Raw genomic sequence first — 45,456 nt, forward strand, 5'->3', positions numbered from 1 at the left:
AAGGCGGACGAACGGTGATTGCTAAACGTAATTATGGTAAGGATATAGATAAAAGCAGTATGGATAGGTGCCTTTATCGCTATCGTCATTTAGTCGAGAATGCCTTTGCTAGAATCAAGCAATATCGTTCAATATCAACTAGATACGATAAGTTAGAAAGGAATTATGCCAGTATGGTATCACTGGCATTTATGTTAATGTGGCTGCCAATGTATTGTTGAGTAATTTATGTACAGCAAAGATCAACAGCCCCTAGTTAGTTTTCTCTTTTTACTGACAATAAGGCAAGATCTTGTAACGCTTGTTTATAAGGCGAATCAGGTAAAATTGCGATAACGTCAAACGCTTTTTGCGCTTCTTTTTGAGCAGTTTGTAACGTAAAATCTAGCGAACCACATTCGTCCATGATGTTTAAAATACGATCTAATAATTGTCGACCATTACCTTGCTCTATTGCTTGGCGTATTAATGCCGCATCTTGAGCATTTTTTGTGTGGTGCATAGCATGTAAAAGCGGTAGAGTGGGCTTGCCTTCGTTAAGATCGTCCCCTAAATTTTTACCTAATTTTTGATTGCTATCAGCGCTATAATCGAGTAGATCATCAATAATTTGAAAGGCTGTGCCTAAATATTTTCCATATTCTTGTAAGGCGAGTTCTTGCTCCTCATTAGCTCCAGCTAGGACAGCAGCAGAATGCGCTGTTGCTTCAAATAGACGTGCCGTTTTTCGATAAATTACATCTAAATATTGTTCTTTTGTGATATCTGGATCGTTACAATTAATCAACTGTTGTACTTCACCTTCAGCTATTACATTGGTTGCAGCCGACATGATCGTCAATACTTTAAACGATTCTGTACGTACCATCATTTGAAAAGAGCGTGTGTAAATATAATCGCCAACTAATACGCTCGCGGCATTGCCAAAAAGTGCATTGGCGGTTGATTTGCCTCGGCGTAAATCGGATTCGTCAACAACATCATCATGCAATAAGGTGGCAGTATGAATAAATTCAATAAAAGCAGCAGTGATAATATGTTTATCGCCTTGGTAGTTGAGTGCTTTGGCTATTAATAATGCGATAACAGGACGTATACGTTTGCCACCACTACTAATGATGTAATTGCCTAATTGATTAATTAAAGCCACATCAGAAGTTAGTTCTGCCTGTATTGCCTCATTTACTTTGACTAAATCATTTTTAACAAGATCGAGTATTTGATTCATTGATGGAGTATTCATCAGCCTAACCACTACAAATGATAGATATTTATTTTCTATTATCTGATAAATATCTTTATGCAACAAGGTATCATCCATCTTATTTTAAAATAATACTACAAATGATAAGCATTTTCATTTAGAATAACTGTCATTAAGTTAAATATGATTATTATTATGAAGATTAACTTTGATATAGATCTCGATGATACTAAGGCCCCTTTGAGTCCAATTAAAAAAAAACCTAAAAATACCTATGTATGTACATCAGTTTCTGTATTGTCGCATCTTATCTTATTTGCTTTGCTCTTTAGTTCTGCCTTGTTTGCTAAAAATGTTGCTGTTGATGAAGGCGATAATGCGATTAAAGCTATTATGGTCGATCTATCGCAATTTGCCGCCCCTGAACAATCATTAGTTGAAAATACCCCTGAAATTCAAGGTGCGGAAAATAGTGAACTGATCGATAACAAACAAATTGAAGAAAAACCAGTTGATCCTGTTGTTGAACCTGAAGTAGTTAAGGAAGAAAATCCTGAATCTATTCTCGAAAAAATATCCGATAAATCAACGGTTGAACCCCAAAAGGAAGTTGTAGTAAAAAAAGAGAAAAAGCCGAAAAAAAAGCGCAGGCCAGTCCAAAAAGCTTCTCATAAACAAGTTAGGCAAGAAGTGGTTAGTGATAATTTGGCAAATACCTCTGTTGCACCCAAACTTTCAGATAATCGCCAATATTCAGGTAATCCTTCTCCAATTAGACGGAATCAACCTGAGTATCCACGCCGAGCGCTTGATATGCGCTTAGAAGGCTATGTGGTAGCAATGTTTGATATTAACAGCGATGGGCGAGTTGAAAATATTCGCATTGTTGAAGCAAATCCTAATAATATATTTAATCGTTCGGTAATAAATGCCATGAAAACTTGGAAGTACAAACCAATTCCAGCAAAAGACCTAAAAATTAGAATTATTTTTAACCGTGATAAATCAATTAAGTTGGATTAATAATTAGATAGATGAAAACAAAAAACCGTAATTTTTATTTTAAAAATTACGGTAACGACACAATTAATGAGTAAATTTATTTTCCATTAATTTTTCAATTTCGGCTGGCTCTTTTGGAACATCACCTGTCAGAACTTCATTCCCTGTGTCAGTAATTAAAATGTTATCTTCGATCCGAATACCGATACCTTTATATTGTGCTGGTACATCTGATTCTTGATTAATATAAAGCCCTGGTTCAACAGTCAATACCATTCCTGACTCTAGAATTCGATCTCGTCCACTACCAACATCATGCACATCAATACCTAACCAATGGCCTAAACCGTGCATGTAATATTGTGTATAAGCTTTATTAGCAATTAAGCTATCAACATCACCTTGCATAATCCCGAGTTTTACTAAACCTTCTACCATCGTTCTTACAACTTGATTATTGACTTCCATAATTGAAGTGCCCGGTTTAAACAATTTAATGGCTTGATATTGTGATGCTAAAACGATGTTATAAATTTCAAGTTGAGCTTGGCTAAATTTGCCATTGATAGGAAAAGTGCGAGTTATATCGCCTGCATAGTACTGATATTCACAACCCGCATCAATTAAAACTAAATCGCCATCTTTTAACTGCTGACTATTATTTTCATAATGTAGTATACATCCATTATTACCACTACCAACAATGGTGTTATAAGATGGTGCTCGTGCGCCATGCCACGCAAATTCATGCAAGATTTCAGCTTCTAGTTGATACTCATACATATTCGGTTTACATCTTTGCATTGCTCGAACGTGAGACTGAGCGCTGATTTTGCAAGCCTTGCGCAATATTTTTATTTCAAAATCTGATTTAAACATGCGCATTTGATGAACTATCGGTCGCCAATCGATCGTGCTGTTTGGTGCATAAAGATTTAATCTACTTCCTTGTCGCAGCGTATTCATTGCGCGATTTACGATTCTATCGGCATATTGATACTGTTGGTCGGCATGGTAAACCGCCGTTTTGCCATTTAATAAATCAGGTAATACTTTTTCAATCTCATCAAATGTATAAGCTTCATCAACAAAAACCGTCTGTAATGCGGCATCTTGACCTAAACGGTAACCAGTCCAAGTCTCTGCTAGCGTATCTTTGGGGCGATTAAATAATATGTATTTAGTTGTATTATCTTTTTGTTTAACTACTGCAAATACCGCTTCTGGTTCAGAAAAAAGTGTAAAATACCAAAAGTCGCTATTTTGTCGATATGGGTAGTGGGTGTCATTACTCCTCGTCATTTCTGGAGCAGCAAAAAAAAGTGCGACACTATTTGGTATCATTTGAGCTAGTAATTTTTCTCGACGTGCAAAAAGTTCTGTTTCGATATCAGTATTTATCATTGTGATGCCCCTGAAGATGTAATGTTATTAATATTAATGGATTGTTGGGGGTGTGTCAGCCTCATTAAATTCGTTAAATTCATCAAAACATAGCATAGAAGTTATGCGAACATACTCTTTTATCTCTTCAAAAGCAAAACCAAGCTCTTGTTGATCTTCATTTTCATCATAGCCTAGTTTAACAATTTGACGTAGGTCATAAATAGCTTCACCAACATCACCTTTGATGTGGTTAATTTTAGGTTGCACAAGCCCAATACCAAGTAAGAAATGATTTACCCAACCAACTAGATCATCCAGTTGTGTATATAAATCTTTGTCGCTAAGTAATAACTGAAAGCTGAAATCTTCTTCAAAAAATTGCTGTTTGATAAGCGCATAAAGTTGGCTAATTTTTTCATCTAATGATGTTGGCATTTTTTGACCATTATTTAACATATCCTCAACTAATGGACGCCAGCTTTCGTCATAGTTACCTCCAGCTAATATGCCTGAAAGAAAACCATGTAACTCAGCAGCAGTAATGCCTATTTTATTTTGGATTAATTGGCGATTAAATTCGTCGTAATTAATAGTATCTGACATAAACTTCCCCTAATATTATTACATCAAGAAAAATGCACTCTGCACTTTCTTCGATTATTAGTATATAATTTGCATCTAATTATAAATCATAAACAGGTTGCTGTGCTTTATAAAGGAATTATTTTGAACATTATAGGATTTATCATGAAATTTTCTCTGCAACTATTATTTTTTGCAGGATTAATATTATCATTAACCTCCTGTAGTTCGTTTTTATCTAATAAAGGCGTAATTGTCCTTGATGTGCAAGATAAAATACATACCTATGTAACCAGCCAAGATTTACCTTCATCTTATAAATTGGGTAATAGTGAACAGGAATTACAACGATTTGAAGCTTTCTGTAGAGATGAGATCCGTGCATCACAACTTGATGGTAGTGAAGAAATCGTTTTTGAGAATATTAAACATGGAATCCATGGACAGGTAGAATTTAAAAAATGTAGTGATAAAGTCACTCGTATCTACCGATACTGATAAATTACGGCTATCTTAATGTGATAGCTAATACGGCTGACTTAATATAAAAGATCAATTAAATCTTACTAGCCTTTCAGGCGTTTTTTATTTATATTGGTCGGTGAAACAAAATATTTTGGGAGTAAAATAATATGTATAAACAAGATGTAACTATTACTGCATCTAACGGTCTTCATACCCGCCCTGCTGCACAATTTGTTAAAGAAGCAAAGAACTTTAATGCAGAAATTACTGTCACATCTAATGGTAAAAGTGCGAGTGCTAAAAGTCTGTTTAAGTTACAAACATTAGGTTTATCACAAGGCACAACTATTACCATTTCTGCCGAAGGTGAAGACGAAAAAGAAGCTGTTGCTCATTTAGTAAAATTAATTCCTGAGTTGGAATAATAACTCCCGATTAGCTATGAACGGTTTTAAAATAGAATAAGGATTAAATGTTATGGTATCAGGTACACTTGTTTCCCCCGGTATCGCTTTTGCTAAAGCGCTATTATTAAAAGAAGAGCCTATTGTTATTAGTAATAGGCAAATTCTTGATAACAAGATTGAGGCTGAAATTGAGCGCTTCAAGGAAGCTCGCCAAAAATCAAGTAAACAGCTACATACGATTATGGAACGAGCAAAATCCACATTAGGCGAAGATAAAGCGGTCATTTTTGAAGGGCATATTATGCTTCTTGAAGATGAGGATCTTGAACAAGAAGTTATTTCTCGCATTCAAAGTAAACATTCAACCGCTGATGCCGCTGTCCAATCTGTATTTGAAACTCAAGCTAAAGAATTAGAGAATCTAGATGATGAATACCTAAAAGAACGTGCCGCTGATATTCGTGATATTGGTAAACGTTTACTCAAAAATATTTTAGGTATTGAAATTGTTGACTTGAGTGCTATTAGCCAACCATGTATTTTAGTTGCAACCGATTTAACACCTTCTGAAACAGCTCAGCTAAACTTGGATATGGTGCTAGGTTTTATTACTGATGCTGGTGGCCGTACTTCGCATACTTCAATTATGGCTCGTTCTTTAGAAATCCCAGCTATCGTTGGAACATCTAATGCAACTCAAGCAATCAAACAAGGTGATTTTGTTATTTTAGATGCAATAAATAATGCTATTTATATCAATCCAGATCACACAACTCAAGAAAAATTAAAACAAGTTCAAGCTAAATATATTAGTGATAAAGAAGAGCTAGCTAAATTGAAAGATCTACCTGCTGTAACCCTTGATGGCCATCAAGTAGAAATTTGCGGTAACATTGGTACAGTGCGTGATATTGCAGGTGCTGAACGTAACGGTTATGAGGGTGTTGGTCTATACCGTACTGAATTCTTATTTATGGATCGTGAAGCTTATCCTGACGAAGAAGAACAATTTAAAGCATATAAAGAAGTAGCTGAATCAACCAATGGTTTATCGGTAATTGTCCGTACCATGGATATTGGTGGCGATAAGGATGTACCTTATATGCATTTACCAAAAGAAGAAAATCCATTCTTAGGTTGGCGAGCAATTCGAATCTGTTTAGATCGTAAAGAAGTACTTCATGCACAATTACGTGCAATTTTGCGTGCATCTGCATTTGGTAAATTGCGCATTATGTTCCCAATGATTATTTCTGTTGAAGAAATTCGTACATTAAAGTCCGAAATCAATATTCTTAAAGAACAATTGAATGCTGAAGGTAAAGCATTTGATAAAAATATTGAAATCGGCGTAATGATTGAAACTCCAGCTGCAGCTGTGATTGCACATCACTTAGCCAAGGAAGTAGACTTTTTTAGTATCGGTACCAATGACTTAACACAATATACGCTTGCCGTTGACCGTGGTAATGAATTAATTTCTCATCTTTATAATCCGTTTTCGCCTTCAGTGTTAACTCTGATTAAAAATGTCATCGATGCTTCTCATAAAGAAGGTAAATGGACAGGTATGTGTGGAGAGCTTGCCGGTGATGAAAGAGCCACAATCTTATTGCTCGGTATGGGACTTGATGAATTTAGTATGAGTGCAGTATCAATTCCTAAAATCAAAAAATTAATTCGCAACACTAACTATGAAGAAGCGAAGAAATTTGCTGATACTGTATTAGAAAAAGCAACTTCTAAAGAAATAATTGATTTAATTGAAAATTACACTGCTGAAAAGCAAATTTGTTAGGAGGCAATAATGGGTCTATTCGATAAAATTAAGCAATTCGTATCCGATGATAATAAAAACAGCATCGAGATTATTGCTCCCTTAAGTGGCGAAATCGTTAAAATCGAAGATGTGCCAGATGTGGTTTTTGCTGAAAAAATCGTTGGTGATGGAGTAGCAATTAAACCTTCTGGTAATAAAATTGTCGCTCCATTAAGTGGGAAAATAGGCAAAATCTTCGAAACTAACCACGCTTTTGCTATAGAATCAGATGAAGGTATTGAGCTTTTTGTTCACTTCGGTATTGATACAGTAGAACTAAAAGGTGAAGGTTTCAAGCGAGTTGCAGAAGAAGGTCAGCAGGTTAAAGTGGGTGATACCATTATTGAAATTGATTTACCTCTACTTGAAAGCAAAGCCAAATCGGTATTAACTCCGGTAGTTATTTCTAATATGGAAACCATAATAGAATTAAATAAATTATCGGGCTCTGTCGAAGCAGGTAAAACACCAATAATGCGTGTGAAAAAATAATTTTTTCACTATTATAAAAAACCTTCAGTTTTAGCTGAAGGTTTTTTTTATGTTATAACTTATCTTTTTTAATAATACTTAACGCCATTTTTTGTATTGGTTGATTAAGCTATTTGTTGAATCATCGTGAGAGCTAACTGGTTTATCATCTGCTAATTCAGGTAAAATACGTCCAGCAAGTTGTTTACCAAGTTCAACACCCCATTGATCAAAACTAAATATATTAAGAATAACGCCTTGAGTAAAGATTTTATGCTCATACATCGCAACTAAGGCACCAAGAGCATAAGGTGTAATTTTTTTCACTAATATTGAATTAGTTGGTTTATTACCTTCAAATACTTTAAATGGTACAACAGACTTCACTTCATCAAGATTTTTTCCTGCAGCTATGAACTCTTGCTCGACCTGTTCTTTTGTTTTACCAAAAGCTAAAGCTTCAGTTTGAGCAAAAAAGTTAGATAATAATTTTGGGTGATGATCTCCAACTGGATTATGGCTTATTGCTGGCGCAATAAAATCACAAGGAATGAGTTTAGTACCTTGGTGAATTAATTGATAAAATGCATGTTGACCATTGGTTCCTGGCTCACCCCAAATAATTGGACCTGTTGTGTAAGGTGTTTTATTACCGTTGCGATCGACACTTTTACCATTTGACTCCATATTTCCTTGTTGGAAATAAGCCGCAAAACGGTGCATGTACTGATCATATGGTAAAATAGCTTCAGTTTCGGCACCACAAAAATTGTTGTACCAAATACCAATTAATGCCAGTAACGTTGGGATATTTTTATCAATTGGTGCGCTCTGGAAGTGCTTATCCATCGCATGGCCACCAGCTAAAAATTGTTTGAAGTTATCAAAACCAATTGATAAAACAATCGATAAGCCAATTGCCGACCAAGATGAATAACGTCCACCAACCCAATCCCAAAATTCAAACATATTAGCTGTATCAATACCAAATTTTTCAACTTCTTTAGCATTAGTTGAAAGAGCAACAAAGTGCAAAGCAACTGCTTTATCATCTTTAGCAGCATCAAGTAACCATGCTCGTGCTGTTTGTGCATTTGTCATAGTTTCTTGAGTGGTAAAAGTTTTGGATGCAACCAAAAATAAAGTAGTTTCAGGATTTAAGCCTCTTAACGCTTCAACAATATGTGTGCCATCTACATTTGATACGAAATGCATGTTTAAGTGATTTTTGTAAGGTCGTAATGCTTCGGTAATCATTACTGGCCCTAGATCTGAACCACCAATACCAATATTGACCACATCAGTAATGGCTTTACCAGTGTATCCTTTCCATTCACCATTAATGATTTTTTTACTGAATGATTCCATCTTAGCTAAGACAGTATTAACATCATCCATCACATTCTTACCATCAACATAAATTGGTGTATTTGATACATTACGTAATGCAACATGTAATACAGCTCGATTTTCTGTACGATTAATCTTTTCACCGCTACACATGGCTTTAGTTGCACCAATTAGATCGCATTCATCTGCTAGCTTATAAAGCAATTCTAGCGTTTCTTGCGTTACTCTATTTTTAGACAAATCAACTAAAAACTCATCTTCAAAAGGAATAGTAAGTTTTTCAACGCGTTTCGGTTCTTCTTTCAAAATTTGTGCAATGGTTTTATTGTGGTGTTTTTCGTAACTAGCTTGAAGGGATTTCCAAGATTGGGTTGTTGTTGGATCAATTGATTTTAACATAATTTATTCCTTAAATAATATAGCATTGTAGTCATAATATAACTATGCCTGACATGATGCAAGATAAGGATCTCATCGATTAAAATAATTCGCTAGAAAGCCATAAAGCGTTTTTTCTGAAATCATTTATACCGTTTAATCGTATTATATTAGAGGGATAATTACATAACATAACCTAATGTACATAAATATTATCAGATTTAATACCAACTAAGATGTTTATCATATCTATGAGTGTTTTTGATTAAAGATTCTCACTAAAATTTCGGGTATAATTCAGATAAATTTTTGATTATGGACATAACGCTTATGCCACATGCAACTAAACCTTTAAATATTATTTTTGCTGGTACACCCGATTTTGCTGCAACTCATTTAAAAGCTCTGATTAACTCACGCCATAATGTAATTGCTGTTTTTACGCAACCAGATCGCCCAGCAGGTCGTGGTAATAAATTAACAGCAAGCCCTGTTAAACAATTAGCTGTTGAGAATAATATTCCTGTTTATCAACCAGCAACGCTTAAATCCGAAAAAAATCAAAAAATCATTGCTGAATTAAATGCTGACATTATGGTTGTTGTTGCTTATGGACTTATTTTGCCACAAACTGTACTTGATATACCTAGATTAGGTTGTTTAAATGTGCATGGTTCATTACTACCACGCTGGCGTGGCGCAGCCCCTATTCAGCGTGCTTGCTGGGCAGGCGATGAAAAAACAGGAATTACCATTATGCAGATGGATGCAGGCCTTGATACGGGTGATATGCTTTATAAGCTTACCTGTCCTATTGAGCAATCCGATACTAGCGCATCACTGTATGAGAAACTCGCAAAACTCGGTCCGCAAGGCTTGCTTGATACATTAGAGTTAATCACTGAAGGAAAAATCCAACCTGAAAAACAAAATGAGACGCAAGCAACCTATGCCGAAAAGCTGTCAAAACAGGAAGCTAAACTTGATTGGAATTTGCCTGCCGTGCAACTTGAGCGTTGCGTTCGGGCTTTTAACCCATGGCCAGTGAGTTATTTTGAGGTTAATGGTGAGCCTGTAAAAGTATGGCAAGCCCATGTGGTAAAAATGGATTCAAAACAGCCGGCTGGCACAATTTTGCAAGCCAATAAAAATGGCATTTGTATTGCAACCAGCAACGGCGCATTGAATATGACACTTTTACAACCTGCAGGAAAAAAACCGATGTCTTCCCAAGATTTGTTAAACTCTCGCAAGGCTTGGTTTACAGTTGGCGAAAAACTAAATACACTTTAATCCAAATATATTAAATTGCAGGATGATATATCCTGTAATTGTTATCGCTTTTTAGCCAATAAGGTGGCAAACCTTAATTTAATTCGGTTTCCATGTATATCTGTTTTATGTAATTGTCCAACATCTTCGTTATATTTTAGTATTTCCCAATCTTGGTAATATTGGTGCAACTCGTTTTCTTTAAAAGTAAATGAAAACCCAACAGAGCAAGGATAATCAGGCGTAGACATGGCGCTGACAATTAAATTATATCCCCCTGATTTGGTCATTTTTTGCATATTATTAATAATAGCTGGAATTCTTTCGGGTTGTAAAAACATCATGACAACGGTCGAAAGAATAAAATCATATTCGCCCTGTAAATTTGCTTGATTGATATCGTAAACCATTGCATTAATGTGCTTAAGGTTATCATCATTAATGATTTTTTGTAAGTTTCCAATACTGAGCTCTGATTTATCAACAGCGGTAACATCAAAGCCTTGTAACTGCAAGTAGAGTGAATTACGACCTGAACCACAACCTAAATCCAATGCCTTTCCTATTTGGATAATCTTTGTTGCGCTAATTACCTCGGAGTAGGTTTTGGTCATTTGGTATTTTTTTGAGTATAATCCTCAGGCAAACAGTAAAATGCTAACTGGCACTGTAAGTCATCTGATATTTCGGCTATACGGTGCCATTGCTGTGGCAATATAAATGGCGGTTGCTGCTGAGTATCAAAATAATGCTTAGTAATCACTTCGCCTTGTTCGGTTAACATTTCAAAACCAATACTTCCTTTTAAAATTTCTAACTTCGCCCATGTACCAATTTGGGTATTATGCTTTTGACGCAACAACGCAGGTAATGTATCAGCATTCCAAATAGGCAATGTTTTGTAACAAACTAAATTATTCAAATTGATACCTCCTATAAAAAAACAATAGTTGACTATTATAGTAGGATATTAATATGGTAAACAATCATTTATTTTAGACAATAAAATAAAAACCTATCAACGAAAATAAATTTATAGTGGCGAAGTTGGCTTGATCAACATATAATCGTCACCATCCTAGACTATATAGTGAAAATTAGAGGAATAATTTATGGGATTTTTAACAGGTAAACGTATACTCGTTACTGGTGTTGCAAGTAATCGTTCAATTGCTTACGGTATTGCACAAGCAATGCATCGTGAAGGCGCTGAACTCGCTTTTACTTACCAAAATGATAAATTAAAAACACGCGTTGAAGAGTTTGCCGCTGATTTTGGTTCTAAAATCGTTTTACCTTGCGATGTTGCTCATGATGAAAGCATCTCTGAACTATTTTCTGAACTTGCAAAAACTTGGGATAAATTTGATGGTTTTGTTCATGCTATTGCTTTCGCACCAGGTGATCAGTTAGATGGCGATTATGTTAATGCCGTTACCCGTGAAGGTTTTGCTATTGCTCACGATATTAGCTCTTATAGCTTCGTTGCTATGGCTAAGGCATGTCGTTCAATGCTAAATCCAAATTCAGCATTAGTGACACTTTCTTATCTTGGTGCTGAGCGCGCAATCCCTAACTATAATGTAATGGGACTTGCTAAAGCCTCACTAGAAGCAAATGTGCGTTATATGGCAAATGCTATGGGTCCTGAAGGTGTCCGTGTTAATGCAATTTCAGCAGGTCCTATTCGTACGCTGGCGGCATCGGGTATTAAAGATTTCAAAAAAATGTTATCTCACTGTGAATCAGTAACACCAATCCGTCGCACTGTGACAACCGAAGATGTGGGTAATTCAGCGGCATTTTTATGTTCAGATTTAGCATCAGGTATTACAGGTGAAGTCATTCATGTTGACGGTGGATTTAGCATCGCTGCGATGAATGAATTAGAACTTAAATAAACTGTTCTCAATGTAAGTTAAAAAGGCGCTAAACCTTAAATATTTGCGCCTTTTTTATTTTATTTTTTTGGTAAATTTTGAACAAAAATATAAAATTTAGAATACTTATACTCTTTTTTCCGTTAAAATCTAATGTAATTTGCTCAATAAAAGTTTGTTGGAGAAAAAATGAAAATAGCAAAAAATACAGTGGTTAGTTTAGCATACCAAGTTCGCACTAAAGACGGTGTTTTAGTTGATGAAGCAACTACGACAGCGCCATTAGAATATTTACATGGCGCAGGTAACTTGCTACAAGATCTTGAGAACGCATTAGATGGTCACCAAATTGGCGACAAATTTGACGTTGAGCTAATTAATGCTTACGGGGATTTTAATGATGCTCTTGTACAAAATGTTCCTCGTGACGTTTTTGTTGGTGTAGATGAACTTGAAGTTGGTATGCGATTTTTTGCTGATACCGAGCATGGTTCTTTACCCGTTGAAATCACCGCTATCGATGGCGATACCATCACTATTGATGGAAACCATATGTTAGCTGGACAAGATTTACAATTTCACGTTGAAGTATTGGCTATTCGTGAGGCTACTGAAGATGAAATTGCTCACGGGCATATTCATGGTGAGCATGGTCATGATCACGGACATGGCGGTTGTGGCTGTGGTGGCCATTCTCATGAAGACGAAGATGATGAAAACACAGGTTGCTGTGGCGGTGGCCATGGTGGTTGTGGTTGTCACTAAAATTTAATTAATTCAAATTAAATTTTAGAAAGCGCTCTATAGCGCTTTTTATTTACTTCTGTTTTGTGTTTTTGCTTAATAAGTTGTGAAACAACTCCCAATATTTTAAATTATCATTTTGCTTTGCTAATTTTTCCTTTAATAATCTCTGTTTTACGATTATTGGGATCTGCAACTATGCCTTCACAACCAATAGCATTAATGCCACGTGAGAAGCTTTTAAAATTTGGCGTTGAAGCACTCAGTGATACTGAATTACTTGCTCTCTTTTTACGCACTGGCACTCGAGATTTGCCTGTTTTGGAACTGTCACAAAAGCTATTAAATGAGTTTGGTTCTTTTTATAATTTAATTAATGCAAGCCATAATGATTTTTGCAAGAAGAAAGGATTGGGAACGGCTAAATATACACAATTGAAAGCAGTTGTTGAACTTTCTCATAGATATTTAAAAGTTAAAATGACTACCGATAATTTTTTGACATCGTCATCTTTGACACATCACTATTTAGCTAGTCGATTGGCTAATAAAGATCGTGAAGTTTTTATGGTTATTTTTTTAGATAATCAAAATCGCGTCATAGCATCAGAAGATATGTTTATCGGTACCTATAATTGTGTTGAAGTCCACCCAAGAGAAGTTGTTAGACGAGCATTACAACATAACGCAGCCGCATTGATTCTAGCACATAATCATCCTTCAGGTGTGGCAGAACCTAGTCAGGCAGATCGCCATCTTACACAAAAAATAGAAGAAGTTTGTGAATTGGTTGATATTCGAGTCATAGATCATATTGTTATAGGTAAAGGTGAATATTTCTCTTTTGCAGAGCATGGATGGATTTCGTAACTATTTTTACTTACAATGTAATTTAATCAACTAATCTATATATGAATTTATTTTATGAACCAGCAATTAGAATTACTTGAAACCAAAGTAGCTTTTCAAGAAATCACCATCGAAGAACTTAATCAAATGGTAACTAACCTTCAAGCTGATGTTAGCAAATTAAAAGAACAATTAACGTTATTGTCTCAAAAACTACAGGCAACACAACCTTCAAACATTGCTAATTTATCTGAAGAAACACCACCACCTCACTATTAATTGTATTTATGGGATAAATAACTGTCGTTTAACAATTCATCTATTTGTTAATCTTATCTTGATATCTTTTAAATTTAACTAAACTCAAAGAAAGTTAGCAATTTGAGTTTTCAAATATAATAATAAATAAAAAACCGGCATATAGCCGGTTTTAATACACAATGATTTATTATTATTCAGCTGATGCTACTTCTTCCGCTGCAGGACGATCAACTAATTCAATATAAGCCATTGGAGCATTATCTCCATCACGGAAACCACATTTTAAAATACGTACATAACCGCCAGGACGGGTAGCAAAACGTGGACCTAAATCTGAAAATAATTTTTTAACTGTATCTTTATCACGGATACGAGCAAAAGCCAGACGGCGATTAGCTACGCTATCGCTTTTGGCTAGCGTAATTAACGGTTCAACAACACGACGCAACTCTTTTGCTTTAGGCAATGTAGTTTTGATGATTTCATGTTCAACAAGTGAACTTGTCATGTTACGAAACATTGCTTGACGATGGCTGCTATTTCGGTTCAGTTGACGACCACTTTTACGATGGCGCATAACTTTATCCTTCTTATATAAATTTTATCTTAGTCTTCAACAATACTTGCTGGTGGCCAATTCTCAAGACGCATGCCTAAAGATAAACCACGAGATGCGAGCACGTCCTTAATTTCAGTAAGTGATTTCTTACCAAGATTAGGGGTTTTAAGTAACTCAACTTCGGTACGTTGTACTAAATCACCAATATAATGAACTGCTTCTGCCTTTAAGCAATTAGCAGACCGAACAGTTAATTCCAAATCATCTACTGGACGTAAAAGGATTGGATCAAATTCCGGTTTATCTTCTTTAACTTCTGGTTGACGTACATCGCGTAAATCAACAAAAGCTTCAAGTTGTTCAGCCAAAATAGTTGATGCACGACGAATAGATTCTTCTGGATCGATAGTACCATTAGTCTCCATATCGATAACAAGTTTATCTAAATCCGTACGTTGCTCCACACGAGCAGCATCAACAGAATATGCAATGCGCTCTACAGGGCTATAACATGCGTCAACTAACAGACGACCGATTGGTCGTTCTTCATCTTCTGACTTAACGCGAGCAGAAGCAGGGACATAACCACGTCCTCGTTGTACACGAATACGCATACTAATTGAAGCATTGGCATCAGTAAGATGACAAATCACTAAATCAGGATTAACAATTTCAACATCACCATCGTGAGTGATATCAGATGCTGTTACCGCACCTATGCCCGATTTGTTTAAAGTCAGCATAACATCATCTTTCGTATGTACACGTACTGCTAATTTTTTTAAATTAAGCAGAATATCAAGTACATCTTCTTGAACGCCTTCTTTAGTACTGTACTCATGCAGAACACCGTCAATTTCAACTTCGGTTACTGCATATCCCGGCATAGATGATAATAAAATGCGGCGTAGTGCATTACCTAAAGTATGGCCAAAACCACGTTCTAGTGGCTCTAAAGTCACTTTAGCATGTGTTTGGCTGTATTGAACAACATCAACTAGGTGAGGTTTTAAAAACTCTGTTACAGAACCCTGCATTATGTCCTCTCTTAAGTGCTAAACTTTACTTAGAGTAAAGTTCGACGATCAAATGTTCGTTGATATCAGCAGATAAATCTGAACGTTCTGGTAAGCGTTTAAATACACCTTCCATTTTGCTAGCATCAACTTCTAACCATGTTGGTTTTTCACGTTGTTCAGCTAGCTCTAAAGCGGCTTTAATACGTGCTTGTTTTTTTGACTTTTCGCGAACACTAATCACATCTTCAGGTGAAACTTGATAAGATGCAATATTCACAACACGACCATTAACAAGAACAGCTTTATGACTAACTAATTGACGAGCTTCAGCACGAGTTGCGCCAAATCCCATGCGATAAACAACGTTATCTAAGCGACGTTCTAAAAGACCAAGTAGGTTTTCACCAGTATTGCCTTTAATTCGAGCTGCGCTTTTGTAGTAATTACGGAATTGACGTTCTAAAATTCCATAAATACGTCTAACTTTTTGTTTTTCACGTAACTGAACACCATAATCTGATAAACGCGGTTTACGCGCACCATGTTGTCCAGGAGCTTGTTCTAATTTACATTTACTATCAATCGCTCGGACGCCAGATTTAAGGAATAAATCTGTACCTTCACGGCGACTTAATTTGAGTTTTGGTCCCAAATATCTTGCCATTTTATTTCTCCAATAATCCTAAACATTCAATGTTTAAAAAATTAAACACGACGTTTCTTTGGTGGACGACAACCGTTATGAGGAATCGGAGTAACATCAGTAATGTTAGTGATGCGATAACCCGCTGCATTTAACGCGCGAATTGTTGACTCACGACCAGGACCAGGTCCTTTAACCATAACTTCCAGATTCTTAATTCCGTAATCTTTGACGGCTTCAGCACAACGTTCTGCGGCCACTTGAGCTGCAAAAGGTGTTGATTTACGAGAGCCACGGAAACCAGAACCACCAGCGGTTGCCCAACCTAACGCATTACCTTGACGATCGGTAATAGTTACGATTGTATTGTTGAATGATGCATGAATATGAGCTATACCATCAGAAACTTGCTTTTTTACACGTTTACGTGTACGAACAGGTGTCTTTGCCATTTAATTATACCTCAATTATTTCTTGATTGGCTTACGCGGTCCCTTGCGGGTACGAGCGTTAGTCTTTGTGCGTTGACCGCGAACAGGAAGTCCACGACGGTGACGCATGCCACGATAACAACCAAGGTCTAATAAACGCTTGATACTCATAGTTACTTCACGACGTAAATCACCTTCAACGGTGAATTTAGCAACTTGTTCACGTAACTTTTCAATCTGATCTTCAGATAGTTCTCTGATCTTAACATGTTCAGGAATACCAGCTTCAGCACAAATTGTCTTAGCACGAGTATTTCCAATACCATAAATTGCTTGTAAAGCAATTACAGCATGTTGTTGATCAGGAATGTTAATGCCTGCTATACGGGCCACTATGCACTCCTTTATTGTTAATGTTTAGCAAATTCACCATACTGAAAAGCCCGTTTTCAGGATACTCAAACAGTGAATTTACAAATAAATCTAGGCTGGCTATTCTAGCCAGCTTTACTATACTTTGGCAAGAAAAATATGCAAAAGCTCAACTTGACGGCTAAATAAATTAACCTTGACGTTGTTTGTGTTTACCTTCAACGCAAATAACACGAACAATTCCATTGCGTTTAATGATTTTACAATTTCTGCATAATTTCTTGACTGAAGCACGAACTTTCATTTTTTTCTCCGTAACTTCTGGCTAACTTATCGGCCATAGCCTTTAAGATTCGCTTTCTTTAACACTGACTCATAACGATTTGGCATCATTAAAGTCTGTACTTGTGCCATAAAATCCATGATTACAACAACAACAATTAATAACGATGTCCCACCAAATTGAACTGGAACCTTCATTGCGCTTGTCATAAACATTGGAACCAAACATACAAAAGTAATGTAGATTGCGCCAATTAGCGTTAAACGAGTCATTACCTTGTCAATATACTTAGATGTTTGTTCACCTGGACGGATACCTGGAATAAATGCACCAGATTTTTTTAGCTGATCTGCTGTTTCTCTTGGGTTAAAAACCAATGCTGTATAGAAGAAACAAAAGAAGATAATCGCCACCGCAAAAAAGATTATGTATAACGGTTGATCATGATTGAAGTATTGACCGATAAGTACAATAAAATATCTCCATCCTTCACCATCTCCTTGGAACCAAGAAGCCATCATTGATGGTAACATAGCAATTGTCGAGGCAAATATCGCTGGAATAACTCCTGCCATATTAATCTTTAATGGTAAGTGTGTGCTTTGTGCTGCGTAAACACGACGACCTTGTTGTCGTTGCGCATAGTTAACAACAATTCGACGCTGACCACGTTCAACAAATACAACAAAATAAGTTACACCAACCACTAATGCAGCAACAACCAATAATAAAATCGGATGCAATGAACCAGAGCGAGCTTGTTCAATTGTTTCATAAATAGCATGAGGAAGACTTGCCACAATACCAGCAAAGATAATGATAGAAATACCATTACCTACACCTCGTTCGGTGATTTGTTCGCCCAACCACATAAGAAACATAGTGCCAGTAACTAAGCTAACCGATGCAATAAAATAGAAAGAAAATCCTGGATTAATTACAACATGTTCATAACCAGGAATATTTGGTAAACCAGTTGAAATACCAACAGCCTGTACTATTGCTAAAGCAAGTGTGCCATAACGAGTGTACTGACTAATTTTTTTACGACCTGATTCACCTTCTTTCTTCAATTCTGCTAACTTAGGGCTAATTGCCGTTAATAACTGCACGATAATTGATGCGGAAATATAAGGCATTATCCCTAATGCAAAAATTGAAGCACGGCTTAAAGCACCACCAGAGAACATATTGAACATACCAACAATACCATTTGACGATGCTTGTGTTAGTAGGTCCGATAACGCCTTAGTATCAATACCAGGAACCGGAATATAAGAACCAAGACGAAAAACAATAAGCGCTAAAAGCACAAACATCAAGCGTCTTTTAAGCTCACCACTACCGCCTCGTGTACTTTGAAAATCTAATCCTGGTTGCTTTGCCATCTTTCTAATTATTCCTCAATTTTTCCGCCAGCAGCTTCAATTGCAGCTTTAGCACCTTTAGTTACTCGAATACCGCGAATAGTTACTGGTTTGGTTACTTCTCCAGATAACATGATTTTTGCATATTCGATATGTGAATTAATCACATTTGCAACTTTTAAGCTATTTAGGTCAACAATATCGCCTTCGACTTTCATTAAATCTGAAAGGCGAACTTGAGCTGTAACTTTAGCTTTACGTGAGGTAAAACCAAATTTTGGTAAACGACGATATAAAGGCATTTGACCACCTTCAAAGCCGCGACGAACGCCACCACCTGAACGAGATTTTTGACCTTTAATACCACGAGTACCAGTTTTACCTAATCCTGAACCGATTCCTCGACCCAGACGTTTTGGTGCATGCTTTGAACCTTCAGCAGGAGATAAAGTATTTAAACGCATTACTATTACTCCTCTACTTTAACCATGTAATAAACTTGGTTTACCATACCACGAATTGCAGGAGTATCCTCACGCTCAACAGTATGACCAATACGACGTAATCCTAGACCTACTAATGTCGCTTTATGCTTAGGCAGACGACCTATAGAACTACGAGTTTGTGTAATTTTAATTGTTTTTGCCATGGTTAATTACCCCAAAATTTCTTCGACGGTTTTACCACGTTTAGCAGCAACCATTTCTGGTGATTTCATACTTTCTAAGCCATCAATAGTTGCACGAACCACATTAATTGGGTTAGTAGAACCATATGCTTTAGCTAGAACGTTACGAACTCCAGCAACTTCTAAAACTGCACGCATCGCACCACCGGCGATAATACCTGTACCTTCTGATGCTGGTTGCATATAAACACGAGAGCCTGTGTGAGCACCTTTAACAGGATGCTGTAAAGTATCGTTATTTAAAGCAACATTAATCATATTGCGACGTGCTTTTTCCATTGCTTTTTGGATTGCTGCTGGCACTTCACGTGCTTTACCATATCCAAAACCTACGCGGCCATTACCGTCACCAACAACTGTTAGTGCAGAAAAACTAAAAATACGACCACCTTTTACGGTTTTAGAAACTCGGTTAACTGCGATTAGTTTTTCCTGCAGTTCACCAGCTTGTTTTTCGATGTTTGACATCTTTAACTCCTACCTTAGAACTGTAGGCCAGCTTCGCGAGCAGCATCTGCTAGCGCCTGAACTCGACCATGATATTGGAAACCTGAACGATCAAATGAAACTTCTTTGATATCTTTTGCTAACGCACGTTCAGCAATTGCTTTACCAACTGCTGCTGCAGCGTCTTTGTTTCCTGTGTATTTTAAACTTTCACTGATAGCTTTCTCTAATGTAGAAGCGGCTGCCAGTACTTCTGATCCGTTTGGTGCGATAATCTGCGCATAAATATGACGCGGAGTGCGGTGAACTACCAAGCGAGTTGCAAGTAGTTCATGCATCTTGCGACGCGCTTTAGTTGCACGACGGATACGAGCTGATTTCTTATCCATAGTGTTACCTTACTTTTTCTTAGCTTCTTTAGTACGCACAACTTCATCTGCGTAACGAACACCTTTACCTTTATAAGGTTCAGGACGACGATAAGCACGGATATCAGCAGCTACTTGCCCAATTAACTGTTTATCAGTACTTTTTAATACGATTTCAGTTTGAGATGGACATTCAGCTGTTACACCTGCAGGTAATTGATGTTCAATTGGATGTGAATATCCAAGAGATAAACTAATTGTATTACCTTTCACTTGTGCACGATAACCGACACCAACTAGCTGAAGTTTTTTAGTAAAACCTTCAGTAACACCAATAACCATTGAATTAATCAAAGCACGCGCAGTTCCAGCTTGAGCCCAAGCATCTGCAAAACCATCACGAGGAGCAAATTTAATTTGTCCTTCTTCTTGATTAATCACAACAGCATTATTTATTGTGCGAGATAATTCGCCATTTTTACCTTTAATCGTAATTACCTGACCATTGAGTTTTACCTCTACGCCAGCAGGAACAACGACAGGTGCTTTTGCAACACGAGACATTCTTTTCTCCCTTACGCTACGTAGCAGATAATTTCACCACCAAGACCTGCTTGGCGTGCTGCACGATCAGTCATAACACCTTTAGAAGTAGAAACAACTGCGATACCTAATCCTGCCATAACTTTCGGCAATTCATCTTTACGTTTATAAATACGTAAACCTGGACGGCTAACACGTTTGATACTTTCCACAACAGCTTTACCTTGGAAATATTTTAAAGTAATTTCCAGTTCTGGCTTAGTGTCACCAACAACTTTAAAGTCCCCAATATAACCTTCTTCTTTTAGCACATTGGCAATTGCCACTTTTAGCTTAGAGGAAGGCATGGTGACTGCAACTTTATTCGCAGATTGACCATTACGAATACGGGTCAACATATCTGCTATAGGATCTTGCATGCTCATCTATAACACTCCCCTGATTACCAACTTGCCTTTTTAAGACCAGGAATCTCACCACGCATGGCTGACTCACGAACCTTAATACGGCTTAAACCAAACTTACGAAGGACGCCATGAGGACGACCAGTTTGACGACAACGACGACGTTGACGTGATGGACTAGAATCACGAGGAAGCGTTTGCAATTTAAGCACTGCATTCCAACGATCTTCATCTGATGCATTAAGATCAGAGATAATCGCTTTTAATTCTTGACGCTTTGCAAAATATTTCTCTGCTAGCTTTACGCGTTTCTTATCGCGTTCAATCATTGATTGTTTAGCCATTATGCCCTACCTTACTTACGAAATGGGAAGTTAAAGGCAGATAATAAAGCTCGGCCTTCTTCATCTGATTGTGCAGTAGTGGTGATAGTAATATCTAAACCACGAACACGATCAACTTTGTCATAATCGATTTCAGGGAAAACGATTTGCTCACGAACACCCATGCTATAGTTACCACGACCATCAAAAGATTTTGCACTTAAACCGCGAAAATCTCGAGTACGAGGAAGGGCAATATAAACTAGACGCTCAAAAAATTCCCACATACGTTCGCCACGTAAAGTGACTTTACAACCAATAGGATACCCTTGACGGATTTTAAAACCAGCAACTGATTTGCGTGCTTTAGTGACTAGTGGTTTTTGACCACTGATTGCAGCTAAATCTGCAACAGCATTATCTAATAATTTCTTATCAGTAATTGCTTCACCCACACCCATATTCAAGGTGATCTTTTCGATCCGAGGGACTTGCATGACAGATTTGTAGCCAAACTGTTCTTGCAGTTTATTTACTACCTGTGCTTTGTAGTAATCATGCAGTTTCGCCATCGTACACTCCAAATTACTTAATTGATTAATTCATTAGTAGACTTATAAAAACGGACTTTTTTACCGTCTTCAATACGAAAGCCTACGCGATCTGCTTTGCCAGTAGATGGATTAAAAATTGCTACATTAGAAACATTGATAGCTGCTTCTTTTTCAACAATTCCACCTTCTTGATTTAATGCTGGTACTGGTTTTTGATGTTTTTTCACCAAATTGATACCTTCAACAATCACTTTACCTGTGGACAAAACACTCTTAACTTTACCGCGTTTACCTTTATCTTTGCCAGTTAACACGATAACTTCATCTTCTCGACGGATTTTCGCTGCCATTACCCGCTCCTTACAGTACTTCTGGTGCTAATGAAATGATCTTCATAAACTTCTCAGAGCGAAGTTCACGAGTGACCGGTCCAAAAATACGCGTACCAATCGGTTGCTCACTGTTATTATTTAAAATAACACAAGCGTTACGATCGAAACGAATGACAGATCCATCAGGGCGACGAACACCTTTTCTAGTGCGCACAACAACAGCTTTAAGTACATCACCTTTTTTAACTTTACCACGCGGAATTGCTTCTTTAATGGTAACTTTGATGATATCGCCTACTGCTGCATAACGACGGTGCGATCCACCGAGAACCTTGATACACATTACGCTACGTGCGCCAGAGTTATCGGCAACATCTAGCCTAGTCTGTTCTTGGATCATTTTAATGCTCCGTATAAATTAATTATTGTCTAATCTACCTTCATCCACCTCAACTACCATGGATAAGAATAGACAACCAAAAACCCACTTACGTGAGGATGCATAGTATAACACCACTCAAATAAAATGGATAGCATAAAATAAACGGCCGTTCAGCCGTTTATTATATTATGTACAGTTTTCAATCAAAAAAAGATTAAATAACTGCTTTTTCAACGATTCGAACAAGAGTCCAAGATTTGGTTTTTGATAATGGACGACACTCTTTAATCTCTACAGTATCACCAATACCACACTCGTTGTTTTCATCATGTACATGCAATTTAGTCGTACGTTTAATGAACTTACCATATAACGGATGCTTCACTTTACGTTCAATAGCTACAGTAATAGATTTATCCATTTTGTCGCTAATAACACGACCTTGCTGAGTACGAATTTTTACTTCAGTAGTCATATTACGCACCCGCCTTTTCAGTTAATAATGTTTTAACACGTGCAATATTACGACGCACTTGTTTTAACATATGAGTCTGTGTTAACTGACCTCCAGCTAATTGCATACGTAAGTTAAATTGCTCACGTAATAAATTAAGAAGTTCAGTATTTAACTCTTCAACGCTTTTTTCGCGTAGCTCTTTTGCTTTCATTTACATCACCGTCTTAATCACAAAGGTGGTTTTAATTGGCAGTTTTGCAGCTGCCAACGCAAATGCTTCACGAGCAACTTCTTCCGGTACACCGTCCATTTCATAAAGGACTTTACCTGGTTGAATCTGAGCAACCCAGTATTCAACGTTACCCTTACCTTTACCCATACGCACTGCAAGTGGTTTTTCGGTAATTGGTTTATCAGGGAAAACTCGAATCCAGATTTTACCTTGACGCTTAACTGCACGAGTCATTGCACGACGTGCTGCTTCGATCTGGCGCGCAGTCAAACGACCACGACCTACAGCCTTAAGACCGAATGTACCGAAACTAACGTCAGTACTTACAGCAAGACCACGATTGCGGCCCTTGTGCACTTTACGGAATTTTGTACGCTTTGGTTGTAACATCAGCGACGCTCCTTATTGTTTTCGGCCTTTTCGCTGCTTTTTCGGTTGAGCAGCAGGTTGTTTTCCTGCTTGTTCAACGGCAGCCATACCACCAAGGATCTCACCTTTGAAGATCCACACTTTAACACCAATAATACCATAGGTAGTTAATGCTTCAGATAAACCATAGTCAATATCAGCCCGTAATGTATGTAAAGGTACACGACCTTCACGATACCATTCGCTACGAGCAATTTCAGCACCGCCTAAACGACCACTTACTTCGACTTTGATACCTTTAGCACCCGCCTTCATTGCATTTTGAACCGCACGTTTCATAGCTCGACGGAACATAACGCGGCGTTCTAATTGAGAAGTAATGCTATCAGCAACTAATTTAGCATCAAGTTCTGGTTTACGAACTTCAGCAATATTAATTTGTACTGCTACATCACGTTTTTCTCTTTTGTCTTTATATTTATTGACAATAGAAGCTACGGCATTACGTAATTTTTCAACGTCCTCGCCTTTTTTACCTATCACAATACCCGGACGAGCAGTGTGAATAGTAATACGAACGTTAGTTTCTGCTGAACGGTCGATAACAATCTTAGAGATTGACGCTTGAGATAATTCTTTATTTAAGAATTCACGCACTCTAAAATCACTTTCTAAATTATCAGCGAATGTCTTTGTACCCGAATACCATGTAGATGTCCAAGGCTTGACAATGCCTAATCGGATACCATTTGGATTTACTTTTTGACCCATTGCTATTCTCCAGCCTAGCGATCTGAAACGATCACGGTGATGTGACTCGTACGCTTCAAAATTCGATCTGCACGACCTTTCGCACGAGGCATAATACGCTTCATGGTTGGGCCTTCATCTACGAAAATCTTCGTAACTTTTAGATCATCAATATCAGCACCATCGTTATGCTCTGCATTAGCAATAGCAGACTCTAATACTTTTTTAACAAGTACAGCCGCTTTTTTATTGGTGTACGTTAAAATATCTAGTGCCTGAGACACATTCTTACCGCGAACAAGATCTGCAACTAAGCGAACCTTTTGTGCAGAAGAACGAGCGTGGCGGTACTTTGCAATTGTTTCCATCTCTTTCTCCTACTTATTTCTTCTTAGCTTTCTTATCAGCCGCATGGCCGCGATAAGTACGAGTCGGCGCGAATTCACCCAATTTATGACCAACCATTTCGTCGGAAACATAAACTGGAACGTGCTGACGACCATTATGGACAGCGATGGTCAAACCGATCATGTTAGGAAAGATCGTTGAACGACGGGACCAAGTACGAATTGGTTTCTTGTCCCCGCTTTCCACCGCTTTCTCTACCTTCTTCAGCAAGTGTAGGTCAATAAAAGGACCCTTCTTGAGAGAACGTGGCATAGCTAATCCTCTATATTAATTATTTCTTATTGCGACGGCGAACAATATACTTATCAGTACGTTTGTTGCTACGCGTTTTCAATCCTTTGGCTTTTTGACCCCATGGAGACACAGGATGTTTACCAAAGTTACGACCTTCACCACCACCATGTGGATGGTCTACCGGGTTCATTGCTGTACCACGAACAGTAGGACGAACACCACGCCAACGCGTTGCACCCGCTTTACCTAATACGCGAAGCATATGCTCTGAATTACCAACTTCACCAATAGTGGCACGACAATCAGATAATACTTTACGCATTTCACCTGAACGTAGACGTAATGTTACATAAGCACCATCACGCGCAACAATTTGAACATAACTACCAGCAGAGCGAGCAATTTGTCCGCCTTTACCTGGTTTCATTTCAATATTATGCACAGTAGAACCGACTGGGATATTGCGCATTGGTAAACAGTTACCTGTTTTAATTGCTGCATCAACACCAGATTGGATCTGATCACCTGCTTTTAAGCCTTTAGGCGCTAAAATATAACGGCGTTCACCGTCTTTATATAAAACCAATGCAATATTTGCACTACGGTTTGGATCATATTCCAAACGTTCAACAACTGCTGGAATACCATCTTTATTACGCTTAAAGTCAACAATACGATAATGTTGTTTATGACCACCACCAATGTGACGGGTAGTGATACGACCATTATTATTGCGACCACCAGTTTTGCTTTTTGAATCAAGCAACGGTGCATAAGGTTTACCTTTATGCAACTCTGGGTTAACCACTTTAACAACGTGGCGACGACCCGGAGATGTAGGTTTACACTTAACAACTGCCATTGTTCTTACTCCTCCGAATTACTCAGCGACGCCAGCAAGGTCTAAATTTTGACCTTCTGCTAAAGTAACGTAAGCTTTTTTCCAGTCGCTACGGCGACCAATTTGTTGACCACGACGTTTAACTTTACCTTTAACAACAAGTGTATTAACGTCATCTACTTTAACTTCAAATAGTTGTTCAACTGCGGCTTTAATCTCTCTCTTAGTAGCATCTTTAGCAACTTTCAATACTAATGTATTTGTTTTTTCCATTGAAATAGATGCTTTCTCAGAAACATGTGGTGCTCGCAGGACTTTAAGCAGACGCTCTTCACGAATCATGCTAACATCTCCTCTACTTGTTTAACGGCATCAACTGTGATAACCACTTTGTCAAATGCAATCAAACTAACTGGATCAATACCTGCCACATCACGCACATCAACTTTATGCAAGTTACGTGCTGCTAAGAAAAGATTTTCATCAACTTCAGAAGCGATAATAAGAACATCATTAAGATTCATATCGTTTAATTTCTGAGTTAATAATTTAGTCTTAGGTGCTTCAACAGTAAATGTTTCAACCACAACTAAACGTTCTTGACGCACTAATTCAGAGAAAATACTCTTTAATGCACCACGATACATTTTACGGTTAACTTTTTGGCTATGATCTTGTGGTTTTGCTGCAAATGTTACACCACCACTACGCCAGATTGGGCTCTTAATTGAACCTGAACGAGCACGACCGGTACCTTTTTGACGCCATGGTTTTTTACCTGAACCAGCGATTTCTGCACGAGTTTTTTGTGCGCGAGAACCTTGACGAGCAGCAGATGCATAAGCAACAACTACTTGATGAACTAACGCTTCATTAAACTCACGTCCGAAGGTAGTTTCGGAAACAGAAAGCGCTTTCGCGTCTTTTACTACTAATTCCATCTCTATCTCCTCGACGTTAAGCCTTGATTGCCGGTTTAACAATTACGTCACTATTGATTGCGCCAGGAACTGCACCCTTAATTAATAAAAGATTACGTTCAGCATCAACACGTACAATATCTAAGTTTTGAACAGTTACACGTTCATTACCTAGGTGACCTGCCATTTTACGACCTTTAAACACTTTACCTGGAGTTTGGTTTTGACCAATAGAACCATGACCACGGTGTGCCAAAGAGTTACCATGAGTAGCATCTTGAGTACGGAAATTCCAACGTTTAGTAACGCCAGCAAAACCTTTACCTTTAGATGTCCCAGTAACATCAACTTTCTTAACGTCAGCGAAGATATCAACGTTAATACTTTGACCTACAGAAAATTCACCTTCTTCAAAACGGAATTCCCATAGACCACGACCAGCTTCAACGCCAGCCTTAGCGAAATGACCTGCTTCAGGTTTGTTTACACGGCTTGCTTTTTTGCTGCCAGTAGTAACCTGAATAGCTTGATAACCATCATTCTCAAGTGTTTTAACTTGAGTAATGCGGTTGCTTTGAACTTCAACTACGGTGACAGGAATAGAAACACCATCTTCAGTGAAGATACGCGTCATTCCTACTTTACGACCGATTAAACCAATCATTGTTTCGACCTCTCAATCATTCAGCTTAGGACTAACCTAAACTGATCTGCACATCAACACCGGCAGCAAGGTCTAGACGCATTAAAGCATCAACTGTTTTTTCAGTTGGCTCAACAATATCAACTAGACGTTTATGAGTGCGAATCTCGTACTGATCACGCGCATCTTTATTAACGTGTGGGGAAATCAATACAGTGAAACGCTCTTTGCGTGTCGGTAATGGAATAGGACCACGAACTTGCGCACCTGTGCGCTTCGCAGTTTCTACAATTTCAGCAGTTGATTGATCAATCAAACGATGATCAAACGCTTTTAACCGGATACGGATTCTTTGGTTCGACATGAGACCAGAGCTCCATTATTTAAAAGTTATAACAAAAGACTACTCCTCTTACCCTGTTTCGATTGACAGGAGAGTGTAATCCGTTCTTTTTCGTAACCCCCAAATCGGGAGTATTGTTGATATAATTAGCTATTTTTCATAACAATTATATCTTTTTCTCATTTGTTTACATAAAGGCAATAAACAAAGTAGGGCGATTATACTCTGTTAGTTAACTAACGGCAAGAAATAAATACAGATATTTGGGTTTAAAGATGAGAAGCTTTTTCTGGTTATTAATTTACAATTACCAAATTTCAATCAAATAACCAGATTTAATATTATTTTTATATTAACCCATAATGGATAATCATTATGATAACTTACTAATGATCTTCTTTAGCATGATTAAGGCTATATCTTGGGATTTCGACCTCTAAATCTTCATTCGTGACATGAGCTTGACAGCTTAAACGACTATGCGGTTCAACTCCCCAGGCTTTATCTAACATATCATCTTCTTGTTCATTGCTTGCTTCAAGCGAATCAAATCCCTTACGCACAATACAGTGGCATGTTGAACAAGCACATGACATTTCACAAGCATGCTCGATTTCAATATCATTGCGCAATGCCACTTCTAAAATGGATTCGCCTTCTTGGGCATCGACAGTTTTTCCATCTGGACAAAGCTCCGCATTCGGTAAAAAAGTAATTTTTGGCATAATAATCTCGTTAGTTAAATATCATCAACGTTATGGCCAGTTAACGCATGTCGAATTGACCTATCCATCCGCTTAGCTGCAAAATTTTGTGTTACTTTATCAACAATTTTAATTTGTTTTTCAATTGCATAACTGTCATTTGACTCACTTACAGCTTGTAATTGATGCTTAGCAATTAAAATATGGTTTAGTTCACTTTCATCTAATAAGTCAGCATCTTTATCTAAAGCACTTTGCAAGCTTTCAAGCACTCTAGCTGCCTCAACTTTTTGTTCAGCAAGTATTCGAATCTGTTTATCTTGCTGTGCGTAACTGATTGAATCTTGAATCATATCGGCAATTTCATTATCAGTCAGTCCATATGAAGGTTTTACTTGGATAGCAGCTTCAATACCCGTTGATTTTTCCATTGCTGTTACACTTAATAAACCATCAGCATCAACTTGAAAAGTCACCCTAATGTGCGCACCACCAGCAGGCATTGCTGGAATACCTTGCAGAGTAAAACGAGCCAAAGATCGACAATCAGCAACACTTTCACGTTCTCCTTGTAAAACATGAACCATCATCGCAGTTTGACCATCTTTAAAAGTTGTAAACTCTTGAGCTCTTGCACACGGAATTGTACTATTACGTGGAATAATTTTTTCGACCAATTCACCCATGATCTCAATGCCTAACGACAATGGAATCACATCAAGCAATAACATATCTGAATCGGGTTTATTGCCAACCAAAATATCGGCCTGAATAGCTGCACCAATAGCAACTACTTTATCAGGATCGATAGATATCAAGGGAGTAGTTTTAAAATAATTCCCTACTAATTCTCGCACTAATGGCACACGAGTAGAGCCGCCAACCATAACAACTTCAACTACTTCATCCACATTAATCTCAGCATCTTTTAATGCACGGCGACAAACAGCTAAAGTGCGTTTAAGCAATGGCTCAATTAATTGTTGAAATTGCTGGCGAGTAATAGTCAAAGATTGATTATCCAGAGAAAATACAGCTAAATCTTGCTCACTTAATAAAATCTTTATTTCGGTAGCTTGGCTACTGATTTTTTGATTAATATAAGGATCTATATTATTAGATAATCCTAATTTCTCTTTTATATAGTCAGCAAGTAGCCGATCAAAATCATCACCACCAAGAGCTGAGTCACCACTAGTGGCTAGAACCTCAAAAACACCTTTATTTAAGCGTAAAATAGAAATATCAAAAGTACCACCACCTAAATCATAAACAGCGATTATACCTTCCTTCCCTGAATCTAAACCGTACGCAATCGCAGCGGCTGTAGGTTCATTAAGTAGGCGCAATACATGCAAACCAGCTAATTTGGCAGCATCTTTTGTTGCTTGCCGCTGTGCATCATCAAAATAAGCTGGCACAGTAATAACCACACCATCAATTTCACCTTGTAAGCTCTCTTTTGCTCGCTCAGCTAACGCTGTCAAAATTTCTGATGAAACTTGTATTGGATTAACTTGTTCATTAGGTAAATTTAATAAAAGAACACCATTTTCAGTTTGTGAAAAAGTATAAGGAAATTGTGATAAATCTATATCAGATAAACTTCGCCCCATTAATCGCTTAATAGAGCTAACTGTATTTTGCGGATCATTCACAGCATTATCTTTGGCATTTTTTCCAATCGTGATAACAAAGTTATCATCATGATCGATGCCATAATACACAACGGATGGCAATAGCGAATTACCTTCTAAATCAGGCAATACCTCTGCTTGTCCACTTCGTACCGTTGCTACTAATGAATTAGTTGTACCAAGATCAATTCCCGCAGCAAGGCGGTGCTGATGTGGTAGTGGAGTTTGTCCTGGTTCGCTGATCTGTAATAATGCCATTTAATCTATCTCTATCGATACGTTACTTATCTTAAATTATAAATCAAATTGCTTTTCTTGTAACTTTTCGATTTGTTCAATCAATCTGGCAAGATAGCGAATTTTATAGATCTGATTAAGTGCTTTTGACCAATCTTGATTAGTAATAAATTGTAATAATTCGTTATAGACTATCTTTTGACGAGCAACAATCTCAGCATAAAAATCATCTAATAATTCAAAATCATCTTTACGTTCGATATCATCAAGTCTTTCACGTAAAACAAATTGCTCCATTAAAAAATTAGTATCATGAATAATACTTTGTTCAGTTGCTACGTCAAAACCTTGTAGAGATAAAAAATACTCAGCGGCTTTAATTGGATTTTTTAACGTATGATAACCATCATTAATGATTGCTGACTTTTGAACAATTGCCACTTTCTCAATATCGTTTACAACAGCAAAATTATCTGGGTGATATTGCTTTTGCAATTGCTGATAATGAGTTGTTAGTTGAGCGATATCCACCGGCAATTGAACTGGCAAACTAAATAGCTCGAAGTAATTAACCATAATTATTGTGTCCGATTACACATTAAAGCTTTCGCCACAACCACATTCGTGCTTCGTATTAGGATTATTAAACTTGAAACCTTCATTTAATCCTTCTTTAACAAAATCAAGTTCAGTTCCATCAATATAAACTAAGCTTTTTTTATCCACGATAACTTTGACATGTTTATCTTCAAAGACACTATCATCATCATTAATCACATCGGCAAACTCTAAAACATAAGCCATACCAGAACAACCCGATGTTTTAACACCTAATCGTAACCCAACCCCCTTTCCGCGATTAGCCAAAAAGGCTTGAATACGATCAGCTGCGCTATTAGTCAATGTGATTGCCATTAACGTTGTCCTTTTTTGGTTTTATAGTCATCAATAGCAGCTTTAATTGCATCTTCCGCTAAAATTGAACAGTGAATTTTAACCGGAGGTAAAGCAAGTTCTTTAGCAATATCCGTATTTTTGATAGCTTCTGCTTCGTCTAATGATTTACCTTTTATCCATTCTGTAACCAAAGAACTTGATGCAATTGCACTACCACAACCATAAGTTTTAAACTTAGCATCTTCAATAATACCGTTGTCATTCACTTTGATTTGTAGACGCATCACATCACCACACGCTGGTGCGCCAACCATACCACTACCAACATTAGGATCATTTTGATCAAACGAACCAACATTACGTGGGTTTTCATAATGATCAACGACTTTTTCACTATATGCCATAATTTACTCCCAATTTTAATGTGCTGACCATTTAATCTTTGTTAAATCAACGCCATCTTTAAACATTTCCCAAAGAGGCGATAAATCCCTTAATTTCCCAATAGATTCTCTGATTAATTTAATGACATAATCAATTTCTTCTTCTGTGGTAAAACGACCAATAGAAAATCGAATTGAACTATGAGCGAGCTCATCATTAAGCCCTAATGCTCGTAATACATAAGACGGCTCTAAACTCGCTGATGTGCATGCAGAACCAGATGAAACAGCTAAATCTTTTAAAGCCATCATCAACGATTCACCTTCAATGTAAGCAAAACTCACATTTAAGATATTTGGCACACTGTGTTCTAAAGAGCCATTTAAATAAACCTCTTCAATGTCTTTTAAACCATCCCATAAACGATTTTTTAAGGATAATAAACGAGGCATTTCAGTAGCCATCTCTTGTTTAGCTATATGATACGCTTCCCCCATACCCACAATTTGATGCACAGGTAAAGTACCAGAGCGCATACCTCGTTCATGACCACCTCCATGCATTTGAGCTTCAATACGAACACGCGGTTTACGCCTTACATAAAGCCCACCAATACCTTTTGGTCCATAAATCTTATGACCAGAAAATGATATTAAATCAACTTTTAAGTTAGCTACATCAATTGGTAATTTACCAACAGACTGGGTTGCATCAACATGAAAAACAATGCCTCTTTCACGGCACATCTCACCAATTTTTTCGATGTCTTGTATTACACCCGTTTCATTGTTAACATGCATAATTGATACAACGGTTGTATCACTACGCATAGCCGTTGCAAGTTTATCAAGATCAAGGATCCCATCGGATTCTGGCGTTAAATAAGTTACTTCATAACCTTCTCGCTCTAGTTGGCGACAAGTATCAAGCACAGCCTTGTGCTCAGTTTTACAAGTAATAATGTGCTTACCTTTGGCTTGATTAAAATGAGCGGCACCTTTAATTGCTAAATTATCAGCTTCAGTTGCCCCTGACGTAAAGACAATTTCGCGTGAATCAGCACCAATAAGATCGGCAATTTGATTACGGGCAATATCAACGGCTTCTTCAGCTTGCCAGCCAAATTTATGGGAACGAGATGCTGGATTACCAAATATACCGTCTGGCGTTAAATACTGCATCATTTTTTCAGCAACTCTAGGATCTACAGGCGTTGTCGCTGCATAATCCATATAAATAGGTAGTTTCATTAATTACTCCCAATGAAAAATTCTGTATTCTATTTTTATTAATTAATTTGAAGGTGTTGTATATTACTTTGTCGGCTAGCAACAGCTTTAACTTCTTTATTATTGACCAATTCACTCAATGTAATGCTAGTTAAAAAGTCCTCAATTCGTTCACTTAAATCATTCCACAGTGTATGGGTTAAACATCTAACACCACCTTGACATCCATCTTGCCCGTGGCATTTTGTCGCATGCACTGTTTCATCGACAGCTTTAACAATTGAACTAATAGCAATTTGATCCATAGAACGACTCAGTATATAACCGCCACCTGGGCCTCTAACACTGCGCACCAAACCATTTTTTCGTAACCGAGCAAACAATTGTTCAAGATAAGAAAGTGAAATTTCTTGACGTTCTGAAATATCAGCTAGTGATACCGGTCCTGAATCTGCATGTAAAGCAACATCAAGCATTGCCGTCACCGCGTATCGCCCTTTTGATGTCAGTTTCATTGAGCATTCCTTTATATGTAAGTATGCATATTGTATATATCCTTTCGGTTTAGTCAAGTATTTAGTTGAGTGTTTTAGTAGGAATTAAACCGCAGTTCATTATCGACGAATCATAGCTTAATATGCTAATCTAATAAACTAAATTAACATAGGAGCTAAAGGATGAAATTAGTATTACGTTATTTTTTGATAATTAACCTATTGTTCACAGGTAACATTTATGCAGATAGTTCTCAAAAAGGTCGAGAAAATTATCAAAAATGGCTTAACTCCTATCAATCACTTAACTTTGAAGAACAGCGAACATTACTCTCTACCATAAAAGATTATCCATTATATCCTTATGCTGCTGTACAGTTTTTTCAGAGTAATATTAAAATCGTTTCACCACAAATGGTAAGCGATTTTATTAATCAATATAATGATTTTCCGCTAACAGCTTCATTAACACAATCTTATTTAAGCGAATTAAGCAATCGTCAAGATTGGAATTCAATCGTTTCGTTCCCAAAAGATAACTCCACACTTTCTAATTGTCGTTATCAATATGCATTACTACAACAAGGAAATAAGGAGGTTGCTTTTAGCTCTGTTGAATCTCTTTGGATGACAGGCAAAGAACTTCCTTCTGCATGCGATCCATTACTTGACGCTTGGGCTCAAGCAGGTAGACGGACAGCTAATTTAATACTATTACGTATCGAACTTGCTATTGATGCAAATAATTTAAAATTAGCCAAACACCTAGCTAATTTACTTGATGACAACTACAAAACAACAAAAATCAATTTACTAGCTGTTCTTAATAATCCTAAAAAATTAGAAGATTTTTCAAACAATATTAAAGCTAGCTCTTTCACTAAAAAAGTTGTCTTATCATCATTTCCTCGCTTAGTAAAAGCTGATATGAATTTAGCTGTAGCATTATTACCAAAATTAGTTAAACAGCAAACTTTAAGTAAAGCAGAACAGGTAGCATTACAAAATAGTTTAGCTAACAGCTACTTTAAAAATTCTGCAACAGATGAACAAATTAAATGGCGTGATAGCTATATTGCAAAATATCACGATACAACATTAGTTGAAAAACGTATCCGCCTTGCAATCGATAGCTATAACTTCACAGACATCGGTTATTGGATAGCACAACTATCACCAGAAGATCAATTAAAAGAAGACTGGCAATATTGGCAAGCTAGAGTTTTATTAAATAATAATAAAAAAAGTGAAGCTAACAAAATTTTGCAAACACTCACAACCAAACGTGGGTTTTATGGCATGATAAGTGCACAAACTCTTAATCAACCTTATTCGATCAATAACCAATCACCAAAGATTACACAATCAGAAATATCAACCTTAAAAAGCAAATACGACAATCAACCCTATGTAAAAAGAATTAACGAATTACGTTATTTAGGAATGCTTTCAGAATCAAGCTACGAATGGCGATATATGTTAACTAATCAAAAAAATAAGAATGAATATTTAGCATTATCTCAATATGCCTTACAAAAAGGATGGGGTGATCTTAGCATTCAAGCAACCATTGCTGGCAAACTCTGGGATAACTGGACAGAACGTTTGCCTATTATGTACAAAGATTTATATAACAATGCATTAAAAGATAAAGCTATTGGTTTATCTTATGCTTTAGCTATTTCTCGCCAAGAAAGTGCACTCGATACTACTGTCAAATCACCTGTCGGCGCCAGTGGATTAATGCAATTAATGCCAGCCACAGCTAAAGAAACAGCTAAAAAAGTTAATTCAGTAACTTATATTTCATCTGCACAATTGTTTGATCCTCAAACAAATATACAGTTAGGCACTAGCTATTTAAACACTGCTTATCTACAAAATGATAAAAATCGTATATTATCTTCAGCCGCTTACAATGCTGGCCCAAATAATGTTAAGCGCTGGCTAAAAAAGAGTAACGGAAAACTTGATGCAGTAGCATTTATTGAGAGTATACCATTTACTGAAACACGTAATTACGTCAAAAACGTATTGGTATATGATTATATTTATCAAGTAATCTTAGGGCAAAAAGATGTCAATTTTCTTAGTTCAAATGAATTTAATAAACAATATTAATGGTGATTATAATGAAAACTAACGAATGGCAACAAACAGTTGAATTATTACACCAAGCATTTAACGATGGTTATTCACTAGATATTTTAAAATTACTAATGACTGCCGATGAGCGAGATGCTTTAATTACTCGAGTAAAAATCGTACATTCATTACTTGATGGTTCAATCAATCAACGCCAACTTAAAGAGCAACTAAAAATTGGTATTGCAACTATAACAAGAGGCTCTAATAGCCTAAAAGAAGCAACTCCAGAATTTAAAAAGTGGTTAGAAAAGATTTTATTAAACTCAGATAACTAAATAATTCAGTCAATATCTAATAGCAGATTTTTATATCATATTATAACTATAAACTTGATTGGATATTGACTCCACTATCAGCAACAACTGGCACACAATAAACACACTCCATATGCTTAATATCCTTAAACGATTCAACAGAATCATCGCGAAGATTATGATGAATCTCAATTACACAACTAGAGCAACGTAAACGTACTTTTAATGCTGGCATAGCAGCTAAATGCACTTGTGAAATAAAATCGCCAAACTCATCAGGAGAACCAATATATCTAAAGCAAAGATACAATCCTCCTTCATTAACTATCTGCTCAATATGCTCTAAATTATTATTCTGATCTAAAGCAATTGTATAAAAAAGCTCTTGTTCATTAGCATTATCTTTGCTTTTCAATATACGGCTAAAAGCATAAATTTTATCTGGCAAGTTTTCACATGTATTGCCACAGCGAGATATATAATTATGAAAAAATTGTGATCTTAGTTTATTTTCTTCATCTAATAATTGACTCAAATTGCAATTATTTTTAAAGGTGATACCCCAAAACGTTTTTTGAGGCATATTAACAAATTTTGGCTCAGGCAATGAAAACCGGTTTTTATTAAGCTCAATAGCAGGAGTTAATCCTGTAGGATCCCAAATATCTCCTCGTCGGTAACTTGCTGGGGTTTCATTGAATTGTTTTTTAAAAGAACGAGTAAATGTTTGTTGAGAATCAAAACGATATTGCATCGCAATATCTAAAATAGGCTTACTTGTCATGCGTAAAGCAAGCGCAGCATAAGTTAAACGACGATGTCGAATATAAGTACCAAGAACTTGACCAGTTACCTCTTTAAACATACGTTGTAAATGCCACTTTGAATAACCTGATTTTTGTGCAACATGATCAATAGATAATGGTTGTTCCAAATTTTTTTCAATCCAAACGATAAGATCTGAAATAATACTAACTTGATTCATAAAACCCCATCAGAATGTCAAATGGCAAACGTTATCCGATTATGACTCAATCCTAGCAATAAGCAAGATTTAAATAAAAATTATTTTCTGCCATTATTAGCAAAAAGAATGAGCTCCAGCTTGGTGTTCAGTAATATCTTTTACACCAGCGAGTTCAGGAAACTCTGCCATTAATTGCTTTTCAATACCTTCTTTCAAAGTATAATCGACCATTGAGCAACCATTACACCCCCCACCAAATTGTAAAACAACATAATTATCTTCGGTCAACTCCACTAAACTAACATGGCCACCATGGCTAGCTAATTGCGGATTGACCTGCGCTTGAATTGCGTAATTAACACGCTCAATAAGAGGTGCATCATCAGCTACTTTTTTCATTTTTGAATTTGGTGCTTTTAATGTTAACTGTGAACCTAATTCATCAGTCACATAATCAATGACGGCTTCTTCTAAAAATGGAGCACTAATTTCATCAATATAAACTGAAAAATCAGCATACTGTTCTTCTATATCGCTATCTTCTATAGTATCAGCAGGGCAATACGAAACACCGCATTCCGCACTTGGAGTACCAGGGTTAATAACAAATACTCGAATTTGTGTTCCATCTGATTGATTAGCAAGTAATTTTTTAAAGTGCTGTTGAGCTGATTCAGAAATAGTGATAATAGACATAACCCCTCACTTTAATGTAATTAGGTAATAAACAAACCTAACATCATTTATAATATATTAATAATAGTTGACTAACTTTCTTGGTTATTATAGGGGTTGTTTAAGATTTTACAATACTGTACGGCATAAACAAACAACATAAACACTCGTTGCTCCACAATTTTTTAGTTGCTGACTAATTGCATCAATCGTATTACCTGTTGTAACGATATCATCAATAAGCATTACCGATTTATGTGAAAGATTTTGATGGCATATAAAAAGCTTTTCAACATTAGCGATTCGCTCTGTAAGAGATAGTTTTTTTTGATCTTGTACATTTGACGTTCGAGATAGTAAATAAGGATAAAATTCACAATCTAACCATCTTGCAATAGGTTTTGCCAATAACTCAGCTTGATTAAAACCACGAGACCAATAACGAAAATGATGCAATGGCACACAAGTGACCAAATCGGGCTTAATTAACGCATCAATTTCTCGCCGTTGATACCAAGCCAAAAACATCAATCTTGCCAATGCAGTACTCAATTCAATTTTGTTGTAGAACTTTAGATGATGAATCAATTTTTTTAAAGGATTAACATACTCAGAAACAGCAATAAGTTCATCCCAATAAGGTTTCTTTGCACGACACCGATAACATATATCAGTCGATAAAGAATGTGGTAAACAGCATTGATGGCAGACTTTATTAAATTTAGGTATATTTTGAACACATTGGCTACAAATGCCATGATGAGATAGAAATAAAGGCATATCACACAAAATACATCGCATAAAATTTAACAGTTTTTTTGTAAAAAAGTTTCAGGTTACACTATGTTTCAGTATAAAAACGGTTAGTATAAAAAAGGGAGTTATAAAAAACATTTTTTATAACTCCTTATCTTATTAATGTTTAAAATCAGGTTAACATCAATAAAATAGACCAATCAATTTTTTAATTAAATATAATTAAATCGTTATACGATATACAGCACAAAAAATTATCCGATTTTGCATAATTGTTATTTAAATTAGCTTAATATTCGGTATAATCAGCCAATTCAAACGGAAAGAGGTTTTATTATATGAAAAAAATCAAACTATTAATTTTAACATTACTGCTAACAATTTTTTCAACTGTCGCCTCAGCTATTCCTCAAGTCTTATTACAAACCAGTATGGGCGATATTGAGATTGAACTAGACAGCGAACATGCGCCAATTACCACTAAAAACTTTCTTGATTATGTTAATAGTGGTTTTTATGAAAATTTAACTTTCCACCGTGTAATTCCTGGATTTATGATTCAAGGTGGTGGCGCTGATGATCAACTAAAATTTAAAGAGAATAACTCACCAATTAAAAATGAAGCAGACAATGGTTTAAAAAATGATCGTGGCACCATTGCAATGGCGAGAACAAGTGAAATAAACAGCGCAACCAGTCAATTTTTTATCAACGTAGTAAACAATGATTTCCTTAATTACAAATCTCCAGAACAATATGGTTATGCTGTATTTGGTAAAGTAACTAAAGGGATGGATATAGTTGATAAAATTGTTAGTGTCCCAACTAAACGCGTGGGACCACATCAAAATGTGCCAGTTGAGCCTATTTATATCAAAAAAGCAATTGTTATTAAAAATGATTAAAATTGCACTTTGTTAACAAAAACCACTTTAAAAACCACTGTTTAAAAGTGGTTTTTTGTTTTATTTAAGCTGACTAAGTAAATTAGCAATTGTCCTCACACCAATACCTGTTGCCCCCGTTGCCCATAAAGCTGTGGCGCTTTTACGGAATGTTGCAGAACAATCAATATGTAGCCAATTTTTTTGATAATTTTTAATAAAATGCGATAAGAAAGCCGCAGCAGTACTTGCTCCAGCAGTATTAGGTATACCTGAATTTGCTATATCAGCAAATGATGATGGGAATTGCGAACGGTGAAACTCGGCTAATGGTAATCGCCAAAAAGCTTCATGCTCAATATCGCTACTAGCTAACAATTGATTAGCAAATTTATCATCAAACGAAAGTAATGACTGATAATCATTCCCTACCGCAATCTTAGCCGCTCCAGTCAGTGTTGCACAATCAATAATATAATGAGGTTGATCATTATCAGCACAAATTAAACCATCAGCCAAAACTAGTCGACCTTCTGCATCAGTGTTATCAACTTCAACCGTTCTACCGTTACGGTAACGAATAATATCGCCTAATTTAAACGCATTGCCACTTACTAAATTATCGGCACAACATAGATAAAGTTTAATACGTTGATTTAAACCGCGCGCAATGGCTAATGCTAATGCGCTTGTTACTAATGCAGCCCCCCCCATATCTGAGCGCATTGACTCCATAAAATTACTTGGTTTTAAACTATATCCTCCTGAATCAAAGGTAATACCTTTACCAACTAAACATGTCGTTATCGGTGAATTAGAATTTTGGGTTGGGTTATAATCTAGTTCAAGCAAAGCCGCTGGCCGATCCGAACCTTTTCCAACCGTATAAATGCCCATATAACCTTGCTCTCTTAAAGCTTCACCTGAAATGATGTTGTAAGTCACAGCAGATGAGTAAGTGCTAATTAACTTAGCTGCTCGTGTGGCTAACTCAACAGGACTTAATGTTTCAGCTTGTTCATTAATAATATCCCGACACCAATCAATAATTTCTATACGACGTTTCAATTCTTGTTTGTCTTTGGTGTTGAGTTCTGACCAAGTTACTTTTGTACTTTTTTTGGCATTACGATAGCCCAACCAAAAATGCCAACAAGCTTCGAGATCCCAATTTTCACCACTTAGTTTAACCGAATTTATTCCTTGGTTATCTAACTTGCGACCTGCACGTTGAATCGCCCCTAAGCGATGTTCCGGTTTATAATGAATAGTAATCGCCTCGTTAGAAAAACTCAGCAATGCATCTTTTCCCCACTGTTTTGGTGCAGGTTTATCAGTTAGTAAAACAGATAACATCGACATAGTAAAAACCTCAAAAAATTGATAAACAACATAACAATGAGTTAATTCTAATCAGAAACATGTTAATATAGCAAGTAAAGTTAAAAATAAATAAGGACGGGTTATGGCATCAGTTGTACCGATAAAAAATGGGATTAATTTTCGTGATTTAGGTGGAATCAAAACAATTGATGGACGTCAAATTCGATCGGGCCTACTATACCGCTCAGGCGCATTCTCGCTTATTACACAACAAGAGCAATTTTTTTTAGCTAATCAGCTAAATCTGCACTATGTTTTAGACTATCGCGATCCTGATGAAATTGAGCGAAATCCAGATAAATTATGGCAAAATACTTATTATATTAATGTACCAGCTAATCCGTTGAGCAATACGATCACCGCAAGTTTAACAAGTGATTTAGGTAATGCTCACCAAACACTTAAAAAAAATGCTCCATTTGATTTTATGATTAAGCTTTACCAGCTACTACCATTTAATAACGCAGCATATCAAAAACTTTCCTCAATCCTACTAAACTCACAAGGTAGACCATTAGTACAACATTGTGCTGTTGGTAAAGATCGTACAGGTGTTGGCGTTGCATTAACATTGTTTGCTTTGGGTGTTAGTGAAGAAACTGTCATGCAAGATTATTTACTAACAGAACAGCTATTGTCAGATTATCGTGAAAATCTATTAAGCCAATACCAACATAAAATGACGCCTGATGAGTTTGAAAAACGCAAATTAATTTTTGCTGCCAAAAAAGAGTATCTAACTGCAGCACTGAATGCAATTAAAACACGTCACGGTACAATTGACAATTGGTTATCACAGGAATATCAATTAAACGAGACTAATAGAAAAAGAATTCAAGATATCTATCTAGTTTAATAAATAACAAGCCATCATTGCGCCATAATAGATAACGGAAAAACATTGTATTAAGGCAACAAAATTAATTTAGAGATCGGTTGATTGCTATTCACCGATAGGTGAACATCGCCCACTTGACGATATTGATAATAAAATTCTTGTGCAAAAGGCGCCATAATCATCTGCTGTTTTAAGTCGACGTTAACCGATTTTATTTGCCAAACTCCTTTAGCATAAAGCTTTAATGCAGACTCTTTTAATGTCCATAGTTGCCAAAAGGCTCTTAATGTATCATCTTGTTTAGTCATCCATTGATATTCGTCATCAGCAAAAAAATTTTTAGCTACTTTCAAATAATTTTTTCGTGGACGTGCTACTTCGATATCTAAACCAACCTTACCTTCTAACGAAATCGCAACTGCTACCCAATCTTGGCTATGACTAATATTAAAATCTGGTAAGTGTGGCTCTAAAAAAGAGGGGCGACCATTATCACCAACCTTAATAACAGGTAACATCGAAATATCACAGTATTGTTTAAGCAAATGAGCCAAAATTGATCGGCAAACTAAAAACTGTTTTTTACGTTGGCCACTTAAATTATTCGCTTCATCAAGAAGAGTTTGAGGCAACAGTGAAAAATCAATGTCAGCATCCTTAAGACAAGCAAGTTGAGAAATTAGCATAATTGGCAAGAAAATATTAATAAAATTTATTTTTTACTATTCTAACAGCATGCTATGCTAACTGTTATCAAAATTAATAAAAATATCAACCTTAATAATTAGTAGCAAGGGTGTATCATTATGTCATTACCAACAAAATTAGTTCATGCAGGACGTAAAAAGCGTTATACGCAAGGCGCTGTTAATTCGGTTATTCAACGTGCATCATCATTGGTTTTTGATTCAATTGAAACAAAAAAAGAAGCAACCAAAAACCGTGCTAATGGTGCATTATTTTATGGACGCCGTGGTACATTAACTCATTTTGCGCTACAAGATGCGATGGTTGAAATCGAAGGTGGAGCTGGTTGCTATCTATACCCTTGTGGCGCAGCTGCCGTCGCTAATGCTATTTTAGCTTTTGTTCAAGCTGGCGATCATATATTAGTGTCTGAAGCTGCTTACGAACCTACTCAAGAATTTTGTCAGCAAATTTTAAAAAATTTTGGTGTTGAAACAGATTACTTTACGCCATTAGTGGGTCACAATATTACAAATCAAATTAAACCCAATACCAAAGTGGTATTTTTAGAATCACCAAGCTCAATTACGATGGAAATTCATGATATTCCTTCAATGGTTAAAGCAATTCGCAGCATCAATCCAGAAATTATTATTATGATCGATAATACATGGAGCGCCGGCGTATTATTCAAAGCATTAGATCATGATATTGATATCTCAATACAAGCAGGTACTAAATATCTAATCGGCCATTCTGATGCCATGATAGGCACTGCTGTTGCTAACAAACGCTGTTGGGAAAAATTACGCGAACGTTCTTACTTAATGGGACAAATGTGCGATGCGGATACCGCTTATATAGCCACACGAGGATTGCGAACATTAGCAATACGATTAAAGCAACACCACGAAAATGGCATAAAAGTAGCAAAATGGTTAGCCCATCATCCTAAAGTTGCTACCGTCAATCACCCAGCATTAGAAAGTTGTAAGGGGCATGAGTATTTTAAACGAGATTTTTCAGGTGCCAGTGGATTATTTTCTTTTGTACTCAAAGATCGATTAACTGACGAGCAATTATCTGATTTTATTGACAACTTAACTTATTTCTCAATGGCTTATTCATGGGGCGGTTTTGAATCATTAATTTTAGCTAATCAACCCGAAGAACTAGCAAAAATTAGACCTGTATCTGGTATTGATTTTAAAGGAACTTTAATTCGTCTTCATATAGGGCTTGAAGATCCCGATGATTTAATCGCCGATCTTGGTACTGGTTTAGACAGAATCAAGCTATAAAAAATGAATCTATATAAAGCCAATGCATTACGAATGTTTAGTTTAGCATAATTAAGTAGAAGATGAATAATCAAAACCAAATCACGTGTGACGAAATAATAAAACAAACAGTTTTTCATAATATAAAACACCACAAAGCGCTACTGGTTGCATATAGTGGTGGTGTTGACTCAACGGTATTAATGCATGTGCTTGTTAAGCTTAAAAAACAATTGTTACCAAATTTAGAACTAAAAGCGATCTATATTCATCATGGTTTGAGTAGCAATGCTGACAACTGGGAAATGCATTGCAAGCAACAATGTCAAACATGGCAAATTCCAATAATTATTGAAAAAGTCAGACTTGATCCCATAGCGGGTAATATTGAAGAGCAAGCTAGAAATGCACGTTACCAAGCTATATATCGCCATCTAAAAGATGATGAAACGTTATGTACAGCTCAACATCTTGATGATCAATGTGAAACTTTCTTCTTAGCTTTGAAACGTGGTAGTGGACCTGCGGGATTGTCCGCAATGCCAAGGGAAAATCAACAACATCTTCGACCGTTATTAACAATATCACGATCACAAATTGAAACCTATGCGAATAAACATCAACTCAATTGGATAGAAGATGAAAGCAACCAAGATGATCACTACGAGCGTAATTTTTTACGCTTAAAAGTCTTACCAATTCTTAATCAACGCTGGCCACATTTTTCGCAAATGGTTGCACGCAGTGCGGAATTATGTCAACAACAAGAAACGTTAATTAATGAGTTATTATTGGTAGAGTTTAAGCAAGTTATCACCGAACAAAATCAACTGGCTATTGCACCATTAATGGACTATTCCGAGTATAAACGAAATGCAATTTTACGCATGTGGTTTAAACACAATCATATTAATATGCCAACACGCCAACAAATAACATTAATTTGGCAAACCGTTGCATTAGCAAAAGAAGACGCCAATCCGAAATTTATCTTTAATAACCAACAAGTTCGCCGTTATCAAAATCAACTTTATTTGTTAGCATTACATCAAGATATTGAACAGCAAATCCTAAACTGGGATTTAGCGTTGCCATTAACACTTCCAGATAATGTTGGTGAATTACAAATTAATTATCAAACTGATTTATGTTGCCGCTTACCACAAGCAGATGAAAAAATCACCGTTAGATTCCATGCTCAAGGAAAATTTCAAATTGTTAATCGTCATGGTTCACGATCAATAAAAAAACTATGGCAAGAGCATAATATTCCACCATGGATGCGAACTCGAATTCCTCTGATTTACTACAACGAACAACTGATTTGCGCAGTTGGCGCATTTGTTACCGAACAAGGAAAAGGAACACAAATCGGTTTTATTCTTGTAAAGAATAACCTATAAGTTTATACCCTAATAGGTTTTGTTATAGCGTTTAGCTTGCTGACTTAATTTAGTTTTGATGGATTTTTCAACTTTGACTAGCTATAAATAATGGTTTAAGAACATTCATTCTTACAGATTAAAGGAATAAAAAGCTTCAATCGGGCTTTCTTAGGCTAGTTATAAATAGTCGGATAACTGACCATAAAGCGTTTAATCAAATCAGTGGCAGTTATTTCTTCTTTATGATATAAACATCATATCTATTGTTTATAATAAGACGCTAATTTTGTTTTTTTATGCATATTCATTACAAATTACTTCGGATAACACGTAAACAATTTCTACATTTTATGTAAATAATATTTATTTTTTAATATTTTAGCATTAAATTTTTCTAGGATAATAGAGTTATGAAAATAAATGAAAGATGGTTAATGTAACTATCCCCTAAAATAGTACAGCAAAAAAGTAGAAAATTCTCTATGATAAAAGTAAAAGGGGATTTAATTATGAAAAAAATGACTGAACATCAAATCGTCGCTATTTTAAAAGAAGCTGAAGCAGGTATTCCTGTCAAGGAACTCTGCCGTAAATATGGCATGGGTAATTCAACTTTTTATAAATGGCGGGAAAAA

The 45,456-nt window shown here is 36.4% G+C and carries 62 protein-coding genes and 1 pseudogene; 18 read left to right on the forward strand and 45 right to left on the reverse strand.

Going from position 1 to position 45,456, the window contains the following annotated elements:
- On the forward strand, positions 1-221 hold a 221-nt coding region (locus A9G38_RS08315), incomplete at its 5' end, for a transposase (protein ID WP_141671736.1).
- A gap of 35 nt (positions 222-256) precedes the next feature.
- Here A9G38_RS08315 and ispB read toward each other — a convergent pair.
- Positions 257-1,243 carry an octaprenyl diphosphate synthase gene (gene ispB / locus A9G38_RS08320; protein ID WP_034911106.1) on the reverse strand — a complete coding sequence of 329 codons (987 nt, stop codon included), beginning with the start codon at positions 1,241-1,243 and terminating at the stop codon, positions 257-259.
- Positions 1,244-1,444: 201 nt separating this feature from the next.
- On the opposite strand from ispB, the gene A9G38_RS08325 reads away from it, so the two are divergent.
- Positions 1,445-2,227: a TonB family protein gene (locus A9G38_RS08325; protein WP_176713252.1), complete on the forward strand. Its 783-nt coding sequence runs from the start codon at positions 1,445-1,447 to the stop codon at positions 2,225-2,227.
- Between the two features lie 63 nt (positions 2,228-2,290).
- Here the strand turns inward: A9G38_RS08325 and pepP are convergent, their stop codons facing one another.
- Positions 2,291-3,610: a Xaa-Pro aminopeptidase gene (pepP, locus tag A9G38_RS08330; RefSeq protein ID WP_034911109.1), complete on the reverse strand. Its 1,320-nt coding sequence runs from the start codon at positions 3,608-3,610 to the stop codon at positions 2,291-2,293.
- 33 nt (positions 3,611-3,643) lie between these two features.
- Complete coding sequence (locus A9G38_RS08335; protein WP_034911110.1) at positions 3,644-4,195, reverse strand: UPF0149 family protein; 552 nt, start codon at positions 4,193-4,195, stop codon at positions 3,644-3,646.
- A 144-nt stretch (positions 4,196-4,339) separates the two neighbouring features.
- Here A9G38_RS08335 and A9G38_RS08340 point away from each other — a divergent pair, with 144 nt between their 5' ends.
- The 4 genes from A9G38_RS08340 (at position 4,340) to crr (ending at position 7,357) form a co-directional block, all read left to right on the forward strand.
- Entirely contained in the window at positions 4,340-4,672 is a 333-nt protein-coding gene (locus A9G38_RS08340) for a hypothetical protein (RefSeq protein WP_034911112.1), read from the forward strand.
- A gap of 134 nt (positions 4,673-4,806) precedes the next feature.
- On the forward strand, positions 4,807-5,064 hold the full coding sequence (ptsH, locus tag A9G38_RS08345) for a phosphocarrier protein Hpr (RefSeq protein WP_034911114.1): 258 nt from the start codon (positions 4,807-4,809) through the stop codon (positions 5,062-5,064).
- A 52-nt stretch (positions 5,065-5,116) separates the two neighbouring features.
- Positions 5,117-6,844, forward strand: coding sequence for a phosphoenolpyruvate-protein phosphotransferase PtsI (ptsI, locus tag A9G38_RS08350; RefSeq protein WP_034911116.1), 1,728 nt, complete (start codon positions 5,117-5,119; stop codon positions 6,842-6,844).
- Between the two features lie 9 nt (positions 6,845-6,853).
- The gene (gene crr / locus A9G38_RS08355) at positions 6,854-7,357 is read left to right on the forward strand and encodes a PTS glucose transporter subunit IIA (RefSeq protein WP_034911117.1); all 504 of its coding nucleotides are present in this window, start codon (positions 6,854-6,856) and stop codon (positions 7,355-7,357) included.
- A gap of 78 nt (positions 7,358-7,435) precedes the next feature.
- Here crr and pgi read toward each other — a convergent pair whose 3' ends face one another.
- On the reverse strand, positions 7,436-9,085 hold the full coding sequence (pgi, locus tag A9G38_RS08360; protein WP_034911120.1) for a glucose-6-phosphate isomerase: 1,650 nt from the start codon (positions 9,083-9,085) through the stop codon (positions 7,436-7,438).
- A gap of 309 nt (positions 9,086-9,394) precedes the next feature.
- Here pgi and fmt point away from each other — a divergent pair, with 309 nt between their 5' ends.
- Positions 9,395-10,357 (forward strand): methionyl-tRNA formyltransferase, encoded by a 963-nt coding sequence (gene fmt / locus A9G38_RS08365; RefSeq protein ID WP_034911123.1) that lies wholly within the window; start codon positions 9,395-9,397, stop codon positions 10,355-10,357.
- Positions 10,358-10,398: 41 nt separating this feature from the next.
- Here the strand turns inward: fmt and tehB are convergent.
- Positions 10,399-11,258, reverse strand: a pseudogene (gene tehB, locus A9G38_RS12900) (SAM-dependent methyltransferase TehB).
- Between the two features lie 190 nt (positions 11,259-11,448).
- Between tehB and fabI the strand changes: the two are divergent.
- The 4 genes from fabI to A9G38_RS08390 all read left to right on the forward strand — a co-directional run bounded on the left by fabI (position 11,449) and on the right by A9G38_RS08390 (position 14,088).
- Positions 11,449-12,237, forward strand: coding sequence for an enoyl-ACP reductase FabI (gene fabI, locus A9G38_RS08375; RefSeq protein WP_034911124.1), 789 nt, complete (start codon positions 11,449-11,451; stop codon positions 12,235-12,237).
- A gap of 168 nt (positions 12,238-12,405) precedes the next feature.
- On the forward strand, positions 12,406-12,981 hold the full coding sequence (gene slyD / locus A9G38_RS08380) for a peptidylprolyl isomerase (RefSeq protein WP_034911126.1): 576 nt from the start codon (positions 12,406-12,408) through the stop codon (positions 12,979-12,981).
- A 177-nt stretch (positions 12,982-13,158) separates the two neighbouring features.
- Positions 13,159-13,830, forward strand: coding sequence for a RadC family protein (radC, locus tag A9G38_RS08385; protein WP_034911128.1), 672 nt, complete (start codon positions 13,159-13,161; stop codon positions 13,828-13,830).
- 54 nt (positions 13,831-13,884) lie between these two features.
- Positions 13,885-14,088 (forward strand): SlyX family protein, encoded by a 204-nt coding sequence (locus tag A9G38_RS08390; protein WP_034911129.1) that lies wholly within the window; start codon positions 13,885-13,887, stop codon positions 14,086-14,088.
- A 172-nt stretch (positions 14,089-14,260) separates the two neighbouring features.
- On the opposite strand, the gene rplQ is transcribed toward A9G38_RS08390, so the two are convergent.
- The 35 genes from rplQ to iscR form a co-directional block, all read right to left on the reverse strand.
- Positions 14,261-14,647, reverse strand: coding sequence for a 50S ribosomal protein L17 (gene rplQ, locus A9G38_RS08395; RefSeq protein ID WP_034911131.1), 387 nt, complete (start codon positions 14,645-14,647; stop codon positions 14,261-14,263).
- Between the two features lie 29 nt (positions 14,648-14,676).
- A complete protein-coding gene (locus tag A9G38_RS08400; RefSeq protein WP_034911133.1) occupies positions 14,677-15,666 on the reverse strand; it encodes a DNA-directed RNA polymerase subunit alpha in 990 nt (329 codons plus the stop codon).
- A 25-nt stretch (positions 15,667-15,691) separates the two neighbouring features.
- A complete protein-coding gene (rpsD, locus tag A9G38_RS08405; RefSeq protein ID WP_034911134.1) occupies positions 15,692-16,312 on the reverse strand; it encodes a 30S ribosomal protein S4 in 621 nt (206 codons plus the stop codon).
- 41 nt (positions 16,313-16,353) lie between these two features.
- Positions 16,354-16,743 (reverse strand): 30S ribosomal protein S11, encoded by a 390-nt coding sequence (gene rpsK, locus A9G38_RS08410; RefSeq protein WP_025314405.1) that lies wholly within the window; start codon positions 16,741-16,743, stop codon positions 16,354-16,356.
- A gap of 15 nt (positions 16,744-16,758) precedes the next feature.
- Positions 16,759-17,115, reverse strand: a complete 357-nt coding sequence (rpsM, locus tag A9G38_RS08415; protein WP_025314404.1) for a 30S ribosomal protein S13 — start codon at positions 17,113-17,115, stop codon at positions 16,759-16,761.
- A 169-nt stretch (positions 17,116-17,284) separates the two neighbouring features.
- The gene (gene rpmJ / locus A9G38_RS08420; RefSeq protein WP_025314403.1) at positions 17,285-17,398 is read right to left on the reverse strand and encodes a 50S ribosomal protein L36; all 114 of its coding nucleotides are present in this window, start codon (positions 17,396-17,398) and stop codon (positions 17,285-17,287) included.
- 26 nt (positions 17,399-17,424) lie between these two features.
- Positions 17,425-18,765, reverse strand: a complete 1,341-nt coding sequence (secY, locus tag A9G38_RS08425) for a preprotein translocase subunit SecY (protein WP_034911137.1) — start codon at positions 18,763-18,765, stop codon at positions 17,425-17,427.
- 8 nt (positions 18,766-18,773) lie between these two features.
- Positions 18,774-19,208: a 50S ribosomal protein L15 gene (gene rplO, locus A9G38_RS08430; RefSeq protein WP_034911140.1), complete on the reverse strand. Its 435-nt coding sequence runs from the start codon at positions 19,206-19,208 to the stop codon at positions 18,774-18,776.
- Between the two features lie 5 nt (positions 19,209-19,213).
- Complete coding sequence (gene rpmD / locus A9G38_RS08435; RefSeq protein WP_025314400.1) at positions 19,214-19,393, reverse strand: 50S ribosomal protein L30; 180 nt, start codon at positions 19,391-19,393, stop codon at positions 19,214-19,216.
- A 6-nt stretch (positions 19,394-19,399) separates the two neighbouring features.
- The gene (gene rpsE / locus A9G38_RS08440) at positions 19,400-19,900 is read right to left on the reverse strand and encodes a 30S ribosomal protein S5 (RefSeq protein WP_034911141.1); all 501 of its coding nucleotides are present in this window, start codon (positions 19,898-19,900) and stop codon (positions 19,400-19,402) included.
- A 14-nt stretch (positions 19,901-19,914) separates the two neighbouring features.
- Entirely contained in the window at positions 19,915-20,268 is a 354-nt protein-coding gene (rplR, locus tag A9G38_RS08445) for a 50S ribosomal protein L18 (protein WP_025314398.1), read from the reverse strand.
- Positions 20,269-20,277: 9 nt separating this feature from the next.
- Positions 20,278-20,811 (reverse strand): 50S ribosomal protein L6, encoded by a 534-nt coding sequence (gene rplF, locus A9G38_RS08450; protein ID WP_034911144.1) that lies wholly within the window; start codon positions 20,809-20,811, stop codon positions 20,278-20,280.
- 11 nt (positions 20,812-20,822) lie between these two features.
- Positions 20,823-21,215 (reverse strand): 30S ribosomal protein S8, encoded by a 393-nt coding sequence (rpsH, locus tag A9G38_RS08455; RefSeq protein ID WP_034911147.1) that lies wholly within the window; start codon positions 21,213-21,215, stop codon positions 20,823-20,825.
- Between the two features lie 17 nt (positions 21,216-21,232).
- Positions 21,233-21,538 carry a 30S ribosomal protein S14 gene (rpsN, locus tag A9G38_RS08460; protein WP_025314395.1) on the reverse strand — a complete coding sequence of 102 codons (306 nt, stop codon included), beginning with the start codon at positions 21,536-21,538 and terminating at the stop codon, positions 21,233-21,235.
- Between the two features lie 11 nt (positions 21,539-21,549).
- Positions 21,550-22,089: a 50S ribosomal protein L5 gene (rplE, locus tag A9G38_RS08465; protein WP_025314394.1), complete on the reverse strand. Its 540-nt coding sequence runs from the start codon at positions 22,087-22,089 to the stop codon at positions 21,550-21,552.
- Between the two features lie 17 nt (positions 22,090-22,106).
- Positions 22,107-22,421 (reverse strand): 50S ribosomal protein L24, encoded by a 315-nt coding sequence (gene rplX / locus A9G38_RS08470; RefSeq protein ID WP_034911150.1) that lies wholly within the window; start codon positions 22,419-22,421, stop codon positions 22,107-22,109.
- A 10-nt stretch (positions 22,422-22,431) separates the two neighbouring features.
- The gene (rplN, locus tag A9G38_RS08475) at positions 22,432-22,803 is read right to left on the reverse strand and encodes a 50S ribosomal protein L14 (RefSeq protein ID WP_025314392.1); all 372 of its coding nucleotides are present in this window, start codon (positions 22,801-22,803) and stop codon (positions 22,432-22,434) included.
- Positions 22,804-22,999: 196 nt separating this feature from the next.
- Positions 23,000-23,260 (reverse strand): 30S ribosomal protein S17, encoded by a 261-nt coding sequence (gene rpsQ, locus A9G38_RS08480; RefSeq protein WP_034911151.1) that lies wholly within the window; start codon positions 23,258-23,260, stop codon positions 23,000-23,002.
- A 1-nt stretch (position 23,261) separates the two neighbouring features.
- Positions 23,262-23,453, reverse strand: a complete 192-nt coding sequence (gene rpmC / locus A9G38_RS08485; RefSeq protein ID WP_034902373.1) for a 50S ribosomal protein L29 — start codon at positions 23,451-23,453, stop codon at positions 23,262-23,264.
- Positions 23,454-23,864 carry a 50S ribosomal protein L16 gene (gene rplP / locus A9G38_RS08490; protein WP_034911153.1) on the reverse strand — a complete coding sequence of 137 codons (411 nt, stop codon included), beginning with the start codon at positions 23,862-23,864 and terminating at the stop codon, positions 23,454-23,456.
- A 12-nt stretch (positions 23,865-23,876) separates the two neighbouring features.
- Positions 23,877-24,614, reverse strand: coding sequence for a 30S ribosomal protein S3 (gene rpsC, locus A9G38_RS08495; protein ID WP_034911154.1), 738 nt, complete (start codon positions 24,612-24,614; stop codon positions 23,877-23,879).
- Between the two features lie 14 nt (positions 24,615-24,628).
- Positions 24,629-24,961 (reverse strand): 50S ribosomal protein L22, encoded by a 333-nt coding sequence (rplV, locus tag A9G38_RS08500; protein WP_034911156.1) that lies wholly within the window; start codon positions 24,959-24,961, stop codon positions 24,629-24,631.
- A gap of 13 nt (positions 24,962-24,974) precedes the next feature.
- Positions 24,975-25,253, reverse strand: a complete 279-nt coding sequence (rpsS, locus tag A9G38_RS08505; RefSeq protein ID WP_024496505.1) for a 30S ribosomal protein S19 — start codon at positions 25,251-25,253, stop codon at positions 24,975-24,977.
- Positions 25,254-25,272: 19 nt separating this feature from the next.
- A complete protein-coding gene (rplB, locus tag A9G38_RS08510; RefSeq protein ID WP_034911158.1) occupies positions 25,273-26,097 on the reverse strand; it encodes a 50S ribosomal protein L2 in 825 nt (274 codons plus the stop codon).
- Between the two features lie 18 nt (positions 26,098-26,115).
- The gene (rplW, locus tag A9G38_RS08515; RefSeq protein WP_034885052.1) at positions 26,116-26,418 is read right to left on the reverse strand and encodes a 50S ribosomal protein L23; all 303 of its coding nucleotides are present in this window, start codon (positions 26,416-26,418) and stop codon (positions 26,116-26,118) included.
- Positions 26,415-27,017 (reverse strand): 50S ribosomal protein L4, encoded by a 603-nt coding sequence (rplD, locus tag A9G38_RS08520; RefSeq protein WP_034911160.1) that lies wholly within the window; start codon positions 27,015-27,017, stop codon positions 26,415-26,417. The genes rplW and rplD overlap by 4 nt, the downstream gene beginning before the upstream one ends.
- 16 nt (positions 27,018-27,033) lie before the next feature.
- The gene (gene rplC, locus A9G38_RS08525) at positions 27,034-27,660 is read right to left on the reverse strand and encodes a 50S ribosomal protein L3 (protein ID WP_034911162.1); all 627 of its coding nucleotides are present in this window, start codon (positions 27,658-27,660) and stop codon (positions 27,034-27,036) included.
- Between the two features lie 31 nt (positions 27,661-27,691).
- Entirely contained in the window at positions 27,692-28,003 is a 312-nt protein-coding gene (gene rpsJ / locus A9G38_RS08530) for a 30S ribosomal protein S10 (protein ID WP_006120582.1), read from the reverse strand.
- A gap of 365 nt (positions 28,004-28,368) precedes the next feature.
- The gene (gene fdx / locus A9G38_RS08535; protein WP_034911164.1) at positions 28,369-28,707 is read right to left on the reverse strand and encodes an ISC system 2Fe-2S type ferredoxin; all 339 of its coding nucleotides are present in this window, start codon (positions 28,705-28,707) and stop codon (positions 28,369-28,371) included.
- A gap of 14 nt (positions 28,708-28,721) precedes the next feature.
- Positions 28,722-30,581 (reverse strand): Fe-S protein assembly chaperone HscA, encoded by a 1,860-nt coding sequence (gene hscA, locus A9G38_RS08540; protein WP_034911167.1) that lies wholly within the window; start codon positions 30,579-30,581, stop codon positions 28,722-28,724.
- Between the two features lie 36 nt (positions 30,582-30,617).
- The gene (hscB, locus tag A9G38_RS08545) at positions 30,618-31,136 is read right to left on the reverse strand and encodes a Fe-S protein assembly co-chaperone HscB (protein WP_034911168.1); all 519 of its coding nucleotides are present in this window, start codon (positions 31,134-31,136) and stop codon (positions 30,618-30,620) included.
- A gap of 15 nt (positions 31,137-31,151) precedes the next feature.
- A complete protein-coding gene (gene iscA / locus A9G38_RS08550) occupies positions 31,152-31,475 on the reverse strand; it encodes an iron-sulfur cluster assembly protein IscA (RefSeq protein ID WP_034911171.1) in 324 nt (107 codons plus the stop codon).
- A complete protein-coding gene (gene iscU / locus A9G38_RS08555) occupies positions 31,475-31,861 on the reverse strand; it encodes a Fe-S cluster assembly scaffold IscU (protein WP_034911174.1) in 387 nt (128 codons plus the stop codon). The genes iscA and iscU overlap by 1 nt, the downstream gene beginning before the upstream one ends.
- Positions 31,862-31,876: 15 nt before the next feature.
- Complete coding sequence (locus A9G38_RS08560; RefSeq protein WP_034911175.1) at positions 31,877-33,091, reverse strand: IscS subfamily cysteine desulfurase; 1,215 nt, start codon at positions 33,089-33,091, stop codon at positions 31,877-31,879.
- 38 nt (positions 33,092-33,129) lie between these two features.
- Entirely contained in the window at positions 33,130-33,585 is a 456-nt protein-coding gene (iscR, locus tag A9G38_RS08565; RefSeq protein WP_034911177.1) for a Fe-S cluster assembly transcriptional regulator IscR, read from the reverse strand.
- 162 nt (positions 33,586-33,747) lie between these two features.
- Here iscR and sltY point away from each other — a divergent pair, with 162 nt between their 5' ends.
- Both sltY and trpR read left to right on the forward strand, forming a co-directional pair.
- On the forward strand, positions 33,748-35,685 hold the full coding sequence (sltY, locus tag A9G38_RS08570) for a murein transglycosylase (protein ID WP_034911180.1): 1,938 nt from the start codon (positions 33,748-33,750) through the stop codon (positions 35,683-35,685).
- A gap of 11 nt (positions 35,686-35,696) precedes the next feature.
- On the forward strand, positions 35,697-35,987 hold the full coding sequence (gene trpR / locus A9G38_RS08575; RefSeq protein ID WP_202961545.1) for a trp operon repressor: 291 nt from the start codon (positions 35,697-35,699) through the stop codon (positions 35,985-35,987).
- A gap of 46 nt (positions 35,988-36,033) precedes the next feature.
- Here the strand turns inward: trpR and robA are convergent, their stop codons facing one another.
- The 3 genes from robA to A9G38_RS08590 form a co-directional block, all read right to left on the reverse strand.
- Positions 36,034-36,951 carry an MDR efflux pump AcrAB transcriptional activator RobA gene (robA, locus tag A9G38_RS08580; RefSeq protein WP_034911185.1) on the reverse strand — a complete coding sequence of 306 codons (918 nt, stop codon included), beginning with the start codon at positions 36,949-36,951 and terminating at the stop codon, positions 36,034-36,036.
- A 96-nt stretch (positions 36,952-37,047) separates the two neighbouring features.
- Complete coding sequence (gene nfuA, locus A9G38_RS08585) at positions 37,048-37,623, reverse strand: Fe-S biogenesis protein NfuA (RefSeq protein WP_034911203.1); 576 nt, start codon at positions 37,621-37,623, stop codon at positions 37,048-37,050.
- A 114-nt stretch (positions 37,624-37,737) separates the two neighbouring features.
- Complete coding sequence (locus A9G38_RS08590) at positions 37,738-38,388, reverse strand: phosphoribosyltransferase family protein (RefSeq protein ID WP_051634191.1); 651 nt, start codon at positions 38,386-38,388, stop codon at positions 37,738-37,740.
- Positions 38,389-38,702: 314 nt separating this feature from the next.
- Between A9G38_RS08590 and A9G38_RS08595 the strand changes: the two genes are divergently transcribed.
- On the forward strand, positions 38,703-39,269 hold the full coding sequence (locus tag A9G38_RS08595; protein ID WP_034911191.1) for a peptidylprolyl isomerase: 567 nt from the start codon (positions 38,703-38,705) through the stop codon (positions 39,267-39,269).
- A 60-nt stretch (positions 39,270-39,329) separates the two neighbouring features.
- On the opposite strand, the gene pepB is transcribed toward A9G38_RS08595, so the two are convergent.
- Positions 39,330-40,610: an aminopeptidase PepB gene (gene pepB, locus A9G38_RS08600; protein WP_034911194.1), complete on the reverse strand. Its 1,281-nt coding sequence runs from the start codon at positions 40,608-40,610 to the stop codon at positions 39,330-39,332.
- A 103-nt stretch (positions 40,611-40,713) separates the two neighbouring features.
- On the opposite strand from pepB, the gene A9G38_RS08605 reads away from it, so the two are divergent.
- Positions 40,714-41,487, forward strand: coding sequence for a tyrosine-protein phosphatase (locus A9G38_RS08605; RefSeq protein WP_034911196.1), 774 nt, complete (start codon positions 40,714-40,716; stop codon positions 41,485-41,487).
- A 50-nt stretch (positions 41,488-41,537) separates the two neighbouring features.
- On the opposite strand, the gene A9G38_RS08610 is transcribed toward A9G38_RS08605, so the two are convergent.
- Complete coding sequence (locus tag A9G38_RS08610) at positions 41,538-42,155, reverse strand: 4'-phosphopantetheinyl transferase family protein (protein ID WP_051634192.1); 618 nt, start codon at positions 42,153-42,155, stop codon at positions 41,538-41,540.
- 120 nt (positions 42,156-42,275) lie between these two features.
- Here A9G38_RS08610 and metC point away from each other — a divergent pair, with 120 nt between their 5' ends.
- The 3 genes from metC to A9G38_RS08625 form a co-directional block, all read left to right on the forward strand.
- A complete protein-coding gene (gene metC, locus A9G38_RS08615; RefSeq protein ID WP_034911199.1) occupies positions 42,276-43,457 on the forward strand; it encodes a cystathionine beta-lyase in 1,182 nt (393 codons plus the stop codon).
- 62 nt (positions 43,458-43,519) lie between these two features.
- Entirely contained in the window at positions 43,520-44,839 is a 1,320-nt protein-coding gene (tilS, locus tag A9G38_RS08620; protein WP_034911201.1) for a tRNA lysidine(34) synthetase TilS, read from the forward strand.
- A gap of 491 nt (positions 44,840-45,330) precedes the next feature.
- Positions 45,331-45,456: transposase (locus A9G38_RS08625; protein WP_141672863.1), on the forward strand; the 126-nt coding region annotated here is incomplete at its 3' end.

The organism is Gilliamella sp. Imp1-1 (genome assembly GCF_001690415.1).
In the GTDB taxonomy this organism is placed as follows: domain Bacteria; phylum Pseudomonadota; class Gammaproteobacteria; order Enterobacterales; family Orbaceae; genus Gilliamella; species Gilliamella bombi.

Excerpts from the sequence above, each read along its gene's own strand:
- rplC (WP_034911162.1), bottom strand. The coding sequence starts at position 27,660 with ATGATTGGTTTAATCGGTCGTAAAGTAGGAATGACGCGTATCTTCACT.
- A9G38_RS08560 (WP_034911175.1), bottom strand. The coding sequence starts at position 33,091 with ATGAAACTACCTATTTATATGGATTATGCAGCGACAACGCCTGTAGAT.
- A9G38_RS08390 (WP_034911129.1), top strand. The coding sequence starts at position 13,885 with ATGAACCAGCAATTAGAATTACTTGAAACCAAAGTAGCTTTTCAAGAA.
- crr (WP_034911117.1), top strand. The coding sequence starts at position 6,854 with ATGGGTCTATTCGATAAAATTAAGCAATTCGTATCCGATGATAATAAA.
- hscA (WP_034911167.1), bottom strand. The coding sequence starts at position 30,581 with ATGGCATTATTACAGATCAGCGAACCAGGACAAACTCCACTACCACAT.
- slyD (WP_034911126.1), top strand. The coding sequence starts at position 12,406 with ATGAAAATAGCAAAAAATACAGTGGTTAGTTTAGCATACCAAGTTCGC.
- iscA (WP_034911171.1), bottom strand. The coding sequence starts at position 31,475 with ATGGCAATCACATTGACTAATAGCGCAGCTGATCGTATTCAAGCCTTT.
- A9G38_RS08595 (WP_034911191.1), top strand. The coding sequence starts at position 38,703 with ATGAAAAAAATCAAACTATTAATTTTAACATTACTGCTAACAATTTTT.
- rpsS (WP_024496505.1), bottom strand. The coding sequence starts at position 25,253 with ATGCCACGTTCTCTCAAGAAGGGTCCTTTTATTGACCTACACTTGCTG.
- A9G38_RS08335 (WP_034911110.1), bottom strand. The coding sequence starts at position 4,195 with ATGTCAGATACTATTAATTACGACGAATTTAATCGCCAATTAATCCAA.
- A9G38_RS08605 (WP_034911196.1), top strand. The coding sequence starts at position 40,714 with ATGGCATCAGTTGTACCGATAAAAAATGGGATTAATTTTCGTGATTTA.
- rplW (WP_034885052.1), bottom strand. The coding sequence starts at position 26,418 with ATGATTCGTGAAGAGCGTCTGCTTAAAGTCCTGCGAGCACCACATGTT.
- rplV (WP_034911156.1), bottom strand. The coding sequence starts at position 24,961 with ATGGAAACAATTGCAAAGTACCGCCACGCTCGTTCTTCTGCACAAAAG.
- fmt (WP_034911123.1), top strand. The coding sequence starts at position 9,395 with ATGCCACATGCAACTAAACCTTTAAATATTATTTTTGCTGGTACACCC.
- rpsK (WP_025314405.1), bottom strand. The coding sequence starts at position 16,743 with ATGGCAAAGACACCTGTTCGTACACGTAAACGTGTAAAAAAGCAAGTT.
- rpmD (WP_025314400.1), bottom strand. The coding sequence starts at position 19,393 with ATGGCAAAAACAATTAAAATTACACAAACTCGTAGTTCTATAGGTCGT.
- pepP (WP_034911109.1), bottom strand. The coding sequence starts at position 3,610 with ATGATAAATACTGATATCGAAACAGAACTTTTTGCACGTCGAGAAAAA.
- rplO (WP_034911140.1), bottom strand. The coding sequence starts at position 19,208 with ATGCGTTTAAATACTTTATCTCCTGCTGAAGGTTCAAAGCATGCACCA.
- radC (WP_034911128.1), top strand. The coding sequence starts at position 13,159 with ATGCCTTCACAACCAATAGCATTAATGCCACGTGAGAAGCTTTTAAAA.
- secY (WP_034911137.1), bottom strand. The coding sequence starts at position 18,765 with ATGGCAAAGCAACCAGGATTAGATTTTCAAAGTACACGAGGCGGTAGT.
- ispB (WP_034911106.1), bottom strand. The coding sequence starts at position 1,243 with ATGAATACTCCATCAATGAATCAAATACTCGATCTTGTTAAAAATGAT.
- hscB (WP_034911168.1), bottom strand. The coding sequence starts at position 31,136 with ATGGTTAATTACTTCGAGCTATTTAGTTTGCCAGTTCAATTGCCGGTG.
- rplB (WP_034911158.1), bottom strand. The coding sequence starts at position 26,097 with ATGGCAGTTGTTAAGTGTAAACCTACATCTCCGGGTCGTCGCCACGTT.
- rpsE (WP_034911141.1), bottom strand. The coding sequence starts at position 19,900 with ATGTCAAACATCGAAAAACAAGCTGGTGAACTGCAGGAAAAACTAATC.
- fdx (WP_034911164.1), bottom strand. The coding sequence starts at position 28,707 with ATGCCAAAAATTACTTTTTTACCGAATGCGGAGCTTTGTCCAGATGGA.
- fabI (WP_034911124.1), top strand. The coding sequence starts at position 11,449 with ATGGGATTTTTAACAGGTAAACGTATACTCGTTACTGGTGTTGCAAGT.
- rpsQ (WP_034911151.1), bottom strand. The coding sequence starts at position 23,260 with ATGACTACTGAAGTAAAAATTCGTACTCAGCAAGGTCGTGTTATTAGC.
- rpsC (WP_034911154.1), bottom strand. The coding sequence starts at position 24,614 with ATGGGTCAAAAAGTAAATCCAAATGGTATCCGATTAGGCATTGTCAAG.
- rpsJ (WP_006120582.1), bottom strand. The coding sequence starts at position 28,003 with ATGTCGAACCAAAGAATCCGTATCCGGTTAAAAGCGTTTGATCATCGT.
- A9G38_RS08590 (WP_051634191.1), bottom strand. The coding sequence starts at position 38,388 with ATGCCTTTATTTCTATCTCATCATGGCATTTGTAGCCAATGTGTTCAA.
- rpsH (WP_034911147.1), bottom strand. The coding sequence starts at position 21,215 with ATGAGCATGCAAGATCCTATAGCAGATATGTTGACCCGTATTCGTAAT.
- rpmJ (WP_025314403.1), bottom strand. The coding sequence starts at position 17,398 with ATGAAAGTTCGTGCTTCAGTCAAGAAATTATGCAGAAATTGTAAAATC.
- rplQ (WP_034911131.1), bottom strand. The coding sequence starts at position 14,647 with ATGCGCCATCGTAAAAGTGGTCGTCAACTGAACCGAAATAGCAGCCAT.
- pgi (WP_034911120.1), bottom strand. The coding sequence starts at position 9,085 with ATGTTAAAATCAATTGATCCAACAACAACCCAATCTTGGAAATCCCTT.
- iscU (WP_034911174.1), bottom strand. The coding sequence starts at position 31,861 with ATGGCATATAGTGAAAAAGTCGTTGATCATTATGAAAACCCACGTAAT.
- rplN (WP_025314392.1), bottom strand. The coding sequence starts at position 22,803 with ATGATCCAAGAACAGACTAGGCTAGATGTTGCCGATAACTCTGGCGCA.
- A9G38_RS08610 (WP_051634192.1), bottom strand. The coding sequence starts at position 42,155 with ATGCTAATTTCTCAACTTGCTTGTCTTAAGGATGCTGACATTGATTTT.
- rplD (WP_034911160.1), bottom strand. The coding sequence starts at position 27,017 with ATGGAATTAGTAGTAAAAGACGCGAAAGCGCTTTCTGTTTCCGAAACT.
- rpsD (WP_034911134.1), bottom strand. The coding sequence starts at position 16,312 with ATGGCAAGATATTTGGGACCAAAACTCAAATTAAGTCGCCGTGAAGGT.
- rplE (WP_025314394.1), bottom strand. The coding sequence starts at position 22,089 with ATGGCGAAACTGCATGATTACTACAAAGCACAGGTAGTAAATAAACTG.
- ptsI (WP_034911116.1), top strand. The coding sequence starts at position 5,117 with ATGGTATCAGGTACACTTGTTTCCCCCGGTATCGCTTTTGCTAAAGCG.
- metC (WP_034911199.1), top strand. The coding sequence starts at position 42,276 with ATGTCATTACCAACAAAATTAGTTCATGCAGGACGTAAAAAGCGTTAT.
- A9G38_RS08400 (WP_034911133.1), bottom strand. The coding sequence starts at position 15,666 with ATGCAGGGTTCTGTAACAGAGTTTTTAAAACCTCACCTAGTTGATGTT.
- robA (WP_034911185.1), bottom strand. The coding sequence starts at position 36,951 with ATGAATCAAGTTAGTATTATTTCAGATCTTATCGTTTGGATTGAAAAA.
- rplP (WP_034911153.1), bottom strand. The coding sequence starts at position 23,864 with ATGTTACAACCAAAGCGTACAAAATTCCGTAAAGTGCACAAGGGCCGC.
- rpmC (WP_034902373.1), bottom strand. The coding sequence starts at position 23,453 with ATGAAAGCAAAAGAGCTACGCGAAAAAAGCGTTGAAGAGTTAAATACT.
- ptsH (WP_034911114.1), top strand. The coding sequence starts at position 4,807 with ATGTATAAACAAGATGTAACTATTACTGCATCTAACGGTCTTCATACC.
- rplR (WP_025314398.1), bottom strand. The coding sequence starts at position 20,268 with ATGGATAAGAAATCAGCTCGTATCCGTCGTGCAACTAAAGCGCGTCGC.
- sltY (WP_034911180.1), top strand. The coding sequence starts at position 33,748 with ATGAAATTAGTATTACGTTATTTTTTGATAATTAACCTATTGTTCACA.
- rplF (WP_034911144.1), bottom strand. The coding sequence starts at position 20,811 with ATGTCTCGTGTTGCAAAAGCACCTGTCGTTGTTCCTGCTGGCGTAGAG.
- rpsN (WP_025314395.1), bottom strand. The coding sequence starts at position 21,538 with ATGGCTAAACAATCAATGATTGAACGCGATAAGAAACGCGTAAAGCTA.
- tilS (WP_034911201.1), top strand. The coding sequence starts at position 43,520 with ATGAATAATCAAAACCAAATCACGTGTGACGAAATAATAAAACAAACA.
- pepB (WP_034911194.1), bottom strand. The coding sequence starts at position 40,610 with ATGTCGATGTTATCTGTTTTACTAACTGATAAACCTGCACCAAAACAG.
- iscR (WP_034911177.1), bottom strand. The coding sequence starts at position 33,585 with ATGAAACTGACATCAAAAGGGCGATACGCGGTGACGGCAATGCTTGAT.
- A9G38_RS08340 (WP_034911112.1), top strand. The coding sequence starts at position 4,340 with ATGAAATTTTCTCTGCAACTATTATTTTTTGCAGGATTAATATTATCA.
- trpR (WP_202961545.1), top strand. The coding sequence starts at position 35,697 with ATGAAAACTAACGAATGGCAACAAACAGTTGAATTATTACACCAAGCA.
- rplX (WP_034911150.1), bottom strand. The coding sequence starts at position 22,421 with ATGGCAGCGAAAATCCGTCGAGAAGATGAAGTTATCGTGTTAACTGGC.